Annotated in this window: 56 protein-coding genes, 3 tRNA genes, 1 other RNA gene and 1 other annotated feature (2 of these 61 running past the window's edge); of the genes, 34 read left to right on the top strand and 26 right to left on the bottom strand. The window is 52.9% G+C overall.

Features of this window, described 5'->3' with window-relative positions; all coding sequences use genetic code 11:
• The 3 genes from astB to spy form a co-directional block, all read left to right on the top strand.
• A protein-coding gene (astB, locus tag WH298_RS18045) for an N-succinylarginine dihydrolase (protein WP_180823476.1) crosses the window boundary here: on the top strand, positions 1-256 show its 3' portion. 1073 nt of this gene lie to the left of the window's left edge; 256 of the gene's 1329 nt are visible here — the last part of the coding sequence; its start codon lies beyond the left edge, outside the window; its stop codon occupies positions 254-256.
• 45 nt (positions 257-301) lie between these two features.
• Positions 302-1297, top strand: a complete 996-nt coding sequence (astE, locus tag WH298_RS18050; RefSeq protein ID WP_180823477.1) for a succinylglutamate desuccinylase — start codon at positions 302-304, stop codon at positions 1295-1297.
• Positions 1298-1769: 472 nt separating this feature from the next.
• Positions 1770-2267, top strand: coding sequence for an ATP-independent periplasmic protein-refolding chaperone Spy (gene spy, locus WH298_RS18055; protein WP_180823478.1), 498 nt, complete (start codon positions 1770-1772; stop codon positions 2265-2267).
• Positions 2268-2356: 89 nt separating this feature from the next.
• On the opposite strand, the gene cho is transcribed toward spy, so the two are convergent.
• From cho to WH298_RS18070, 3 genes are all read right to left on the bottom strand, one after another.
• Positions 2357-3217, bottom strand: coding sequence for an excinuclease Cho (gene cho / locus WH298_RS18060; protein ID WP_007892609.1), 861 nt, complete (start codon positions 3215-3217; stop codon positions 2357-2359).
• 110 nt (positions 3218-3327) lie between these two features.
• On the bottom strand, positions 3328-4155 hold the full coding sequence (gene nadE, locus WH298_RS18065; RefSeq protein ID WP_180823479.1) for an ammonia-dependent NAD(+) synthetase: 828 nt from the start codon (positions 4153-4155) through the stop codon (positions 3328-3330).
• A gap of 117 nt (positions 4156-4272) precedes the next feature.
• Positions 4273-5463, bottom strand: a complete 1191-nt coding sequence (locus WH298_RS18070; protein ID WP_180823480.1) for a multidrug effflux MFS transporter — start codon at positions 5461-5463, stop codon at positions 4273-4275.
• A gap of 192 nt (positions 5464-5655) precedes the next feature.
• Between WH298_RS18070 and osmE the strand changes: the two genes are divergently transcribed.
• The gene (osmE, locus tag WH298_RS18075; protein ID WP_180823481.1) at positions 5656-5991 is read left to right on the top strand and encodes an osmotically-inducible lipoprotein OsmE; all 336 of its coding nucleotides are present in this window, start codon (positions 5656-5658) and stop codon (positions 5989-5991) included.
• A gap of 58 nt (positions 5992-6049) precedes the next feature.
• Here the strand turns inward: osmE and WH298_RS18080 are convergent, their stop codons facing one another.
• The 6 genes from WH298_RS18080 to hxpB all read right to left on the bottom strand — a co-directional run bounded on the left by WH298_RS18080 (position 6050) and on the right by hxpB (position 11344).
• Positions 6050-6433 carry a DUF6515 family protein gene (locus WH298_RS18080; protein WP_049851840.1) on the bottom strand — a complete coding sequence of 128 codons (384 nt, stop codon included), beginning with the start codon at positions 6431-6433 and terminating at the stop codon, positions 6050-6052.
• A gap of 198 nt (positions 6434-6631) precedes the next feature.
• Positions 6632-8023 (bottom strand): L-cystine transporter, encoded by a 1392-nt coding sequence (locus tag WH298_RS18085; protein WP_049851839.1) that lies wholly within the window; start codon positions 8021-8023, stop codon positions 6632-6634.
• A 153-nt stretch (positions 8024-8176) separates the two neighbouring features.
• A complete protein-coding gene (locus WH298_RS18090) occupies positions 8177-8767 on the bottom strand; it encodes a metal-dependent hydrolase (protein WP_049851874.1) in 591 nt (196 codons plus the stop codon).
• Positions 8768-8907: 140 nt separating this feature from the next.
• Positions 8908-9669 carry a 2-dehydro-3-deoxy-D-gluconate 5-dehydrogenase KduD gene (kduD, locus tag WH298_RS18095; protein WP_180823482.1) on the bottom strand — a complete coding sequence of 254 codons (762 nt, stop codon included), beginning with the start codon at positions 9667-9669 and terminating at the stop codon, positions 8908-8910.
• Between the two features lie 13 nt (positions 9670-9682).
• The gene (kduI, locus tag WH298_RS18100) at positions 9683-10519 is read right to left on the bottom strand and encodes a 5-dehydro-4-deoxy-D-glucuronate isomerase (protein WP_180823483.1); all 837 of its coding nucleotides are present in this window, start codon (positions 10517-10519) and stop codon (positions 9683-9685) included.
• Positions 10520-10675: 156 nt separating this feature from the next.
• The gene (hxpB, locus tag WH298_RS18105) at positions 10676-11344 is read right to left on the bottom strand and encodes a hexitol phosphatase HxpB (protein WP_180823484.1); all 669 of its coding nucleotides are present in this window, start codon (positions 11342-11344) and stop codon (positions 10676-10678) included.
• A 141-nt stretch (positions 11345-11485) separates the two neighbouring features.
• Between hxpB and WH298_RS18110 the strand changes: the two genes are divergently transcribed.
• Positions 11486-12022, top strand: coding sequence for a YniB family protein (locus WH298_RS18110; protein WP_180823485.1), 537 nt, complete (start codon positions 11486-11488; stop codon positions 12020-12022).
• Between the two features lie 4 nt (positions 12023-12026).
• On the opposite strand, the gene WH298_RS18115 is transcribed toward WH298_RS18110, so the two are convergent.
• On the bottom strand, positions 12027-12920 hold the full coding sequence (locus WH298_RS18115; protein WP_007892644.1) for a fructosamine kinase family protein: 894 nt from the start codon (positions 12918-12920) through the stop codon (positions 12027-12029).
• Between the two features lie 89 nt (positions 12921-13009).
• Positions 13010-13300, bottom strand: a complete 291-nt coding sequence (ghoS, locus tag WH298_RS18120) for a type V toxin-antitoxin system endoribonuclease antitoxin GhoS (protein ID WP_180823486.1) — start codon at positions 13298-13300, stop codon at positions 13010-13012.
• Between the two features lie 331 nt (positions 13301-13631).
• Here ghoS and WH298_RS18125 point away from each other — a divergent pair, with 331 nt between their 5' ends.
• The 16 genes from WH298_RS18125 (at position 13632) to WH298_RS18200 (ending at position 27966) form a co-directional block, all read left to right on the top strand.
• Positions 13632-14393, top strand: a complete 762-nt coding sequence (locus tag WH298_RS18125; RefSeq protein WP_007892650.1) for a DUF481 domain-containing protein — start codon at positions 13632-13634, stop codon at positions 14391-14393.
• Between the two features lie 246 nt (positions 14394-14639).
• Positions 14640-16577 carry a threonine--tRNA ligase gene (gene thrS, locus WH298_RS18130; RefSeq protein ID WP_007892653.1) on the top strand — a complete coding sequence of 646 codons (1938 nt, stop codon included), beginning with the start codon at positions 14640-14642 and terminating at the stop codon, positions 16575-16577.
• Complete coding sequence (gene infC, locus WH298_RS18135; protein WP_036621995.1) at positions 16573-17124, top strand: translation initiation factor IF-3; 552 nt, start codon at positions 16573-16575, stop codon at positions 17122-17124. Before thrS ends, infC begins: the two co-directional genes overlap by 5 nt.
• A 99-nt stretch (positions 17125-17223) precedes the next feature.
• Positions 17224-17421 (top strand): 50S ribosomal protein L35, encoded by a 198-nt coding sequence (gene rpmI, locus WH298_RS18140; RefSeq protein WP_004157374.1) that lies wholly within the window; start codon positions 17224-17226, stop codon positions 17419-17421.
• Positions 17422-17515: 94 nt separating this feature from the next.
• Positions 17516-17872: a 50S ribosomal protein L20 gene (rplT, locus tag WH298_RS18145; protein WP_007892678.1), complete on the top strand. Its 357-nt coding sequence runs from the start codon at positions 17516-17518 to the stop codon at positions 17870-17872.
• A 115-nt stretch (positions 17873-17987) separates the two neighbouring features.
• Positions 17988-18113, top strand: a sequence feature (Phe leader region).
• On the top strand, positions 17993-18037 hold the full coding sequence (gene pheM, locus WH298_RS18150; protein ID WP_106120997.1) for a pheST operon leader peptide PheM: 45 nt from the start codon (positions 17993-17995) through the stop codon (positions 18035-18037). It overlaps the preceding feature by 45 nt.
• A 71-nt stretch (positions 18114-18184) precedes the next feature.
• Positions 18185-19168, top strand: coding sequence for a phenylalanine--tRNA ligase subunit alpha (pheS, locus tag WH298_RS18155; RefSeq protein WP_007892680.1), 984 nt, complete (start codon positions 18185-18187; stop codon positions 19166-19168).
• A gap of 14 nt (positions 19169-19182) precedes the next feature.
• Positions 19183-21570 carry a phenylalanine--tRNA ligase subunit beta gene (gene pheT / locus WH298_RS18160; protein ID WP_180823487.1) on the top strand — a complete coding sequence of 796 codons (2388 nt, stop codon included), beginning with the start codon at positions 19183-19185 and terminating at the stop codon, positions 21568-21570.
• Positions 21571-21574: 4 nt separating this feature from the next.
• Complete coding sequence (gene ihfA, locus WH298_RS18165) at positions 21575-21877, top strand: integration host factor subunit alpha (RefSeq protein WP_007892687.1); 303 nt, start codon at positions 21575-21577, stop codon at positions 21875-21877.
• A gap of 190 nt (positions 21878-22067) precedes the next feature.
• Complete coding sequence (locus WH298_RS18170; RefSeq protein ID WP_180823488.1) at positions 22068-22436, top strand: DUF2502 domain-containing protein; 369 nt, start codon at positions 22068-22070, stop codon at positions 22434-22436.
• 90 nt (positions 22437-22526) lie between these two features.
• Positions 22527-23510, top strand: coding sequence for a vitamin B12 ABC transporter permease BtuC (gene btuC / locus WH298_RS18175; protein ID WP_180823489.1), 984 nt, complete (start codon positions 22527-22529; stop codon positions 23508-23510).
• Positions 23511-23549: 39 nt separating this feature from the next.
• Positions 23550-24095, top strand: coding sequence for a glutathione peroxidase (locus WH298_RS18180; RefSeq protein WP_180823490.1), 546 nt, complete (start codon positions 23550-23552; stop codon positions 24093-24095).
• Positions 24096-24842 carry a vitamin B12 ABC transporter ATP-binding protein BtuD gene (gene btuD / locus WH298_RS18185; protein ID WP_180823491.1) on the top strand — a complete coding sequence of 249 codons (747 nt, stop codon included), beginning with the start codon at positions 24096-24098 and terminating at the stop codon, positions 24840-24842.
• A gap of 69 nt (positions 24843-24911) precedes the next feature.
• The gene (locus WH298_RS18190) at positions 24912-25370 is read left to right on the top strand and encodes an NlpC/P60 family protein (protein WP_007892697.1); all 459 of its coding nucleotides are present in this window, start codon (positions 24912-24914) and stop codon (positions 25368-25370) included.
• Between the two features lie 314 nt (positions 25371-25684).
• Entirely contained in the window at positions 25685-26428 is a 744-nt protein-coding gene (locus WH298_RS18195) for an EAL domain-containing protein (RefSeq protein WP_007892699.1), read from the top strand.
• A 98-nt stretch (positions 26429-26526) separates the two neighbouring features.
• The gene (locus tag WH298_RS18200) at positions 26527-27966 is read left to right on the top strand and encodes a protein adenylyltransferase SelO (protein ID WP_180823492.1); all 1440 of its coding nucleotides are present in this window, start codon (positions 26527-26529) and stop codon (positions 27964-27966) included.
• Positions 27967-27969: 3 nt separating this feature from the next.
• On the opposite strand, the gene WH298_RS18205 is transcribed toward WH298_RS18200, so the two are convergent.
• Complete coding sequence (locus WH298_RS18205; protein ID WP_180823493.1) at positions 27970-29019, bottom strand: 3-deoxy-7-phosphoheptulonate synthase; 1050 nt, start codon at positions 29017-29019, stop codon at positions 27970-27972.
• A gap of 198 nt (positions 29020-29217) precedes the next feature.
• On the bottom strand, positions 29218-30045 hold the full coding sequence (ppsR, locus tag WH298_RS18210) for a posphoenolpyruvate synthetase regulatory kinase/phosphorylase PpsR (RefSeq protein ID WP_007892708.1): 828 nt from the start codon (positions 30043-30045) through the stop codon (positions 29218-29220).
• Between the two features lie 450 nt (positions 30046-30495).
• On the opposite strand from ppsR, the gene ppsA reads away from it, so the two are divergent.
• Positions 30496-32883: a phosphoenolpyruvate synthase gene (ppsA, locus tag WH298_RS18215; RefSeq protein ID WP_049851827.1), complete on the top strand. Its 2388-nt coding sequence runs from the start codon at positions 30496-30498 to the stop codon at positions 32881-32883.
• A 100-nt stretch (positions 32884-32983) separates the two neighbouring features.
• Here the strand turns inward: ppsA and rprA are convergent.
• Positions 32984-33091, bottom strand: an RNA gene (rprA, locus tag WH298_RS18220) — antisense sRNA RprA.
• A gap of 329 nt (positions 33092-33420) precedes the next feature.
• Positions 33421-34533, bottom strand: coding sequence for an AI-2E family transporter YdiK (ydiK, locus tag WH298_RS18225; protein ID WP_180823494.1), 1113 nt, complete (start codon positions 34531-34533; stop codon positions 33421-33423).
• A gap of 205 nt (positions 34534-34738) precedes the next feature.
• Here ydiK and ydiJ point away from each other — a divergent pair, with 205 nt between their 5' ends.
• Entirely contained in the window at positions 34739-37792 is a 3054-nt protein-coding gene (gene ydiJ / locus WH298_RS18230; protein WP_180823495.1) for a D-2-hydroxyglutarate dehydrogenase YdiJ, read from the top strand.
• Positions 37793-37822: 30 nt separating this feature from the next.
• On the opposite strand, the gene WH298_RS18235 is transcribed toward ydiJ, so the two are convergent.
• Positions 37823-38227, bottom strand: coding sequence for a hypothetical protein (locus WH298_RS18235; RefSeq protein WP_007892715.1), 405 nt, complete (start codon positions 38225-38227; stop codon positions 37823-37825).
• A 389-nt stretch (positions 38228-38616) separates the two neighbouring features.
• Here WH298_RS18235 and sufA point away from each other — a divergent pair, with 389 nt between their 5' ends.
• From sufA to WH298_RS18270, 7 genes are all read left to right on the top strand, one after another.
• Positions 38617-38991: a Fe-S cluster assembly scaffold SufA gene (gene sufA / locus WH298_RS18240; protein WP_180823496.1), complete on the top strand. Its 375-nt coding sequence runs from the start codon at positions 38617-38619 to the stop codon at positions 38989-38991.
• 7 nt (positions 38992-38998) lie between these two features.
• On the top strand, positions 38999-40492 hold the full coding sequence (gene sufB, locus WH298_RS18245) for a Fe-S cluster assembly protein SufB (protein ID WP_007892719.1): 1494 nt from the start codon (positions 38999-39001) through the stop codon (positions 40490-40492).
• Between the two features lie 34 nt (positions 40493-40526).
• Positions 40527-41273 (top strand): Fe-S cluster assembly ATPase SufC, encoded by a 747-nt coding sequence (gene sufC, locus WH298_RS18250; protein ID WP_049851824.1) that lies wholly within the window; start codon positions 40527-40529, stop codon positions 41271-41273.
• A complete protein-coding gene (gene sufD, locus WH298_RS18255) occupies positions 41248-42525 on the top strand; it encodes a Fe-S cluster assembly protein SufD (RefSeq protein ID WP_180823497.1) in 1278 nt (425 codons plus the stop codon). Before sufC ends, sufD begins: the two co-directional genes overlap by 26 nt.
• Positions 42522-43745, top strand: coding sequence for a cysteine desulfurase SufS (gene sufS, locus WH298_RS18260; protein ID WP_007892727.1), 1224 nt, complete (start codon positions 42522-42524; stop codon positions 43743-43745). The genes sufD and sufS overlap by 4 nt, the downstream gene beginning before the upstream one ends.
• Positions 43746-43765: 20 nt before the next feature.
• On the top strand, positions 43766-44182 hold the full coding sequence (sufE, locus tag WH298_RS18265; RefSeq protein ID WP_007892732.1) for a cysteine desulfuration protein SufE: 417 nt from the start codon (positions 43766-43768) through the stop codon (positions 44180-44182).
• 61 nt (positions 44183-44243) lie between these two features.
• Complete coding sequence (locus tag WH298_RS18270; RefSeq protein WP_180823498.1) at positions 44244-45263, top strand: L,D-transpeptidase family protein; 1020 nt, start codon at positions 44244-44246, stop codon at positions 45261-45263.
• Positions 45264-45338: 75 nt separating this feature from the next.
• Here the strand turns inward: WH298_RS18270 and WH298_RS18275 are convergent, their stop codons facing one another.
• From WH298_RS18275 to WH298_RS18300, 6 genes are all read right to left on the bottom strand, one after another.
• The gene (locus WH298_RS18275) at positions 45339-45575 is read right to left on the bottom strand and encodes a major outer membrane lipoprotein (RefSeq protein WP_007892735.1); all 237 of its coding nucleotides are present in this window, start codon (positions 45573-45575) and stop codon (positions 45339-45341) included.
• A gap of 305 nt (positions 45576-45880) precedes the next feature.
• Complete coding sequence (gene pykF / locus WH298_RS18280; RefSeq protein ID WP_007892737.1) at positions 45881-47293, bottom strand: pyruvate kinase PykF; 1413 nt, start codon at positions 47291-47293, stop codon at positions 45881-45883.
• A 341-nt stretch (positions 47294-47634) separates the two neighbouring features.
• Positions 47635-47711: transfer RNA gene (locus tag WH298_RS18285), tRNA-Val, on the bottom strand.
• Positions 47712-47730: 19 nt separating this feature from the next.
• Positions 47731-47807, bottom strand: a tRNA-Val gene (locus tag WH298_RS18290).
• Between the two features lie 3 nt (positions 47808-47810).
• Positions 47811-47887, bottom strand: a tRNA-Val gene (locus WH298_RS18295).
• A 153-nt stretch (positions 47888-48040) separates the two neighbouring features.
• Positions 48041-49414, bottom strand: a complete 1374-nt coding sequence (locus WH298_RS18300; RefSeq protein WP_180823499.1) for an MATE family efflux transporter — start codon at positions 49412-49414, stop codon at positions 48041-48043.
• A 197-nt stretch (positions 49415-49611) separates the two neighbouring features.
• On the opposite strand from WH298_RS18300, the gene WH298_RS18305 reads away from it, so the two are divergent.
• On the top strand, positions 49612-50256 hold the full coding sequence (locus WH298_RS18305) for a riboflavin synthase subunit alpha (protein WP_180823500.1): 645 nt from the start codon (positions 49612-49614) through the stop codon (positions 50254-50256).
• A 51-nt stretch (positions 50257-50307) separates the two neighbouring features.
• Here the strand turns inward: WH298_RS18305 and cfa are convergent, their stop codons facing one another.
• Together cfa and punC are read right to left on the bottom strand one after the other, a co-directional pair.
• Entirely contained in the window at positions 50308-51456 is a 1149-nt protein-coding gene (gene cfa, locus WH298_RS18310; protein ID WP_049851818.1) for a cyclopropane fatty acyl phospholipid synthase, read from the bottom strand.
• Between the two features lie 302 nt (positions 51457-51758).
• The gene (gene punC / locus WH298_RS18315) at positions 51759-52961 is read right to left on the bottom strand and encodes a purine nucleoside transporter PunC (RefSeq protein ID WP_007892753.1); all 1203 of its coding nucleotides are present in this window, start codon (positions 52959-52961) and stop codon (positions 51759-51761) included.
• A 110-nt stretch (positions 52962-53071) separates the two neighbouring features.
• On the opposite strand from punC, the gene punR reads away from it, so the two are divergent.
• On the top strand, positions 53072-53983 hold the full coding sequence (gene punR, locus WH298_RS18320) for a DNA-binding transcriptional activator PunR (protein WP_180823501.1): 912 nt from the start codon (positions 53072-53074) through the stop codon (positions 53981-53983).
• On the opposite strand, the gene purR is transcribed toward punR, so the two are convergent.
• Entirely contained in the window at positions 53980-55005 is a 1026-nt protein-coding gene (gene purR, locus WH298_RS18325; protein ID WP_180823502.1) for an HTH-type transcriptional repressor PurR, read from the bottom strand. The genes punR and purR overlap by 4 nt on opposite strands.
• 273 nt (positions 55006-55278) lie before the next feature.
• Here purR and cydH point away from each other — a divergent pair, with 273 nt between their 5' ends.
• Entirely contained in the window at positions 55279-55368 is a 90-nt protein-coding gene (gene cydH, locus WH298_RS18330) for a cytochrome bd-I oxidase subunit CydH (RefSeq protein WP_007892756.1), read from the top strand.
• Positions 55369-55424: 56 nt separating this feature from the next.
• Here the strand turns inward: cydH and WH298_RS18335 are convergent, their stop codons facing one another.
• Positions 55425-56216, bottom strand: coding sequence for a C40 family peptidase (locus tag WH298_RS18335; RefSeq protein ID WP_049851816.1), 792 nt, complete (start codon positions 56214-56216; stop codon positions 55425-55427).
• A 364-nt stretch (positions 56217-56580) separates the two neighbouring features.
• Here WH298_RS18335 and WH298_RS18340 point away from each other — a divergent pair, with 364 nt between their 5' ends.
• A protein-coding gene (locus tag WH298_RS18340) for a Grx4 family monothiol glutaredoxin (RefSeq protein ID WP_175501675.1) crosses the window boundary here: on the top strand, positions 56581-56874 show its 5' portion. It continues 42 nt past the right edge of the window; the window shows 294 of its 336 coding nt (coding positions 1-294); the start codon lies at positions 56581-56583; the stop codon falls past the right edge of the window.

The raw sequence follows: 56874 nt of genomic DNA on the forward strand, positions 1-56874 counted from the left end.
GTTCAATGGCGGCGGACCGGCCTGTTTACGTTTGCGCGTGGTATTGACCGAAACCGAGCGTCAGGCGCTGAATCCGGCGGTGCTGATGAACGATCGGCTGTTTGCTACCCTTAACCATTGGGTTGATCGGCACTATCGCGATCGCTTAACCCAGGCCGATTTAGCCGATCCGCAACTGCTGCGTGAAGGGCGCACCGCGCTGGATGAGCTGACGCAGCTGCTAGACTTAGGCAGTGTCTACGCGTTTCAGCGTTAACGCCGGGGCGAGAGGTTCGCCCCACGTCGTTAAAAAGGAGTGAACATGCAGGATTTTTTACAGCAGACCTTGTCTGGTGAACCGCCACAGCAGCGAGAAGGGAGCAATGACCATCTCAGTTGGCAATGGCACAACGAGGGGCTGATGTCCCTCACGCCGCATACTCCAACGCAGCAGGCGCTGGTGCTTTCTGCGGGGATTCACGGTAATGAAACTGCGCCAGTCGAAATTCTCAATCTGTTACTGACGCCGCTACTCAAGGGCGAAAAGCCGCTGGCAGTGCGCTTGTTGGTTATTTTGGGCAATCCCGCAGCGTTACGCAGCGGCAAGCGCTATCAGCAGCACGATATTAATCGTCTGTTTGGCGGCCGCTGGCAACAGGTGGCCGATGTCCCCGAAGCGCAGCGCGTGCTGCAGCTTGAGCAAGAGCTGGAGAGTTTCTGGCGCGCCTGCCTAGACCATGAAGTGCGCTGGCATCTCGATCTGCATACCGCGATTCGTGGTTCGTATCATGCGCGATTTGGCGTGATGCCCCTGAATCCCAATCCGTGGCCTGAGGACTTTATGCACTGGCTGGCGGCAGCAGAAATGGAAGCGCTGGTTTTCCATCGTTCACCGGGCGGGACCTTTACCCATTACAGCTGCGAACACCACGATGCGGCGAGCTGCACGCTGGAACTTGGCAAAGCGCTGCCGTTTGGTGAAAACGATCTTAGCCAGTTTAGCGGGGTGCAGCAGGCGCTGGCAGCCTTGCTGTATGGCGATGTCTTGCCGGAGGTCCGCGAACAACCGCGCCATTATCGCGTGTCGCAGCAACTCACCCGGCACGGTGATAAGTTTGTCCTGCATATGGGACCGGAAACCTTGAACTTCACCGCTTTCCCGCAGGGAACGTTACTGGCGGAAGAGGGGGAGCGGCGTTACTTCGTGCAGCAAGCGCGGGAGTATGTATTGTTTCCCAATCCCAACGTGGCGCCGGGATTACGCGCCGGATTGATGCTGGTGGAAGAGAATGAACAGACGCAGGCGCTGGCGCTCTGATTTGCCCTCACCCCAGCCCTCTCCCGCAAGCGGGCGAGGGAGCCGAACGTGCGGTCTGAAGATCCATCCGTCGCTCCACCTAATCATTCCCTCTCCCGCAAGCGGGCGAGGGAGCCGAACGTGCGGTCTGAAAATCCATCCGTCGCTCTACCTAATCATTCCCTCTCCCGCTTGCGGGAGAGGGTTAGGGTGAGGGAAAGTAGTACTAACGATCCTGTGCATATTCCGCTATCTGAAAACCGACAATACCGTTACACTCCTCCTTAATTCCTGCGTTTTTCCTTTGATTGTCATAAACTTTTTCAATTCTTCACGCATTTCTTCTCTTTCCCTCCATGATTGCCTGAACTCTGTCTTTTATGCTTTCAGGGCTTTACTCAGCCTCTGAGTAGTTGACGTTCAGCGTCGTATGCTTGTTTCCGAAGACGCGACACAGGCTGTCGTCATTAAACTGATAAATAAGGACAATATTATGCGTAAATTAACTTCTGTGTTCCTGGCTACCGCAATGGCACTGGGTGCCGCCAATATCGTCCATGCAGCGGCAGACAACCTGACTCCGCCACCCGCGGGCAGTGAAAAACCGATGCATAAGCTGCCGATGCGCCATCACGGCATGGAGATGATGTTCAAAGGCCTTAACCTGACTGATGCGCAGAAAGCGCAGATCAAAACCATCCTGCGTGATGGCCATAAAGATATGAAGCGTCCGTCGCTGGAAGAGCGTCGCGCTGATCACAGCATCATCGCTTCAGATACCTTTGACCGGGCCAAAGCTGAGGCGCAGGCCGAGAAGATGACCGCGAATGCGAAAGATCGCGCTCTGCAGATGATGGAGACTCAGAACAAAATTTATAACGTGCTGACACCTGAACAGAAGAAACAGTACAACGCGAACTTTGAGAAGCGCTTAACCGAGAAAGGTCCGCACGATGGCAAAACGCCGCCACCGCCGGCTGATGCTGAATAAGTTCTTTCGCTAACTGAATAGAGACCGCCGACGTTGTCCACTGCTTTCGATCTTGCATCGATACTTTGGGCAACGTCGGCGGTTTTGTTTTACAGCTCAATCAGCGGGAACACGCCCGATAGCAGCGGGCGACAAAGGATTTTATAGCCGTCATGATCGAAGCCGTGCGAGGCGCGCTGCAGCTGGCGTGCTTCGGCTTCGCTGCTCACCGACCCCAGCCAAAACCAGTGATCGATCACGTGGATCTGCGTGATATCTGCACCACGTTCAACCATGCCAACCGGGCCTTGCCAAGGCCAACACATGATGCGCATCTGCTCTAACGCAGCATGCAAACGCTGCTGATGCTCAGCGACCGACTCCTTGCCACAGCAGGCACCCGCGCAGCGCTTAAGGGCGGCACGAAAACAGCCGCGCCCTGGACGCAAAGACTCCAGCCCCAGCAAACCGTGACACAGGCGTTGCTCATCGGCGATGGTTTTCAGCTTCTCCAGCGCGGCAAAACGACTGCGAAACAGGCCGTATAGATTGGGTGAACGCGAGAAGTCGAGATCTTTGGCATACACCACCTGCGGTGCACCTTCGCCTAACTGTAGCGAGCAGAGCTGACGATTCTTGCGCAAACGCTTGTTGAACAGCGGCTGCTGGGTTTTGATCATCTGCGCTTCCAGCAACTGCGCGCCCACATCGCCGGCGGTGGGGATCCAGCTAACGCGCCGCGCCTGACGCAGCATGCTGGCTTCATCTGGTGTGCGAAAATGCGCCATTACCCGACTACGCAGGTTGACGCTTTTGCCGATATACAGCGGCAGATTTTCGCTTTCACCGTGAAAGGTATACACGCCCGGCTGATTGGGTAAGCCTTCCAGCCACTGACGTAGATGTTCGGGATATTGATAGATTGCTGCCGCATCGAAATCGAGGCGGTGGCTGGCTGCACGTCTGACCAAAGCACACTCCGATTACTGGTTGTCCATCCAGTGTATCAAACTGTGCTTTTTCTCGCCAGTCAGCGGTTAGGAGAAAGTTTCCCGCACCGACGGCGGGAAACGGGGCGGGCTTACTTCTTCCAGAAGTCGTCGAACACGGTGATCGGCGGGCGACGTTTATGCTCGGTTTTCAGATACCAGCCTTCAATGGTTTTGGCCGCGGCGGCATCAATGGTTTTGCCTTCCAGATAAGCATCAATTTGCTGATAGGTGACGCCAAGCGCCACTTCATCCTGCAAGCCTGGGCGATCGTCTTCCAGATCGGCGGTAGGATGCTTGAGATAAAGGTGCTCCGGGCAACCCAGCGTTTTTAGCAGCTGTTTGCCCTGGCCTTTGTGCAAGCGGAAAATGGGGTTGATATCGCTGCCGCCGTCACCGTATTTGGTGAAGAACCCGGTGATGGCTTCCGCCGCATGGTCAGTGCCGACCACCACGCCTTTGGTCATGCCGGCGATGCTGTACTGCGCTTTCATACGTTCACGGGCTTTTTCATTACCACGTACGAAATCCGATACGCTAATACCGGCCTCTTTCAGCGCGCGCTCGCTGGCCAGAATCGCTTCTTTGATATTCACCACCAGCGTGCGATCCGGCTGGATAAAGGCTAGCGCGTCCTGACAATCCTGCTCATCGGCCTGCACGCCATAGGGCAAGCGGACAGCGATAAAGGTGTAATCGTTATCGCCGGTCTCTTCACGCAGCTCACGAATCGCGGTTTGCGACAGGATGCCGGTGAGAGTGGAATCCTGTCCGCCGCTGATACCGAGCACCAGCGTTTTCAAAAAGGGATGGGCTTTCAGGTAAGACTTCAGAAAATCAACGCTGACGCGGATCTCCTGCTGCGGGTCGATAACGGGCTTAACCCCAAGGGCTTCAATGATTTCCTGTTGCAAAGACATGAATCTCTCCTCAAGTCAGTAGCCTGACGGCACAATGCGAATCATCTGCTAAAGCTAACGCCTCTGTCGGCAAACAACAAGCCGCACGGTTTGTTTTGCGGATTATTTGCTGGCAAATCAGACGTTTTTTGACTTCTGTACTAACAAATTGAACGACAAAATCGCCAGCATAAAGCAGCCAAAAATAGTGCCCGTCATGCTCACCACCGACGTGCCACCAAGGCCAGTGATCGGTACGCTGATGGCGCCAAAGGTGAACATGCCCACGCCAATTACGGCGGAAGCACTGCCCGCGCGTTGTCCCTGGCTCTGCATCGCCAACGATGAGGCGGTAGTGGCAATAACACCATTACTGGCAATGGTGAAGAATAGGGCGACCAACAGAATCGGCAGCGCCGCTCCCGTTAGTCCCGCCAGCAGCAAGCAGCTGGATGCGATGAAGGCCAGCGTCAGACCGCCTTTCAATACGCGATATTCGCCCCACAGCGGACACAGGCGCGCACTGGTTTGTGATGCAATAATCAGGCCGAGGCCGTTGGCAGCAAAACAGAAGCTGAAGGCCTGCGGTGTCAGACCATACAGTTGTTGCAGCACAAACGGCGAAGCGCCGATGTAAGCGAACATCCCGGACATCATAAAACCCTGCGTCAGGCAGAAGCCCATAAACTGACGGTGCGTCACCACCTGGCCCAGCGCTGCCCAGGCGGAAAAAATCGAGCCCTGGCTGCGGCGTTCGGCGGGTAAGGTTTCATGCAATTTCCAGCGCGCGAGGAAAATCAACACCACGGCGATACAGCCCAGCACCACAAAGATGCCGCGCCAGTTTAGTACTGTCATTAACGCGCCGCCCAGTACCGGTGCACCAATCGGTGCCAATCCGTTGACCAACATCAGTAGCGCAAAGAAACGCGTTAATTCATGGCCGCTATACATGTCACGAGCAATCGCGCGCGACAGTACCGCGCCGCCTGCGCCCGCCAATCCTTCAAACAGTCGCGCTATCAGCAACGCGTTGATGTCCTTGGCCAGCGCACAGCCAATTGAGGCAATAAACAGCAGCACCAGCGATAACAGCAGCGGCCGGATGCGACCAAATTTGTCACTCATCGGCCCAAACAGCAGCTGGCCCGCGCCAAGACCGAGCAGGCCGGCGGTCAAACTCAGTTGCGCGGTGGCGGTTTCCGTTTGCAAATCACGCGCCAGTTCCGGCAGGGCAGGCAGGTAAAGATCGATACAAAGTGGCCCGAGCGCAGCGAGCAGGCCAAGCGTAATGGCATAAGCCAGGCGGTTAGAAGGTGCAGGTGTCATTTATCCTCTGTCTTAATTCATCACTATCGGTATTTTTTCGCGGGGGATTATACGAAGCGTAGCGCGCCAACACAGCATTTTTACGAAAACCTAACGCTTCGGATTTTGGTGAAATTTATCCCATAAAGTTGATAAATCTGGATTTATGTTCCAGGCTTATCTCACATGGACAAAAAAACGAGGAACAACAACATGAATAAAGTGATGGGATGTATCGTTGCCGCTATGACGCTGGCAGCCCTGTCGGGTTGTACGACTTATGACAAAGCTGAAAGCTACGTGACCAAGCCAGTAGTGAAAGATGTGAAGAAAGGGATGACGCGTGATCAGGTGCGCCAGATTGCCGGTCCAGCCTCCACGGAGATCACCATGGTTCACGCGCGTGGTACTTGCCAGACTTATGTCATTGGCGAGCGCGATGGCAAACCTCAGACCTACTTCGTGAGCTATAACGATACCGGTCGCGTGATGAATTATGGCTTCCAGAGCTGTAAAGATTACGATACCGATCCGCAAGCGGCTCAGTAAGCGCAGCAGTAGAATTATAAACGGCCCGTCATTGACGGGCCGTTTTTCGTTGTCGCGCTTATAAACCGTAAGGGCGCGGCACTTCGACATAATCGCCGCCAATCTCGCGCTGGTAGTAATGACCTTCCTGCACGTAGTAGCGCTTGCCGTTGAAATCCAGCACGCGCATCCCGCCGCCAGGCGGCGCTTCAGGCGGCTGGACCACCACGTAGGTGTCGCCCTGACGCTGATAGTAGTTGCCGTTTAGCACGTAATAGGTCAGTCCCCCCAGTAGCACGGCGGTTGCCGCTTCCGGTAAGAAGCGCAACGGGCCCGGGCCGCCCCAATGCGGGCCTCCACCCCAATGTGGACCTGGGCCGGGACCCCAACCGCCGGGATGAGCGAAACTGATAGCTGGCGTTAATAAGGTTAACGCCAGCAGCGAGGCGATAACTTTTTTCATCGGTGATTCTCCTGCTGTGATGAGCAGCAGAATTGGCCTTCCTGAGGGAAAACTCAAGCGAAAAGCCGTCGATTTTTCCTCTGTTTACCACGCTTAACGCTTTCCTGACGCTGGCACCATGATTGGGGCGAATTCGACAGAAAAAGGCAAAAAAAAACGGCAGACCTTGCGGCCTGCCGTTATCGGAATCATAAGACGTTAGCGATGCGCCAGTTCGGCGTGCTCGTCGCTCTCCAGCACTTGCTTGTCGGTCAAACCGAGCCAGCGACTGGTCAGTGAACCGGCGGTCATTGAGCCGTTAACGTTAAGCGCGGTACGGCCCATATCGATCAGCGGCTCGATGGAGATCAGCAGTGCGACCAGCGTCACTGGCAGGCCCATCGCGGGCAGCACAATCAGCGCGGCGAAAGTTGCACCGCCACCGACGCCCGCAACACCCGCAGAGCTCAGCGTGACAATCCCCACCAGCGTGGCAATCCACATCGGATCAAACGGGTTGATACCCACCGTAGGCGCAACCATCACCGCCAGCATGGTGGGATAGAGACCCGCACAACCGTTCTGACCAATAGTGGCACCGAACGAGGCTGAGAAGCTGGCGATAGATTCCGGCACACCAAGACGACGCGTTTGCGTTTCCACGTTCAGTGGAATACTCGCGGCGCTGGAGCGGCTGGTGAAAGCGAAGGTAATCACCGGCCACACTTTACGGAAGAAGCGCATTGGGTTGATGCCGTTGACCGACAGCAGCAGCGCGTGCACAGCAAACATGATCGCCAGGCCGAGGTAAGACGCCACCACGAAACCACCTAGCTTGATGATGTCCTGCAGGTTAGAACCCGCCACGACTTTGGTCATCAGCGCCAGCACACCGTACGGCGTCAACTTCATGATCAAGCGCACCAGCTTCATCACCCACGATTGCAGGGTATCGATCGCCACCAGTACGCGCTCGCCCTTAGCCTTGTCATCTTTCAGCAGTTGCAGCGCTGCCACACCGAGGAAGGCAGCAAAAATGACCACGCTAATGATCGAGGTTGGATTGGCACCGGCCATATCGGCAAACGGGTTTTTCGGGATGAATGACAGCAGCAGCTGTGGCGTGCTGAGGTCGGCCACTTTGCCCACATAGTTGCTTTGAATCGCACTCAGACGAGCAGTTTCCTGCGCGCCTTGTACCAAACCTTCAGCACTCAGGCCAAACAAGCCGGTCACCATCACGCCGACCAGCGCAGAAATCGCTGTGGTGAACAACAGCACGCCAATGGTCAGTACGCTGATTTTGCCCAACGACGATGCATTATGCAGACGCGCTACCGCACTCAGGATAGAGGCGAACACCAGCGGCATCACAATCATTTGCAGCAGTTGAACGTAGCCGTTACCGACGATGTTGAACCAGCCAATCGATGCTTTTACCGTGGCGCTGTTTTCGCCGTAAATGGTTTGCAGCGCCAGACCGAAAGCCACGCCCAATACCAAACCGGTCAATACGCGCTTTGACAGGCTCCAGCTTTGATTACCAATGCGATTCAGCAGAATCAGCAGCGCGACAAACGCCACGATGTTAATAATTAGGGGAATATCCATGCTCAACTCCAGAAGGTGCTGCGCCATCAGATTATGATGGCGCAGAAAACAGTAAATCCCCGTTAGGGAATATTGGGAATGTTATCAGTTCAGTGCGGAGCGGGCTTATACCCAAAAAGAATGTTTTATAACTTTATCGCTTGAATTGTCGGGTTATTGACCGTTTTGACCATTAACCAGCCGACCGACGCCATTTTGTAGCGTATTAAACAGCTGTTCCGGCCAACCATTAGCACCAAAAGAGGGCAGCCCGGGTGGGAACCACAGGGCATAGCCGACTAATGCCAGGCAAAGCGCACGCTCAAATTGGTTACCTTTCTGGCTATTCAGTATCGGTAAACGGAAGCGCCAGCGGCAGGGCCATAACAAAGGTACGCCCGCTGGCGTTAGCATGTCGGCGACGATATGGCTGAGATAACCCAGCGTCATCCCCTGCAGCACATCGGCGGGGAGAAACCAGTCGGCGGGCACATTGATTTGAAATAGCCATAAGCTGAGCGCCACGGCCAGCAAACTGTGGGTAAAACCGCGATGGCCAAAAGCGCGGGCAATCGGATGCGATAGCCACCTCAGCCGCTGGCCTAATACGGATTTCGGGTGATCGATATCGGGCAGCAGGCAGGTGAGAAGCGCAGCAGGCACTAAATGCCACCAATCGGCGCTGGCCATCACTGGCGTCAGTTCCGCGCGCTTGGCAAAAATGGCGCTGGCAATGGCAAAGATAATATGGCCTTCGGCCGTCATGATAAAACCTGGCTGCATAAAACTGTCGATGCATCCAGTATAGGGATTTATCCAGTGAATGAGAATGGTGACGCTGTAACGAAGCGTTAATAATTTTGGCATTCCCGCGCCACAATGACGCGGGAAAAGAACGGGTTAGCTTAGCGTGCTAACCATCCGCCATCGACGGCTAAAGTGTAACCCTGGACATAATCCGAGGCGCTGGAGGCGAGGAACACGATGGGACCCATCATATCGTCCGGCATGCCCCAGCGACCTGATGGAATGCGGCCGAGAATCTCCTCGTTGCGCGATTCGTCACTGCGCAGCTGTTCGGTGTTGTTAGTTGCCATGTAGCCCGGCGCGATGGCATTGACGTTAATGCCGTGTTTCGCCCACTCGTTGGCCATCAGGCGGGTTAATCCCATGACCGCACTTTTCGAGGCGGTATAAGACGGTACGCGAATCCCGCCCTGGAACGAGAGCATGGAGGCGATGTTGATGATCTTGCCGCCGTTGCCTTGCGCGATAAACTGCCGTGCCACCTGCTGCGACAAGAAGAACAGGCTTTTGCTATTGATGTTCATCACATCGTCCCAATCCTGCTCACTGAAATTAAGTGCGTCTTCGCGGCGAATAATGCCGGCATTATTGACCAGAATGTCGATACGGCCGGCCTGTGAGACAGCCTGTTGCACAATCTGTGGCACGACGGCGGGTTTAGTGAGATCGGCCTGAATTGACCAGAAGCGACGGCCTAACGCCTCGACTTTGGCCTGGGTATCATCTGGCCCCGCGCGATTGACGCCAATGATGTCACAGCCCGCTTGCGCCAGCCCGAGTGCCATGCCCTGGCCTAATCCGGTATTACAGCCAGTCACCAGCGCGATTTTGCCTTCAAGATTAAATGCGTTGAGTATCATGCTTCGCTCCTTGTTAGCGCAGCGCGCTGATGTTGACGTGATCCATGTCATCGAACACCTGGTTTTCACCCACCATGCCCCAGATAAAGGTATAGCGTTGCGTTCCAACGCCAGCATGAATTGACCAGCTGGGTGAAATCACCGCCTGTTCGTTGTGTACTAATAAATGACGCGTCTCCTGCGGCTGGCCCATCATATGAAACACGGCGCTGTCATCGGCCATATCAAAGTAGAAATAGACCTCCATACGCCGCTCGTGGGTGTGGCACGGCATGGTATTCCACAGATTGCCGTCATCGAGACGCGTTAGTCCCATTGTCAGTTGGCAGGTCGGCAGCACGTCCGGCACGATGAATTTATTGATGGTGCGACGATTGGAGGTGGCGGCATCGCCTAAGGTGGCTTTTACGGCCTCGTCGAGGGTGATTTTCTTGTCTGGGAAGTGAATATGTGCTGGCGCGCTGTTGTAGTAAAACTTCGCGGGCTGATGAGCATCGCTACTGCGAAAAATGACGCTCTGTGCACCTTGTCCCACGTACAGCGCTTCCTGCTGGCCAATTTCCCAGGTTTTGCCGTCTACCTCAATTACACCTGGCCCACCAATATTGATGACACCCAGTTCGCGGCGCTCAAGGAAGTAGCTGACGCCCAACTGTTTACCCACTTCATGACCGATGGTCACCGCTTTATGCACCGGCATTACGCCGCCGATGATGATGCGATCGATATGGCTGTAAGTCAGGGTGTAGTTATCGGCGTCGAAAATTTTTTCGATCAGAAACTCGCGGCGTAAACCGGTGGTATCCAGGGATTTGGCATGATCGCTGTGAATGCTTTGACGTACGTCCATCTCAGGCCTCTCAAGAGTCAAAGGAATGGTCCCGATGCGGGTCTTCGGGCATCTTAGGCAGGATGAGACATGAATTCAATAAAAATGAAACGATGTTTTATTTATTTGCGTGATCGATCAACTTGCATAATAAAGCCCGCGTTGAGCGGGCTGCGATTAACCGTGCAGATGTTCAGGTCTGAGCTGGGTAAGATCCGTAAGAATGACGTTGGCCAGTGACCAGCGCGCATCGTCACGATGGTCGGGCGCGGGCACTACAATCGAACGCATCCGTGCGGCTTTGGTCGCAATCATGCCGTTGAAAGAGTCTTCCAGCGTGACGCAGTTGAGCGGATCAATACCTAATTTGGCTGCGGCGTCGAGATAGACCTGCGGATGCGGCTTGCTGTAGGGCAACGCTTCGGCGGAGGCCAGCACATCAAAGTATTTCCGCAAGTCGAACATCGCCAGCACGCGTTCCAGCATGTGCAACGGTGAGGCGGAGGCAAGGCCAATTTGCAAACCTTGCTGCTGGCACAATTGCAGCGCCTGTTCCACGCCGGGCAGCAGTGGCCGCGTCTCTTCCACCAGCGTCAGTGCGCGGGCGATAATGCGATTGGTCACTTCCTGCTGATCCGGCCCCTGCCACGGCAACGCTTCGAACCACATACGCACGGTTTGATCGATGCGCAGGCCTAACGTATCCGGCAATTCGTGGCGGCGGGTGATATCCACACCGAGGCTGGCGAAAATATCCAACTCTGCCCGATCCCATAGCGGTTCGGAGTCGATCAGCAATCCGTCCATATCAAAAATGGCGGCCAATACAGGACGACGATATGACATACAACAGCTCCCTTTGAAATTTGGTTTACCTTAGCATGAGACCTGCAGAAAGCCGACTGACGGCAGGCCACGCATTTTTCAGGAAAAATGGCGTTAGTGCAGGTAGACTTAGGCAAACTATTTTTGGTTCAGGGAGACACCATGACTTACCAACAGGCTGGCCGCATCGCCATCCTTAAGCGTGTGGCTGGCTGGGTGATTTTCATACCGGCACTGCTATCCACCATCATTTCGCTGCTGGGCTATATGTTTAAGCACAGTGAAAAGCAACCAGGCATTGATGCGGTGATGCTCGATTTTGTCCATGTCATGGTCGATATGGTGAAGTTCAATACACCGTTTCTCAATGTATTCTGGCAAAACTCACCGGTGCCGGAATTTAATGGCGGCGCGAATATCGGATTCTGGCTGATCTACATCCTGATTTTTGTCGGCATCGCCTTACAGGCATCTGGTGCTCGGATGTGGCGTCAGTCACGCCACATTAAAGAAGGTATTGAGGATCAGTTGATCTTGGAACAAGCTAAAGGCAGTGAAGGGCGCACGCGTATGCAGCTGGAAGAGAAAATTCACATTCCACGCCACACCATTTTTTTGCAGATTTTCCCGCTTTATATCTTGCCTATCGTTATCGCTATCGCCGGGTATTTCGTGCTTAAGCTGCTCGGTATGCTGTAAAACGTCAGGCCGGTTTGGCCTGACGAGCTCCCAATACATCTTCATCTAATAACTGGCCGATGGCGAACTGGGCTTCGCCTGTCCAGTTGCCGCCGAACACGTTAGCGCGATTGAGCAAGTAATAGAGTTGATAAACCGGCTGACGCTGTGAGAAACCCTCTGCCAGCGGCCAAACGGCGTGGTAGCCATCATATATCTGGCGTGGTAGGTCAGCGTAATAACTCAGCATGGCCAGATCGCATTCACGATCGCCCCAGTAACAGGCGGGATCGAACAGCCACGGGCCGTTGACGCTACCTGCACAGTTGGCCGGCCATAGATCGCCGTGTAGTAAAGAGGGCTGCGGATGATGGTTGGCTAAAGCGCGCTGTACGCAATCGACAATCAGCTCGGTATTGCCATAATGCACGCCCTTCTCAGCGGCCAGCTGGAGCTGCCAGCCGATGCGTTGCTCAGCAAAGAACACCGACCAGCGACGTAACCAGCTATTCGGCTGCGGCGAGGTGGTGATGTTGTTGTCGTAATCGAGACCAAATTGCGGTTGCTCGCTCCATTGATGCAGGTGCGCGAGTTGCTGACCGAGCTGGAAGGCGCTCTTGTCGTTCAAGGGTTCGGGCGCGATATACTCCAGGAGCAGGAAGCTGGTATCGCGATCGTTGCCGACGCCATACACTTTTGGCACGCGCACAGTTTGCGTGCGTGCCAGCAAATCAAGTTGATCCGCTTCCCAACTAAACAGCGTGAGCATGTCGCGAGTATTACATTTGACGAACACCTCCAATTCTCCGTAACGGATACGCCACGCAGGGTGAACGTCGCCGCCGGGAAGTTCCTGGCGTTCAGTAATTTCGGCATCGCCGGCGTATTCGCTTAACAGACGACTAATGGTTGACCACATCGGGTAATCCTCTTTATTCGCTGCGTAAGTTCGATTGTAACGCGCAAAACTTCAGCAAACCTGACGTCGATGCGGTTTTTTGCAATGCGTCAGGATTGATTTTTCAGAAATGCTTCCAGCGTAGTGACTTCAACCTCGGGTTTATGGTCCAGCGCAATTTGGGCATATCCCGCCGCTTGCTCAGCAACGTCATGTTCCTCTAAGGCGCTGACGATACCAAAGCTGTTGGTGCCAAGTTCATGCGGATGGCCGTCATTATCGTTTAATGTGGTGCTATATCCGCCATTAATCATGGCGCTGTTAACGGACTGCAAGTCACCCAAGCCATTTTCCTGGTATTTCAACGTGACAATGTAACGTTTTAGGTCATGGTCACTCATTATTCACCTCATTGTTATCGAACAGATTTCAGCGTAGACCAGCAGGCTGAATAGAGCGAATTTCGAGCAATTTATTGCTTTGCGTGAGACGTAAATCTGCGTCAAGAGAGTTAAGAGAATTCTTGTTGTTTTTGGGCTGCTATTTGGTTATTTGCCCCCTATAATGCGCAACGAAAATGGGAGAAATCCCATTAAATGAGCGCTCCAGCGGCTTTTCTGGCTTTTTTTGTGAGTACATGCTTTTTTACAAAACTTACGCTAAATTGCATTGCTTGGCCGGAGAAACGCTTCAAACTCTTCGTTTTTTAAACTGTCGTACGGATTACTTTTAATGAAAGCCTTCAACAAGCTGTCCGCTATTTTATTGCTCTCTGCTGGAGCATTTTGTCACCAGGCATTGGCAGATAACGCCGTTTTCACCTCAATGGATGACCCTTCCACGGCGAAAAAACCGTTTGAAGGCACTGCGTCAGCGGGTTATCTGGCTCAAACCGGTAACACCACCAGCTCTTCGCTGAGTGCTGCTACCAATATGACGTGGTACCAAACCAACACCGCATTGAGTCTCTGGGGCAATGCTTCAAACAACTCATCTAACGATGAGCGTTCATCTGAGACCTATAACATCGGTGGTCGTAGCCGTTACAACCTTAATAGCGCTGATTACCTGTTTGGACAGGCGAGCTGGTTAAGCGATCGTTTCAACGGTTATGATTCACGCGACGTGCTGACAGCCGGTTACGGTCGTCAGATCCTCAACGGTCCGGTTCACTCACTGCGTGCTGAATTCGGTCCGGGTGTACGTTACGATGATTTCCGCGAAGGCGGTCATGAAACCAAAGCGCTGGGTTATGGCGCAGTGAGCTACCAGTGGCAGCTGACGGATACCACCAAGTTTATTCAGGGTGTATCTGTACTGAGCAGCTTCGGTGAAGACACCACGCTGAACTCAGAAACCGCGTTACAGGTGGCTATCAATGATCACTTCGCACTGAAACTGGGTTATAACGTGACCTGGAATAACAACCCACCAGAATCTGCGCCCGATCGTACAGACACTAAAACCACGATCCAGCTCTCATACGCGATGTAAGCGAGCCGTGTGTGAATCACCGCTGCCAGGCCTGCGCCTCGCGGCGGTTTTTTTTATTTCTCTTTAGCTTAGCGAATCTCCGCACGGGTTTTGATCGGCGGCGAAAGCTGCTATTATCATCGCCGCTTTACATTCCTGGCGTCATTCCGACAACGTGGGTCTGACATCACGCCGGGTTACACACTACGAAACTCAGTTTTGCATGTAGGCTTTCGTGTGGCTTACCACTGCATTTAAGGATATGAAATGCCAGTAATTACTCTTCCTGATGGCAGCCAGCGCAGCTTTGACCGTCCCGTTAGCGTGATGGATATCGCTCTGGATATTGGACCGGGTTTGGCGAAAGCCTGTATCGCCGGTCGCGTGAATGGCGAGTTGGTTGATGCGGTTGATCCCATCACCGAAGATGCTCAGGTAGCGATTATTACCGCTAAAGACGACGCCGGTTTAGAAATCATTCGTCACTCATGTGCACACCTGTTAGGGCATGCGATTAAGCAGCTGTGGCCAAACACCAAGATGGCTATCGGCCCGGTGATTGATAACGGTTTCTATTATGACGTCGATCTGGAACATACGTTAACTCAGGAAGATCTTGAGCTGCTGGAAAAACGTATGCACCAGCTGGCTGAAAGCAATTATGATGTTGTTAAGAAGAAGGTGAGCTGGCAGGAAGCACGTGACGTGTTTGCCGAGCGTGGCGAAAGCTATAAAACCACTATTCTTGACGAGAACATCAGCCATGACGACCGTCCTGGCCTGTATCACCATGAAGAATACATCGACATGTGCCGCGGTCCGCACGTGCCGAATATGCGTTTCTGCCATCACTTCAAACTGCAGAAAATCTCCGGAGCTTACTGGCGCGGCAACAGCGATAACAAAATGCTGCAGCGCATCTACGGTACGGCCTGGGCGGATAAAAAACAGTTGGCTGCCTATTTGCAGCGCCTGGAAGAAGCGGCGAAACGCGATCACCGTAAAATCGGTAAGCAGCTTGATCTGTACCACATGCAGGAAGAAGCACCGGGCATGGTGTTCTGGCACAATGACGGCTGGACCATCTTCCGCGAGCTGGAAGTGTTTGTGCGTACCAAGCTGAAAGAGTATGACTATCAGGAAGTAAAGGGTCCGTTCATGATGGACCGTGTGCTGTGGGAAAAAACCGGTCACTGGGAAAACTACAAAGAAGCGATGTTCACCACCTCTTCAGAGAACCGTGAATATTGCATCAAACCCATGAACTGCCCCGGCCACGTGCAGATCTTTAATCAGGGTCTGAAATCCTACCGCGACCTGCCGCTGCGTATGGCGGAGTTTGGTAGCTGCCATCGTAACGAACCTTCAGGTGCGTTACATGGTCTGATGCGTGTACGCGGCTTTACTCAGGATGATGCTCACGTCTTCTGTACCGAAGATCAGGTACGTGATGAGGTGAACAGCTGTATCCGCATGGTATACGACATGTACAGCACCTTCGGTTTTGAAAAAATCGTGGTGAAACTGTCGACCCGTCCGGAAAAACGTATCGGTACCGACGAAATGTGGGATCGTGCGGAAGTGGATTTGGCAGAAGCGCTGAAAGAGAATGACATTCCATTCGAATATCAGCCAGGAGAAGGTGCCTTCTACGGCCCTAAAATTGAGTTTACCCTGTACGATTGTCTCGACCGCGCCTGGCAGTGTGGCACCGTTCAGCTAGACTTCTCCCTGCCAAAGCGTCTGGACGCTACTTTTGTCGGCGAAAACAACGATCGCCAGACACCGGTAATGATTCACCGCGCAATTCTCGGTTCGATGGAGCGCTTTATCGGCATCCTGACCGAAGAGTTCGCTGGATTCTTCCCGAGTTGGTTGGCGCCGGTGCAGGCTGTAGTGATGAATATCACCGACAGTCAGTCAGAATATGTCAGTGAACTGACAAAGAAATTGCAGAATGCGGGCATTCGTGTCAAAGCAGACTTGAGAAACGAGAAGATAGGCTTTAAAATCCGCGAGCACACATTACGTCGCGTCCCTTATATGCTGGTTTGCGGTGACAAAGAGGTGGAAGCAGGCAAAGTTGCCGTGCGCACCCGCCGTGGTAAAGACCTTGGGAGCATGGACGTAGATGTGTTTGTTGAGAAGCTGCAACAAGAGATTCGCAGCCGACATCTTCACCAATTAGAGGAAACAGGTTATTAAAGGCGGAAAACGAGTACAACCGACACGTCCGAACCGTATCAACGGCGAAATCCGAGCCACCGAAGTGCGCTTAACTGGCGTAGACGGTGAGCAACTTGGCATTGTCACCTTGCGTGAAGCCATTGAGAAAGCTGAAGAAGCTGGCGTAGATTTAGTTGAAATCAGCCCGAACGCCGAACCGCCGGTTTGCCGTATTATGGATTACGGCAAGTTCCTTTATGAAAAGAGTAAGTCTTCTAAGGAACAGAAGAAGAAGCAGAAAGTTATCCAGGTTAAGGAAATCAAATTCCGTCCTGGTACCGATGATGGCGACTATCAGGTCAAACTACGCAACCTGATTCGCTTTCTGGAAGAGGGCGATAAAGCCAAAATCACGCTGCGTTTCCGCGGTCGTGAGATGGCGCACCAGCAGATCGGTATGGAAGTGCTTAACCGCGTCCGTAAAGATCTGTGTGAAGACATGGATCTGGCGATTGTCGAATCCTTCCCTTCGAAGATCGAAGGTCGTCAGATGATCATGGTGCTCGCTCCTAAGAAGAAACAGTAGGCCTTCAAGTAATAATGCCGCGCAGCGCTTGCGTTGCGCGGATTTTTATTCGCCTATCTGATTCATTTTATTAACAATGCGAAGTGGATATTTGTAAAAATGCCAAAGATTAAAACTGTACGTGGCGCCGCTAAGCGCTTTAAGAAGACCGCTTCTGGTGGCTTCAAGCGTAAGCACGCAAACCTGCGTCATATTCTGACTAAAAAGTCTACTAAGCGTAAACGTCACCTGCGTCCGAAAGGCATGGTGTCTAAAGGCGATCTGGGTCTGGTTATTGCCTGCCTGCCGTACGCATAAGTAAACTTTTTATAAATTTGCCTGAAAACGTTGCGTAACGGCCATTGGCTTGCAGGGTATAAGGCGTCACAGAATATGATAAAGGAGAGCTCACATGGCTCGCGTTAAACGTGGTGTAATTGCTCGCGCACGTCACAAGAAAATCTTAAAACAAGCTAAAGGCTACTACGGTGCACGTTCACGTGTATACCGCGTTGCCTTCCAGGCTGTTATCAAAGCTGGTCAGTATGCTTACCGTGACCGTCGTCAACGTAAGCGTCAGTTCCGTCAACTGTGGATCGCGCGTATCAACGCTGCGGCTCGTCAGAACGGTATCTCTTACAGCCGTTTCATCAATGGCCTGAAAAAAGCCTCTATTGAAATCGACCGTAAGATTCTGGCTGACATCGCTGTATTCGACAAAGTGACATTTACTGCACTTGTTGAAAAAGCAAAATCAGCTCTGGCGTAAGTCAGTTGAAAAAGGGAGCTTGCTCCCTTTTTTATTACCCGCAACTCACGCAAAAGATTGACATTTTGGCCGCTGCGCATTTCAATAGTGCGGTTTCTAACATGACAAGGTAACGCAAGCATGAATGCTGCTATTTTCCGTTTCTTTTTTTACTTTAGCGCCTGAACATCAGGGGCTTTTGCGCATAAGAAAAGAAACGAAAAATCGCGCTGAAAGCCTCCCTCGTGGAGGCTTTTTTATTTCTGGCGACACTTAATCGGATCACACGATCCCAACGAGAACTGACCAGCCCGGCTGGAAGAAGAGGAAATCATGTCCCAACTCGCAGACCTGGTGGCCCGTGCCACGGCCGCCATCGACGAGGCGGCGGATATCGCTGCTCTGGACGCCGTGCGCGTCGAATTTTTGGGTAAGAAAGGGCACCTGACGCTGCAAATGACCACGCTGCGCGAATTGCCAGCGGAAGAGCGTCCAGCAGCCGGTGCGGTTATCAACGATGCCAAGCAGCAAGTGCAGGATCGCCTTACCGCTCGCAAAGAGACGCTGGAAAGCGCTGAGCTGAACGCGCGTCTGGCGGCAGAAACCATCGATGTGTCGCTGCCAGGTCGTCGCGTTGAGAATGGCGGTTTGCATCCGGTCACTCGTACCATCGATCGTATCGAAAACTTCTTCGGCGAACTCGGTTTTGCGGTAGTGACCGGTCCGGAAATTGAAGATGATTACCATAACTTTGATGCGCTGAATATTCCGGGGCATCACCCGGCGCGTGCCGACCACGACACCTTCTGGTTTGATGCCACGCGTTTGCTGCGTACCCAAACTTCAGGCGTGCAGATTCGCACTATGAAAAATCAGCAGCCGCCAATCCGCATCATCGCGCCAGGCCGCGTTTATCGTAACGACTACGATCAGACGCACACACCGATGTTCCATCAGATGGAAGGTTTGATTGTCGATAAAGACATTAGCTTCACCAATCTGAAAGGCACGCTGCACGATTTCCTGAACAACTTCTTCGAAGAGAACCTGCAAATCCGCTTCCGTCCTTCTTACTTCCCGTTTACCGAACCGTCTGCGGAAGTAGATGTGATGGGTAAAAACGGCAAATGGCTGGAAGTGCTGGGTTGCGGCATGGTGCACCCGAACGTACTGCGCAACGTGGGCATCGATCCGGAAGTGTATTCAGGCTTTGCCTTTGGCATGGGCATGGAGCGTCTCACCATGCTGCGCTACGGTGTGACCGATCTGCGCGCCTTCTTCGAAAATGATTTACGTTTCCTCAAACAATTTAAATAAGGGCAGGTTATCCAATGAAATTCAGTGAACTCTGGTTACGCGAATGGGTAAATCCAGCCCTGGACAGCGCTGCGCTGTCTGAGCAAATCACCATGGCCGGCCTCGAAGTGGATGGCGTCGATCCGGTTGCCGGTGCTTTCACCGGTGTTGTCGTGGGTGAAGTGGTTGAGTGCGGCCAGCATCCGAATGCCGACAAACTGCGCGTTACCAAAATCAACGTTGGCGGCGATCGCCTGCTGGATATCGTTTGCGGCGCGCCAAACTGCCGTCAGGGCCTGAAAGTGGCGGTGGCCACCGTGGGTGCGGTATTGCCGGGCGATTTCAAAATCAAAGCGGCAAAACTGCGCGGCGAGCCGTCTGAAGGCATGCTGTGCTCATTCTCAGAACTGGGCATTTCCGACGATCACAGCGGCATTATTGAGCTGCCTGCTGATGCGCCGATTGGTACCGACATCCGCAGCTATCTGCAGCTGGACGATAACACCATTGAAATCAGCGTCACGCCAAACCGCGCCGATTGCCTCGGCATCATCGGTATTGCGCGTGATGTGGCGGTACTAAACGGTTTACCGCTGACCGCGCCTGCCATTCAGCCGGTCAACGCGACGATTAGCGATACGTTCCCGATTCGCGTCGATGCCACCGCAGCGTGTCCGCGCTACCTTGGCCGCGTAGTAAAAGGGGTGAATGTGAAAGCAGCCACGCCGTTGTGGATGCGTGAAAAATTGCGTCGCTGCGGTATTCGCTCAATCGATCCGGTCGTCGATATCACCAACTTTGTGCTGCTGGAGCTTGGCCAGCCGATGCACGCCTTTGATCTCGACCGCATCGACGGTGGCATTGTAGTGCGCATGGCGAAAGAGGGCGAAGTGCTCACGCTGCTGGATGGTACCGAAGCCAAACTGAGCAGTGATACGCTGGTGATCGCCGATCACCACAAAGCGCTGGCGATGGGCGGCATCTTTGGTGGCGAGCATTCGGGCGTAAATGAAGAGACGCAAAACATCCTGTTTGAGTGTGCCTATTTTGATCCGCTGGCGATTACCGGTCGTGCACGTCGTCAGGGCCTGCATACCGACGCATCGCATCGCTACGAGCGTGGTGTCGATCCCGCGCTGCAGCACAAGGCGATTGAGCGTGCCACACAGCTGCTGCTGGATATCTGTGGCGGCGAAGCCGGCCCGGTTATCGATCAAACTGACGCGAATGCGTTGCCGCCGCGCGCCACCATCACGCTGCGTCGTGAAAAGCTTGACCGTTTAATTGGCCACGTCATTGCCGACGATCAGGTGACCGATATCCTGACGCGTCTCGGTTGCGAAGTGACGGTGGGTAGCGGTGAATGGCAAGCCGTAGCGCCAAGCTGGCGCTTCGATATGGCTATCGAAGAAGACCTGGTGGAAGAAGTGGCTCGCGTGTACGGCTACAACAACATCCCCGATGTGCCGGTAAAGGCCAGCCTGATCATGACGCAGCATCGCGAAGCCGATCTGTCGCTGAAACGCGCGAAAAATCTGTTGGTTGATAAAGGCTATCAGGAAGCGATTACTTATAGCTTCGTTGATCCAAAACTGCAGCAGCTGCTGCATCCAGGCGAAGAAGCCCTGATTCTGCCAAGCCCGATCTCAAGCGATATGTCGGCGATGCGCCTATCGTTGTGGACCGGTTTGCTGGGGGCGGTGGTGTACAACCAAAACCGTCAGCAGGGTCGCGTGCGCCTGTTTGAGAGCGGTTTGCGCTTTGTACCTGATACACAGGCCGATCTGGGCATTCGCCAGGATCTTATGCTGGCCGGTGTTTTAAGCGGTAATCGCTACGAAGAGCATTGGGATCTGGCGCGTCAGACGGTTGACTTCTATGATTTGAAAGGCGATTTAGAATCGCTGCTAGATTTGACCGGTAAACTCGATGAGATTTCCTTCCGTGCGGAAGCCAATCCGGCGCTGCACCCAGGACAAAGCGCCGCAATTTATTTACACGGTGAACGAATCGGATTTATCGGTGTGGTTCATCCAGAGCTGGAACGTAAGCTGGATCTTAATGGTCGCACCTTAGTGTTTGAACTGCTTTGGAATAAGGTCGCAGACCGCGTCCTGCCTGATGCGCGCGAGATTTCACGCTTCCCGGCAAACCGTCGCGATATCGCTGTGGTGGTGGCTGAAAACGTGCCAGCAGCAGATATCATTGCGGAGTGTAAGAAAGTTGGCGTAAATCAGGTAGTTGGCGTAAACTTGTTTGACGTGTACCGTGGTAAGGGCGTAAACGAAGGTGAAAAGAGCCTTGCGATTAGCCTGATTTTGCAGGATACCAGCCGGACACTCGAAGAAGAGGAGATTGCCGCGACCGTTGCCAAATGCGTTGCGGCATTAAAAGAGCGATTCCAGGCAACCTTGAGGGATTGAACCTATGGCGCTTACAAAAGCTGAAATGTCAGAGTACCTGTTTGAAAAACTCGGGTTGAGCAAACGTGATGCCAAAGAGTTGGTTGAACTTTTTTTTGAAGAGGTTCGCCGCGCGTTGGAAAACGGAGAACAGGTAAAACTGTCCGGATTTGGTAATTTTGATCTGCGTGACAAAAACCAGCGTCCGGGCCGTAACCCGAAGACGGGGGAAGATATTCCTATCACCGCGCGCCGAGTGGTGACATTCCGTCCGGGACAGAAGTTGAAAAGTCGCGTTGAGAACGCGACACCCAAGGATGCTGACTAATTTCAGTACGACAAAAAGGCCGCTTAGCGGCCTTTTTTTTGCCTGAAAACTGGCCGTTCTGCACGATGTATTCACGATGTAAGGATTGCGTAAGCATCCGGAAAATAGGGTGAAAATCGGTCCGCGCCGATAGTGACTGCGGCAACGCTTTTGTTATAACAGCGCCATCACACAGCAACTGGTTTGAATAATGAAGAAGACCGCACTTTTATTAAGCATCCTGTTAGGCATGCCGCTGTTGGCTAGCGCCAATGTTTCCGTCAACATCAACACGCCGGGTGTTTCCATTCATATTGGCGATCAGGATAAGCGAGGCTACTATTGGGATGGTTACGACTGGCGTGCGCCAACCTGGTGGAAGCAGCATCATAACCAGCGTATTGGCACCAAAGGCCCGCACGGTTACTGGAACGGTAACGGCTGGCAGGCCCAGCATCCAGGCAATGGTGCGCACCGGGATAACCCACGCCAGCCACATCAGCAGCCGCAGCATCACGATCAGCGTGATAAGCAGCAGAAGCATGATAATCACGGCCAGCCGATTCCTCCGCATCAGTAATACACGTCCAGCGGCGCCTTCACAGCGCCGCTTTCTTTTTGCTGTAATCCCTCTACAATCAAATCTCTGTTTTCTCAGCCAATCTTATCTATGACTCTGCTGGATCAGCTTGCCCGTCAGGCAAATCGCCGCAACCAGCGCTGGCTTATCGCACTCAGCGTGCTGTTAGTGCTGCTGATTGGACTTAGCCTGTGTGCCGGTGACAGCTGGATTTCCCCCACCCAATGGTTTTCGGCCAATGGCGATCTGTTCGTCTGGCAACTGCGCATGCCGCGTACGCTGGCAGTGGTGCTGGTTGGCGCGGCGCTGGCGGTATGTGGTGTGGTGATGCAGGCTCTGTTCAACAATCCGCTGGCTGAACCGGGCTTGCTTGGCGTGTCTAATGGCGCTGGCATTGGTTTGGTGATGGGCGTGATGCTCGGTAACGGCTCGTTATGGAGCTTAGCGCTGGCGGCGATGGCTGGCGCACTACTGATTACGCTTCTTCTGCTGCATTTCGCGCGCCAACAGTTATCGGTGAGCCGTTTACTGCTAACCGGCGTAGCGCTGGGCATTATCTGTAGCGCGATCATGACGTGGGCGGTGTACTTTAGCACCAGCCTCGATCTGCGCCAGCTCATGTACTGGATGATGGGCGGTTTTAGCGGCATTGACTGGCGCTATGGCTGGATGATGCTGGCGCTGTTGCCGGTCACGCTGCTGCTAATTGCTACCGCGCGTACGCTTAACTTACTGGCGCTGGGTGAAACCTCAGCGCGTCAGCTGGGTTTGCCGCTGCTGCTGTGGCGCAATTTGCTGGTACTGGCTATGGGTTGGTTAGTCGGCGTTAGCGTGGCGATGGCCGGCGCAATTGGCTTTGTTGGCCTGGTCATTCCGCATCTATTACGCCTCAGTGGTTTAAGCGATCACCGCTATTTGCTTCCGGCGGCAGCGTTGGCGGGTGCGGCGGTACTGCTCGGCGCAGATATTATTGCTCGCCTGGTTTTAACCTCGGCCGAACTGCCGATCGGTGTGGTAACCGCCACGCTCGGCGCGCCGCTGTTTATCGTGTTATTAGTGAAGTCTTCGCGCTAGCTTTGGCTGGCAACGTGTTATCAACAACAGGAATCGACTATGAGCATTTATCAAACTGAACTGGTCACGCTGGATGGAGAGAAAACCACGCTGGCAGCATATGAAGGAAAAGTATTGCTGGTGGTGAATGTGGCCTCAAAATGTGGCCTGACGGCGCAGTATGAGCAGCTGGAATCGTTGCAAAAAGCCTGGCAGGATAAAAATTTCAGCGTGCTCGGTTTCCCGTGCAATCAATTCCTCGAGCAAGAGCCGGGCAGTAACGAAGAGATCAAAACCTTCTGCAGCACCACTTACGGCGTTACCTTCCCCATGTTTGATAAAACCGATGTCAACGGTGAACAGCGTCATCCGCTGTATGCGCAGCTGACGGCGGCACAACCGGTTGCGCAGCGTCCGGAAGGCAGCGGGTTCCTCGAACGTATGGAGAGTAAAGGCCGTGCACCTAAAGCGCCGGGCGATATTCTGTGGAACTTCGAAAAATTCCTCATCAATAAGCAGGGCCAGGTGATTGCACGCTTCTCACCGGATATGACGCCGGATGACCCGATCATTCTGAAACGTGTTGAGCAGGCGCTGGCAGAGTAAATGGTGCTGCAGTGCCACGGAGCCAGCGTCTCAGGGCGACTGGCTCCGGTCGAACTTTGCGTCAACGCCGGTGAACTGGTGCACCTGGTTGGGCCGAACGGTGCCGGCAAAAGTACGCTGCTGGCGATGCTGTCAGGCTTGTTGCCGAGCCAGGGCAGCATGCTGATCGGCGGTACAGCGCTGGCGGCGCTTAGCGGGGCGGCGTTGGCGCAGCTGCGTGGCTGGCTGCCTCAGCAGCAGATGGCGCCGGGACAGATGCCGGTGTGGCACTATCTGCGTATGCACATCGCGCTACTAACGGCTGAAACCGACGATGTTTTCCAAGACGTACTGGCCCAACTGGGGCTACAAGACAAGCTGACCCGCAGTGTGACGCAGCTTTCCGGCGGAGAGTGGCAACGGGTGCGTCTGGCTGCCGTGGTGCTACAGGTCCATCCGGCGCTTAATCCACGCGGCAAGCTGCTGCTATTAGATGAACCAATGAGTGCGCTGGATGTGGCGCAGCAGCGGGCAGTCGATAAGCTGCTGGCTGAGCTGTGCCGTAGCGGACTGGCAATTGTCGCCAGCGGCCACGACCTTAATCACAGCCTGCGCCATGCCGACCGCGTGTGGTTGATGCATCGGGGCGAGGTGGTTAAACAGGGCAGGGCCAGCGCGGTGTTAACTGCGGCACAATTAGCGCCACTCTATCAAACTCCGTTTGAACAAATCGATACCGCACAAGGTCCGCTGCTGTTTATTCCCTGACAGAGGATTGCGTGCCGTAGCGCTTTGCCGCTAAAGTGTCAGCCGGACAAGGAATGAAGGAAAACGCTGATGCGGCTGACGATTTTTATTTTGGCACTGTTGCTGGCCGGTTGTAGCCATCATGCACCGCCGCCCAATGGTCGTCTGTCCGATTCCATCACCGTAATTGCCCAGCTCAACGAGCAGCTTAGCCGCTGGCGTGGCACGCCCTATCGCTACGGCGGTTTAAGTCGGGGTGGTGTCGATTGCTCGGGTTTTGTCTATCTCACTTTCCGCGATAAATTCGACATGCAGCTACCGCGTTCGACTATCGATCAAACCGACATTGGTACCCGTATCAATAAAGACGATCTGCTGCCTGGCGATCTGGTGTTCTTCAAAACCGGTAGTGGAGAAAATGGTTTGCATGTGGGTATTTATGATACCGACAACACCTTTATTCACGCCTCTACCAGTCAGGGTGTGATTCGCTCCTCGCTGGACAATGTTTACTGGCGCAAAGTATTTTGGCAGGCGCGTCGCATCTAAACGTGGATCTGTTTGAGCAATAAAAGCGCGAAAAAATAAGGGTTATTCACCCTGAATTAAATCCGAATTGTGCCGATATTTAACTATCATTTAAAATGGCACTTTACCCGCCATTGATTTAATACTAAAAATAAAGCGTAATTTTATTTAATTGGTATGGACATTAACCCCGGCTTATTTGGCTTAAGTATTATTTGCGGCTTAAACCGACGTAATAAGACTGAAAACGGCATCTCTTCAAACGTTTGGTCCTATTGCCTGGTTGTTTTCGTTGATATACGATGCGCCAATTGCCATTGCTTCTGGCTTGTAAAATGAAAGTCCATCTGTCTGCCGACTATCAGTCGGAAACCTGGTTTTATCCAGTTTATTCTCTGACAGGCCAGCTGACTGCGGTCGAGCTGGTTACGCAATTTGTCCACGACAGCGCACCTATTACGCTGCCGCAGGATTTGCTGTTGCCGCAGCTGGATGATGCGCAGCAATTACGTCTGTTACAGAGCCAACTTTCATTGCTGGAAAAGTACCGCGACTTTTTTGAGCTCAATCAAATTATCGCTTTGGTTCGTATTGATGATTCTATGGCAAATACACTTTTAGCCAGCGAGTTTCTGTTAAGAAAATTCAAACAAATTCCTTTTATTGTTTTGGATATCAGCGAAACGTTTCCGCAATTGGCATTGGGTAAATCCCATCCTCTGTTAGCGGCGTTGCAACACGAATTTCGTTTATCGCTTTCACAATTTGGCGCAGGAAAAGCACCGGCAAATGCGGTGTACGATAATCTGTTTAGCGTCCTGAAACTGGATAAAGCCTTTATTCAGGGGTTGGCTAAGCGCGCTTCCTTTACGCCATTTATTCAAACGGTTATCGATACTTTCTCTGATTTTGCAGAGCAGATCATTATTTGCGGTGTCGATGATAACCAAATGATGGAAAAGATGAACACGCTTAGTGGTGCGCAGCTGCAGGGCAGCCTGTTCCCGGTGGTTAAGGCCGAACGCTTGAACGATCTGATTTATTCCGACCTTGATTTACCCACGCCTTCGCAGCAGTAATCCTTTCGCCTGTCTTCCGCGCCGCGTCGGCGTTACACTCTGCTTTATCTTAAAACTCAATGCTGGTGCCTTGTTAAAGTGCACCTTCAGGAGTATCGATGCAATTTACCAATAGCTGGCAGCAAGAATTACCCGGATTCTACACCGCGCTGCCGCCGACGCCGCTGGCGGGTGGACGGCTGTTTTATCACAATGTACCGCTGGCGCAAGAGATGGGGGTAGACGATGCGCTCTTTGCCGGCAACGGCCACGGCGTATGGTCAGGACGTGAGCTGCTGCCCGGCATGTCGCCGCTGGCACAGGTTTACAGCGGCCACCAGTTTGGCGTTTGGGCCGGACAGCTGGGCGACGGACGCGGCATTTTGCTCGGTGAACAGCAGCTGTCCAAGGGTGGCAAGCTGGACTGGCACCTGAAAGGAGCAGGATTAACACCCTATTCGCGAATGGGCGATGGCCGCGCGGTGATCCGTTCCAGCGTGCGGGAATTCCTCGCTTCCGAAGCGCTGCACCATCTGGGAATTCCCACTACGCGCGCGCTGGCGTTAGCGATTGGTGATGAGCCGGTACTGCGCGAAACGCAGGAGCGCGGCGCGATGTTGATGCGCATTGCGGAAAGCCATCTGCGATTCGGCCATTTTGAACACGTCTATTATGCGGGTGAGCAAGACAAAGTGCGTATGCTGGCGGATTACGCTATTCGCCATCACTGGCCGCAGCTGCAGGATGAAGCGGATCGTTATCAGCTGTGGTTCACCGATATCGTGAAACGAACCGCCAGCCTGATCGCGCATTGGCAAAGCGTTGGCTTTGCGCACGGCGTGATGAACACCGATAACATGTCGATTCTGGGATTGACGCTGGATTACGGTCCATACGGTTTCCTCGACGACTATCAGCCGAATTATATCTGCAATCACAGTGATTATCAGGGGCGCTACGCCTTCGAAAATCAGCCGATGATTGGCCTGTGGAACCTGAATCGACTGGCACATGCCTTATCCGGTTTGCTGAGTACCGAACAGCTTAAGCAGGCGCTCGGCCAGTATGAAAATGAGTTGATGCGCGTTTGGGGTGAGAAGATGCGCGCTAAGCTTGGTTTGCTGACAGCAGATGCCAATGACAACACTATTCTCACCGGCTTGCTGTCACTGATGACCGCAGAACACAGCGATTACACGCTGACCTTCCGCATGCTAAGCGACACCCAACAGCAGGAAACCCGTTCGCCGCTGCGTGATGAGTTTATCGATCGCGCCGCCTTTGATCGCTGGTACAGCGACTATCGCCAGCGCCTGTTACAAGACCAGGCCAGCGATGAGCAGCGTCAGGCGGTAATGAAAGCTGCCAATCCGGCACTGGTGTTGCGCAACTATCTGGCACAGCAGGTGATTGAAGCGGTTGAGAAAGGCGAGACGACGGCGTTAGCCAGGCTGCATAACGCGTTACAGCAGCCGTTTAGCGATGCGGCCGTTAGCGCTGAGTTGCGCCAACGGCCGCCAGAGTGGGGCAAAACGCTGGAAGTGAGCTGCTCCAGCTAAGCGTTAGTTGAAACGGCTGTCGACTGCGGCAGCCAGTTTCGCCAGTACCTCGGCGCTGTCTTCCCAGCCGAGGCACGGATCGGTGATCGATTGGCCATAGGTTAACGCTTCACCGCTCACCACTTTTTGATTCCCTTCCTGCAGGAAACTCTCAATCATCACGCCGGCAACCGCACGTGAACCCGCGCGGATTTGCGCGGCCACGTCATCGGCAACGTCACGCTGACGACCATGCTGTTTCAGGCAATTGCCGTGGCTAAAGTCGATCACCAATTGCTCAGGCAGGTTAAAATCGCGCAAATTCGCTGCCGCCGCTGCCACATCTTCAGCGTGATAGTTGGGCTGACGGCCGCCGCGCAGGATCACATGACCATGCGGGTTGCCGCTGGTTTGATAAATGGTCATCTGACCGTTTTTATCGGGTGACAGGAACATATGGCTGGCACGCGCGGCGCGAATCGCATCTACCGCGATCTGTACGTTGCCGTCGGTGCCATTTTTAAAGCCCACCGGACAGGAGAGCGCTGAGGCCATTTCACGGTGAATCTGGCTTTCGGTGGTACGCGCGCCAATCGCGCCCCAGCTAATCAGGTCGGCAATAAATTGGCCGATCACCATATCAAGAAATTCGGTGGCGGTCGGCATGCCCAGCGCATTGATATCCAGCAGCAATTTGCGGGCAATAGCAATGCCGCGATTCACATCGTAACTGCCATCCAGATCGGGATCGGAAATCAGGCCTTTCCAGCCCACGACGGTGCGGGGTTTTTCGAAGTAGGCACGCATCACAATTTCCAGGCGATCCTGATGGCGCTCGCGCAGCACATTGAGACGCTGGGCATATTCCATCGCCGCTTTGGGATCGTGCAGCGAGCATGGGCCGATAATCACCAGCAGACGTGGATCTTCACCGGTCAGAATACGCGCAATGCGTTGGCGTGCCGCAGTGACGTTGGCGGCAATGTCCGCCGAAATGGGGTGTTCATGCGCGAGTGCAGCCGGAGTCAGCAGGCTACCGATGCGCGCGGTGCGCAGTTCATCAGTCTTGTTCATTGAGATTCTCAAAAATGGGTTCTTCGCAGCGGTGAAATACCGGGAAGTGATGGTGGTCACAATAAACTAATAGTCTGCGAATTCAACCTGCTAAAAACAAAGGGCATAAAACAAGACGGAAGCCAGGCTTTACGCCCTAAATACAGGTGGATTCTCAGCCCATGAGGTCGCCAAAGTTGGCGACACAATAGAAGGCTGTTAATACATGCTGCGGCTGAGGCCCATGATATCGAGGATTTTGGTGGCGATCTCTTCCACCGAATAGTTGGTACTGTTGAGGTAACGAATCTGGTTAGTGCGGAACAGCGCTTCCACTTCGCCCACTTCCAGGCGGCATTGGCGCAGCGACGCATAGCGGGTATTTTCCGCGCGCTCCTGTCGAATCGCCGCCAGACGCTCCGGATCGATGGTCAGGCCGAACAGCTTATGCTGATGCGCACGCAGCGCCGGCGGCAGCTTCAGGTTATCCATGTCATCCGCGATGAAGGGATAGTTGGCGGCACGCACGCCAAATTGCATTGCCAGGTAGAGGCTGGTGGGGGTTTTACCGCAGCGCGACACGCCGAGCAAAATCACCTGCGCATCCTCCAGGCCACGTAACGAAATACCGTCATCATGTGCGAGGGTGTAATCGATCGCCGCAATACGCGCATCGTATTTACCCAGATTGCTGGCGGTTAATCCGTGCGTTCGGTGCGCTACCGGCATCGATGCGACGCCCAGTTCGCTCTGCAACGGCGCCACCAGCGCCTGCACGATGTCCTGACAAAAGCCTTCGCTCTCCAGAATAATTTCGCGAACGTCGGGGGTGACAATGGAAAAAAACACCACTGGGCGCAGGCCGCTCTGCTGATACAACGCGTTGATCTGTGCTTTAACCGCCTGCGCGCGCTGCACATTCTCCACAAACGGCAGCGTCACGCTATGGGTCATCACCGGGAACTGTGACAGCACCGCATGCCCGAGCACTTCGGCGGTAATGGCGGTACCATCAGAAATGTAAAAGACGCTGCGTTCAGTATTCATAGTGCGAATAATCCTCTTGCGTACCCATGACCAAATTAACAATGACAATATTTCATTTTAAATAATAGTAAAATAAAATATCCATATTGTCCGCTAATGCGCTCACAAAGATGAATAAGCGAATAATCAATTTTAGATGAAATGCTGTTTTGAAAAGCGCTATTTTCGCGCATTTTCCTTTTCGCGCATGAAATAAAGTGTGCAGGCGTTGCGCAACAAAAATCAATCGCTAACCCTCTGAAAAGGGGAAAAATATCGCCACAGCAATTAATTAACCTGAAATAGCCCGGTTGCGCAACTCAGGTAATTCTACGTACTAATCCTATTTTGCCGCTCTTTTCCTGCTTTAACGATTCAACACTTAGTCTTTATTAATCGGTTGTGCCAGGCTGTTTTGGCGAACAGCAAAATGTTCCATGTGTATTCACATCATTTAAAAGGATAATCTCAATGTCCAATCAAGACCAACAGTCGCTAGTGCTCTGGTACAACCAGCTTGGCATGCATGATGTTGATCGGGTGGGAGGTAAAAATGCCTCCCTCGGAGAAATGATTACTAATTTGTCGTCGCTGGGCGTTTCCGTGCCAAATGGCTACGCGACCACATCTTACGCGTTTAATCTGTTTCTCGATCAAAGCGGACTGAACCAGCGTATTTATGATTTGCTGGATAAAACGGATGTTGATGATGTTGCTGAACTCGCGCAAGCGGGTAAACAAATTCGTCAATGGGTGGTCGATACGCCATTCCAGCCTGAGCTGGAGGCGGCGATTCGCAGCGCCTACGAACAACTCTCTGCGGATGATGCTGAGGCCTCCTTCGCGGTGCGCTCATCAGCCACCGCCGAGGATATGCCCGACGCCTCGTTTGCTGGCCAGCAAGAAACGTTCCTCAACGTGCAGGGCTATGACGCGGTGATTATCGCAGTCAAACACGTTTACGCTTCCTTATTTAACGATCGTGCCATCTCTTATCGTGTGCACCAGGGCTACGACCATCGCGGCGTCGCGCTGTCAGCTGGTATTCAGCGCATGGTGCGATCGGACCTCGCTTCGTCTGGCGTAATGTTCACCATTGATACCGAATCGGGCTTTGATCAGGTGGTGTTTATCACCTCGGCGTACGGTTTGGGTGAAATGGTGGTGCAGGGCGCGGTTAACCCCGATGAGTTCTACGTGCACAAACCGACGCTGGCAGCCAATCGCCCGGCGATTGTGCGCCGCACCATGGGCTCGAAAAAGCTGCGCATGGTGTATGCCGATTCGCAGGAGCATGGCGAGCAGGTGCGCATTGAAGATGTTGAGCAGGAGCAGCGCGATCGCTTCAGTTTAACCGATGACGAAGTGCAGGCGCTGGCGCGTCAGGCGGTGCTGATTGAGCAGCACTATAAGCGTCCGATGGACATTGAGTGGGCGAAAGATGGCCACACCGGCAAACTGTTTATCGTGCAGGCGCGTCCGGAAACGGTACGCTCTAATGGCCAGGTCATGGAGCGCTATACGCTGCAGGGTAAAGGCAAGGTGGTGGTTGAAGGCCGCGCCATTGGTCATCGCATTGGCGCTGGCGAAGTGAAGGTCATTCACGATATTAGCGAGATGCACCGCATTGAAAAAGGCGATGTGCTGGTAACCGATATGACCGATCCCGATTGGGAACCGATCATGAAGAAAGCGTCGGCCATTGTCACCAATCGCGGCGGTCGTACCTGCCACGCGGCGATCATCGCGCGTGAACTGGGTATTCCCGCGGTGGTGGGCTGTGGTGATGCTACCGATCACCTCAAAGATGGTCATAAAGTCACGGTTTCCTGCGCCGAAGGCGATACCGGTTATGTGTATGGCGAGCTACTGGACTTTGAAGTGACCAGCTCACAGGTCGATACCATGCCGGATCTGCCGCTGAAAATTATGATGAACATCGGTAACCCGGATCGGGCCTTTGACTTCGCCTGCTTACCAAACGAAGGGGTGGGCCTGGCGCGTCTCGAATTCATCATTAACCGTATGATTGGCGTGCATCCGAAAGCGCTGCTGGAGTTTGATCAGCAAACGCCGGAGCTGCAACAGCAGATTCGTCAGATGATGAAAGGTTTTGACGACCCCATTGAGTTCTACATCGGCCGTCTGACCGAAGGGATTGCTACGCTGGGCGCGGCGTTTGCACCGAAGCGCGTGATCGTCCGTCTCTCTGATTTCAAAACTAACGAATACGCCAACCTGGTAGGCGGCGAGCGTTATGAGCCGGAGGAAGAGAACCCGATGCTCGGCTTCCGCGGTGCCGGTCGTTACGTGGCCGACAATTTCCGCGACTGCTTCAAGCTGGAGTGTGAAGCAGTGAAACGCGTACGTAACGAGATGGGGCTGACCAACGTCGAGATCATGATCCCGTTTGTGCGCACCGTCGATCAAGCCGAAGCGGTGGTGGCGGAATTAGCAAAAAATGGCCTGAAGCGCGGCGAGAACGGCCTCAAGGTGATCATGATGTGTGAGATTCCGTCAAATGCCTTGCTGGCGGAACAGTTCCTTGAGCACTTTGATGGCTTCTCTATCGGTTCTAACGATATGACGCAGCTGGCGCTCGGTCTCGATCGCGATTCCGGCGTGGTGTCGGCTCTGTTTGATGAGCGCAATGATGCGGTGAAAGCGCTACTGTCGATGGCCATCAAGGCAGCGAAAAAACAGGGTAAATACGTCGGTATTTGTGGGCAAGGACCGTCCGATCATCAGGACTTTGCCGCATGGCTGATGGAGCAGGGCATTGATAGCCTGTCGCTCAATCCGGATACCGTAGTGGAAACCTGGTTAGGTTTAGCAGAGCTGAACGCCGCGAAACATTAACCAAACGGTAATTTTGACGTATCGGTCATGAATCTGATGCGTTGAGGTTAAAATCATTAAGGTCAGCACTGCTGGCCTTATTTTTTTGCATTAATAACAGACAAAAAAAAGCCCATCACAGGGGATGGGCAAAGACTACACACAGCAATTCTTCACTTTACTCAGGGGAATAAGGTTGTTTAAAAATCAGTAGCTTGATTCCAAACATAGGAAACATGTTATTGATCAGGCTCGCTGGCGTCTTTAAGAATCCTCTTATTAGTTTAAAGCTGATAACCTTTCATGGAGATTTTCTGAGGTTTTCGCGCCTGATTCAGTTTGAAAAATAATCATTCGATTAACGAATCCCGCCTAAAGCAGCGAAAACTGCGTTTTATCTTAAAAATCGCTTATGGAAAAAAATTATTGTTTCACTGAAATGAACGGGGGCATTAGGCGGGTTAAAGTAAGGCCAGTGTAAAACGGAGTACTGGCAGCGGAAAGTTTGGTGCGCACGGGGGCGCACCTGAAAAAATTCATCACAGCAACAATGTTAGCTTAAGGATGCTCTTCTTCGTGCTCGGCGAGGGCTTCAATGGCGGTTTGCATATCATCATCCGGTTCGGGCGCTTCATGCATCCACACCGAAACCAGTCGATAAGAGACGGCCAGTACCACCGGACCGATAAACAGACCGATCATACCAAAGGCAATTAAACCGCCAATGACGCCGGAGAGAATCAGGATCATCGGCAAATCTGCACCCATGCGAATCAGTACCGGGCGCAACACGCTATCCAGCGTACCTACCACACAACTCCACACCAGCAGCACCGTGCCCCAGGTGGTATCGCCGCTCCAGTAAAGCCAGATAATGGCCGGAACCAGCACCACCAGCGGACCGAGTTGCACCAGGCAGGTCAGAATCATCAGCACGGTCAGCAACGTGGCATAAGGAATGCCGGAAATCGCCAGCCCAATGCCGCCTAACACGCCTTGCACCAGCGCGGTGACCACCACACCCAGCGCCACGGCCCGAATGGCTTGACCCGCTAACAGCACTGCGGCATCGCCGCGGCGTCCGCTCATGCGATAAGCAAAATGACGAATGCCGTGCCCAACCTGTTCGCCGCGCCAGTAGAGCAGCACGCTGAACAGCAGCATCACGATGAGATGCATCATAAAACGACCAAAGTGCCCGGCCTGCGCGACGAAGAAGCCTGTCGTCCGACCAATATAAGGCTGCACCTGGCTCAGTATCGCCGAGCCACCGCCATCGACTAACTTGTGATAGCTGGAGTAGAGTTTTCTGCCCGCATAAGGAATCTCGCGTAGCCAGGCGAAATCAGGCATCACCAGATGGCGCTGCGTCGCCCAGGTAATTACCGGCGCACTGTTATCAATCAGGCTGCTGACCAGCAGAGCAATAGGAATAATAAACAGCAGTAATAGCAAAATAGTCATGGCGATCACCGCCAGCGAGCGTCGTCCCCACAGCAGATGTTGCAGATGAATCATTAAAGGCCAGGTAGCAATCACCACCATGCTGGCCCAGGCGAAGCCCAGAATAAACGGCTGCACCACCCACAGACAGGCGATGATCATGATCAGAATGAACATCAGCGAAAACAGCATTTGCGGTAAGTCCATACCGCGTTGCAGGCTTTTCATCACAACGGTTAACCTCGATTGAATCCTTCAGAGTGGGGCTGAACAGCCCTGATTAATGATGATCTATTTCCCGAAAATTAAACAGGAAAAGCAGCGGAAGCGGCACGCATTCCTGAAAAAACAGCAGCCAGCAAAAAAATATGATAAAACCAAGGGCTGAAAAAAATGACGACGCAAACGTTTACAACATCTCGGTCACTCAATAATGATCCCACAGATTTCTCAGGCACCGGGCCTCGTTCAACTGGTGCTGACATTCCTGCAGTCCCTAAAAGAGCAAGGTTTTACCGGCGATACCGCCACCAGCTATGCCGATCGCCTCTCGCTCTCCACCGATAACAGCATTTATCAACTGCTGCCCGATGCGGCGCTGTTTCCACGCTCCACGGCCGATGTGGCGCTGATTGCGCGTCTGGCCGGTGAAGACCGCTTCACTAGCCTGGTGTTTACTCCCCGCGGCGGCGGTACCGGCACCAACGGGCAGTCGCTGAATCAGGGCATCGTGGTGGACATGTCGCGCTACATGAACCGCATCCTGGAGATCAATACCGAACAAGGTTGGGTGCGTGTTGAAGCGGGCGTGGTGAAGGATCAACTCAATGCGTGGCTGAAGCCGTATGGCTTTTTCTTCTCACCGGAACTCTCTACCAGTAATCGCGCCACCTTAGGCGGCATGATCAATACCGATGCTTCCGGACAGGGATCGTTGGTGTATGGCAAAACCTCCGATCACGTCGAAGGTCTGCGCGCGGTGCTGCTGGGCGGCGATATCCTTGATACGCGCGCCATGCCCACCGAACTGGCGGAACAGCTGGCGAGCACGCCTACCGCTGAAGGTCGCATCTATCAGCAGGTGTTAACCCGCTGCCGCGAACAGCGCGATCTGATTCTGGAAAAATTCCCCAAGCTCAATCGTTTCCTGACCGGTTACGACCTGCGCCACGTGTTCAGCGACGATTTGCAAACCTTCGATCTAACGCGTCTGCTGTGCGGTGCGGAGGGCACGTTGGCGTTTATCACCGAGGCGCGCCTTGATATCACGCCCATTCCTAAAGTGCGTCGTCTGGTAAACATCAAGTACGATTCTTTCGACTCAGCGCTGCGTAATGCGCCTTTTATGGTGGAAGCAAAAGCGCTGTCGGTAGAAACCGTCGATTCCAAAGTACTCAACCTGGCACGTGAAGATATTGTCTGGCACTCGGTTAACGAATTGATTACCGATGTACCCGATAAAGAGATGCTGGGCCTGAATATCGTCGAATTTGCCGGAGACGATGGCGAGCTGATTGAACAGCAGATCGCTATGCTGTGTCAGCGGCTTGATGAGCTGATGCTGCAGCAATCCGGCGGCGTCATCGGCTACCAGCTGTGTGACGATTTGAGCGGCATTGAGCGCATCTATAATATGCGCAAAAAAGCGGTGGGCCTGTTGGGGAACGCCAAAGGACGTGCCAAACCGATTCCGTTTGTCGAGGATACCGCGGTGCCACCTGAACATCTCGCCGATTACATCGTCGAGTTTCGCGCACTGCTGGATAGCCACGGCCTGAGCTATGGCATGTTTGGCCACGTCGATGCTGGCGTGCTGCACGTACGTCCCGCGCTGGATATGTGCGATCCGCAGCAGGAGCTGCTGATGAAGCAGATCTCTGATGAAGTAGTGGCGCTGACTGCGCGTTATGGCGGTCTGCTGTGGGGTGAACACGGTAAAGGCTTCCGTGCGCAATACAGTCCTGAATTCTTTGGCGAAACGCTGTTCAATGAGCTGCGGCGTATTAAAGCCGCCTTCGATCCCGATAATCGCCTTAATCCAGGCAAGATCTGTACACCATTAGGCAGTAACGAAGCGATGATGCAGGTCGATGCCGTGAAGCGCGGCACTTACGATCGACAGATTCCCGTCACGGTGCGTAATGAGTGGCGCGGTGCGATGGAGTGTAACGGTAACGGTTTATGCTTCAATTTCGACGCGCGCAGCCCGATGTGCCCATCGATGAAAATCACCCGTAATCGCATTCACTCGCCGAAAGGGCGCGCTACCTTAACGCGTGAATGGCTGCGCTTGCTCTCCGAACAGGGTGTGGATCCCAACCAGCTGGAAAAGGCGCTTCCTCATCAGGGCGCTAGCCTGCGCAGCTTAATTCAGCGCACGCGTAACACCTGGCACGCGAAGCAGGGTGAATATGATTTTTCGCACGAAGTGAAAGAGGCCATGTCGGGCTGTCTGGCGTGTAAAGCCTGTTCGACACAATGCCCGATTAAGATTGATGTGCCGAATTTCCGTTCGCGCTTCCTGCAGCTGTATCACACCCGTTATCTGCGCCCGATGAGCGATCATCTGGTGGCCAGCGTTGAGAGTTATGCACCGTTAATGGCCAAGGCGCCCAACGTGTTTAACTTCTTCCTGAAGCAGCCGTGGATGCGTGAACTCAGTCAAACTCACATCGGCATGGTCGATCTGCCGCTATTGTCGTCACCGAGCCTGAAGCAGCAGCTGAGCGGTCATCCAGCGATGAACCTGACGTTAGAACAGCTGGAGGCGCTCGACAGTACGCAACGTGAAAACTGTGTGCTGGTGGTGCAGGATCCCTTCACCAGCTATTACGAAGCGCAACTGGTTACTGATTTCGTCAAACTGATTGAGAAGCTCGGATATCGCCCGGTGCTGCTGCCGTTTTCGCCGAATGGCAAAGCGCAGCATGTGAAAGGTTTCCTGCAACGCTTTGCGCGCACTGCCAGTAAAACCGCAGACCTCCTGAATCGTGTGGCGAAGCTCGGCATGCCGATGGTTGGCGTTGATCCGGCAACCGTGCTCTGTTATCGCGATGAGTACCAGCAGGTGCTTGGTGAGCAGCGCGGAGAGTTTAACGTTCAGCTGGTACACGAGTGGCTGCACAGCGCGCTGGCGGAGCGCGCGGTACAAACTGCCAGCGGTGAAGCCTGGTATCTGTTTGCGCACTGCACCGAAGTGACGGCACTGCCGTCCACGCCAAATCAGTGGCAGGGTATCTTTGCGCGCTTTGGCGCGAAGCTGGAGAATGTCAACGTAGGCTGTTGCGGCATGGCGGGCACTTACGGCCATGAAAGTAAAAATCTGGAGAATTCACTGGGGATTTACGAGCTGTCATGGCATCCGCAGTTGCAAAAGCTGCCGCGTCAGCGCTGCCTGGCAACCGGTTTTTCCTGTCGCAGCCAGGTTAAACGCGCCGAAGGCAATGGCATGCGCCATCCGCTGCAAGCACTATTGGAAATGATGTAAACAAATTGTAGGAGACGTCACAAAGCTGGATTAGAATATCCAGCCTGCGTGGCGGACGAAATCACTCTGCAGGCGGGTGGCTTGATCCCACTCACCGCTGAGCGCCAGTTGATGACACAGACGTGTCAATGATAGGCGCGCCAGTTGATAAGCCTGGATGCGAAACAAACGGTCACGATCGGCGTTGCCCATCTCCTGCACTAAGCGGTGATGCAGCTTGCCCATGGCATGCAGGAAACTGTGATCGTCGCCATTCAGTTCGCAGATTTCTGCCATATCGAGACAGGTGTCGTTAAAGCGACGCAGTTGTTCGAGGGTGCAATCGGTGCGGTTGAGCTTTGCCTGAGCCATGTAGAAGTCAACGGTGATATCGCGTACCGAGAACTTATATTCGTCGATTTTATGTTGTAACCAGGCTGAGACGGTAAGCGTCATATCGCCACCTTAATTGGTTAATGATAATCATTATCATATTCAACCGCGTCAGGAATGCAATTCCCGCTGTGAAATTTTATTGATTCCTTCTGCCTGTTAGTAAAATCGGCAATAACAATTTATTTACATAGTAGAAAGGCGTAACCTATCAATCAGGAATGAAACGTAAAATTGATTTTGGAAATTTTACGCCAATTTAACGGGTTACGTAGACAGGGTGTGCACGGGAAGGCCACCGTCAATCTGCCCGGAAGCGTCTATGCTTAATAAAGCAGCAGTAAAAAATAGCACGAGATGATTATCCCTGCAAAACAAGAGGTTGAAGTGATATCTGATATCACTACCATAGGGGGATAGCCTGAAAAGGCCCAGACATACGAGGTAGCACAATGTCATCAGTAAATGCCGACTCTTTTTCACCCGAAGATTTCGTCTGGAAAGGGCTCACGCTGACCGAATCGGCAGCAAAACAGATTCTTAACCTGGTAGAACAAGACCCTGAAGTCAAGGGATTGAAACTGGGTGTGAAAACGTCCGGCTGTGCCGGTTTTGGGTACGTTATGGACCTGGTGAAAGATCCTGCCGATGACGACCTGAAGTTTGAGCAATTCGGCGCAAAACTGTTTGTGCCACTTCAGGCGATGCCGTTTGTTGACGGTACCGAGCTGGATTACGTCCGCGAAGGTCTGAACCAGATTTTTAAATTCAACAACCCTAAAGCTCAACACGCCTGTGGGTGTGGTGAAAGCTTTGGCGTCGAGTAAGTGAAATATGTCACGACACAGCGAAGCATCTGACGATGTACAAATGTGGGAAGGTAAGCTCAATTATAAAGAGGGCTTCTTTACCCAGTTACAAACCGACGAATTTGCCCACGGCATCAATGAAGATGTGGTGCGCGCGATTTCGGCTAAGCGTAACGAACCTGAATGGATGCTTGAATTCCGTCTGAAGGCGTTCCGCGCCTGGGAACAGATGGAAGAGCCGCACTGGCTGAAAGCGCACTACGAAAAACTGGATTATCAGGATTACAGCTACTACTCCGCGCCGTCCTGCGGCAACTGCGATGACAGCTGTGCTTCTGAACCCGGCGCTACCCAAACCTCAGGCAGCGTCGCGTCAAGCGATTACCTGACGCAGGAAGTGGAAGAGGCGTTTAATCAGTTAGGTGTTCCGGTGCGTGAAGGTCGTGAAGTCGCGGTGGATGCGATTTTCGACTCCGTCTCCGTTTCGACCACCTATCGCGACAAGCTGGCCAAGCAGGGCATCATTTTCTGCTCCTTCGGCGAAGCTATTCACGATCATCCCGAGCTGGTGCAGAAGTATCTCGGCACTGTGGTGCCGCCAAACGATAACTTCTTTGCCGCGCTGAACTCTGCAGTGGCTTCCGACGGTACCTTCGTTTACATCCCGAAAGGCGTACGTTGCCCGATGGAGCTGTCGACCTATTTCCGTATCAATGCGGCTAAGACCGGTCAGTTCGAGCGCACCATTTTGATCGCCGACGAAGACAGTTACGTTAGCTACATCGAAGGTTGCTCCGCGCCCGTGCGTGACACCTATCAGCTGCACGCAGCCGTGGTAGAAGTGATCATCCACAAAAACGCGGAAGTAAAATATTCCACCGTGCAGAACTGGTTCCCGGGCGGTGAAGGCGAGGGCGGTATCCTCAACTTCGTCACCAAGCGTGCGCTGTGCGAAGGCGATCACAGCAAGATGTCCTGGACGCAGTCCGAGACCGGCTCTGCGATCACCTGGAAATACCCAAGCTGCATTCTGCGTGGCGATTACTCGATTGGTGAGTTCTACTCTGTGGCGTTGACCGCAGGCCGTCAGCAGGCCGATACCGGCACCAAGATGATTCACATTGGTAAAAACACCAAGTCGACCATCATCTCGAAAGGTATCTCTGCGGGTAAGAGCCAGAACACCTATCGCGGTCTGGTGAAAATCATGCCAACCGCCACCAACGCGCGTAACTTCACCCAGTGTGATTCGATGCTGATTGGTGCCGAGTGCGGTGCGCACACCTTCCCGTATGTGGAAACGCGTAACAACACGGCGCATCTGGAGCACGAAGCTACCACTTCGCGCATCGGTGAAGATCAGATGTTCTACTGCCTGCAGCGTGGCATCAGCGAAGAAGATGCGATTTCAATGATCGTCAACGGCTTCTGCAAAGACGTTTTCTCCGAGCTGCCACTGGAATTCGCTGTGGAAGCGCAAAAATTGTTAGCTATCAGCCTTGAGCACAGTGTGGGCTGATGCCCGTTGCCGGAAGCAATGTGAAGGAAAGAGTATGTTAAGCATTAAAGATTTGCAGGTTAGCGTTGAAGACAAAGAGATTTTGCGCGGTCTGAACCTTGAAGTGAAGCCGGGCGAAGTCCACGCCATCATGGGACCGAATGGTTCAGGTAAAAGTACCCTGTCTGCAACGCTGGCGGGTCGTGAAGATTACGAAGTCACTGGCGGTTCGGTCACGTTTAAAGGTAAAGACCTGCTGGAACTTGAGCCTGAAGAGCGTGCCGGTGAAGGCATCTTCATGGCGTTCCAGTATCCGGTAGAGATCCCGGGCGTCAGCAACCAGTTCTTCCTGCAGACTTCAGTCAACGCAGTACGTAAATACCGTGAGCAGGATCCCCTTGATCGTTTCGACTTCCAGGACTTTATCGAAGATAAAATCCAGCTGCTGAAGATGCCGGAAGATCTGCTGACCCGTTCAGTCAACGTCGGTTTCTCTGGCGGTGAGAAGAAGCGTAATGACATCCTGCAGATGGCGGCGCTGGAACCTGAGCTGTGTATCCTCGACGAAACTGACTCCGGTCTGGATATCGATGCGCTGAAAATCGTGGCAGAAGGCGTTAACAGCCTGCGCGACGGTAAGCGTTCATTCATTATTGTTACGCATTACCAGCGCATTCTGGATTACATCAAGCCAGACCACGTGCACGTGCTGTATCAGGGCAAGATCGTTAAGTCTGGCGATTTCTCACTGGTGAAACAGTTGGAGGAGCAAGGCTATGGCTGGCTTACCGACCAAGAGTGATAACGCCCTGCAGCAGTGGCACCACCTGTTTGAATCGCGTGGTGACGTGCGTTCGTTACAGGCGCAGCAGCACTGGCAGCAACTGATGCGTGTCGGCTTGCCGACGCGTAAGCACGAGAACTGGAAATACACGCCGCTTGATGGTCTGCTGGCGCAGCAGTTTGTCTTGCCGCAGCCGCAGGAAGTGAGCGCTGAGCAGGTTGATGCGCTGGCATTGCCGATTGATGCAGTGCGCCTGGTGTTCGTTGATGGTCGTTTCCAGGCCGAGTTAAGCAGCCGCGATACTGGCCTGTTTGACATTCAACATGCGCAAGCTTCTGAGCGTCGTCCGCTGCCGGCACCGATTCAGCCGGAAGTGTTCCTGCATCTGACCGAAAGTTTGGCGGAAGAAGCCACAACCATTCGTCTGGCGCGTGGTAAATCAGCCGCTAAGCCACTTTACCTGCTGCACATTACCAGCGGGCAGGATGCAGGCACCAATACCGTGCATCATCGTCACCATCTGCAGCTGGAAGCCAGCGCAGAAGCGGAAGTGATTGAGCACTACGTGACGTTGAATGATGTGGCGCACTTTACTGGCGCACGCTTCACGTTCGACGTAGCGGATAATGCCAAACTGCAGCACATCAAACTGTCATTTGAGAGCGAAAAGTCATATCACTTTGCGCACAATGATGTGGTGATGGGCCGTGACGCAAATGTGAGCACCACCAGCTTCCTGTTGGGTGCTGGCTTATCGCGTCACAATACCAGTGCACAGCTGAATGGCGAAAATACCAATCTGGCGATCAACAGCCTGTCTTTACCGGTGAATCAGGAAGTGTGCGATACCCGCAGCTATCTTGAGCACAATAAAGGCCACTGCATTAGCCGTCAGATGCACAAAGTCATCGCGCGCGACAAAGGCCGTGCGGTGTTTAACGGTATGATCAAAGTGGCACCTCACGCGCTGAAAACCGACGGCCAAATGACCAACAATAACCTGTTGCTGGGCCGTTTGGCGGAAGTGGACACCAAGCCGCAGCTGGAAATCTATGCTGATGACGTGAAGTGCAGCCACGGTGCGACGATTGGTCGTATTGATGAAGAGCAGATGTTCTATCTGCGCTCGCGCGGCATCGATGAGACCGCCGCACAGCGTATGATCATCCATGCATTTGCCGCTGAACTCACCGAAACGCTGGAGAATCCGGTACTGCGTCAGGTGGTGCTGCAGCGCATTGCCGCGCGTATCCCGGGAGTTGAGTCATGAGTTTCGATCTCGAACGCATCAGAGCGGAATTTCCGATTCTGAAACGTGAGGTCAACGGACATCCGCTGGCCTACCTTGATAGCGCGGCCAGCGCACAGCGCCCGCTCGCGGTCATCAATGCGGAAAGTTATTTCTATCAGCACGGCTATGCAGCCGTGCACCGCGGTATCCATTCGTTGAGCGCCCAGGCGACCACCGACATGGAGAACGTGCGTCATCAAGCGGCGCGTTTTCTTAATGCATCAACGCCTGAAGAGATCATCTTCGTCAAAGGCACCACTGAAGCCATCAATCTGGTGGCGAACAGCTGGGGTGGCAGTCAGTTGCAGCCGGGCGATAACATCATCGTCACCGAGATGGAGCATCACGCTAACATCGTGCCGTGGCAGATGGTGGCACAGCGTACCGGCGCAGAGATTCGCGTACTGCCGCTTAACGCGCAGGGTGAACTGGCGCTGGAGCAGCTTAGCGGCTTAATCGACAGTCGTACCCGTTTGCTGGCGGTGACCCACGTTTCTAACGTGCTCGGCACGGTTAACCCGGTGAAAGCGATCGTTGCGCAGGCCAAAGCGGCCGGCGTGGTTACGCTGGTGGACGGCGCGCAGGCGGTGATGCATCACGCGGTGGATGTGCAGGATATCGACTGCGACTTCTACGCGTTCTCCGGCCATAAAATCTACGGTCCGACCGGTATTGGTGTGCTGTACGCGCGTAAAGCGCTGCAGGAGATCATGCCACCGTGGGAAGGCGGCGGTTCGATGATTTCTGAAGTTGTGTTGCCAACCGGCACAACCTGGAACACCACGCCGTGGCGCTTTGAAGCGGGTACGCCAAACACTGGCGGCATTATTGGTCTCGGCGCGGCGCTGACGTGGATTACTGAGTTAGGTTTGGATGCGATTCATCAGCGCGAGTCAATGCTGATGCGTTATGCGCTGGATAAACTGGCGTCAGTCCCGGATCTGGTGATTTATGGTCCGGAAAGTCGCAGTGGTGTGGTGGCCTTTAATCTCGGCAAGCATCACGCGTTTGATGTCGGCAGTTTCCTTGATCAATACGGTATTGCGATCCGCACCGGCCATCATTGCGCGATGCCGCTGATGCGTCATTACGCGGTGCCAGCCATGTGTCGTGCCTCCTTCGCGCTCTACAACACCGAAGAAGAAGCCGATCGCCTGGCCGCAGGTTTGACCCGTATTCATCGTCTGCTGGGCGGTTGAGCAGATTTCAGGAGTGATCCATGGCGAATTTGCCAGATAAAGAGAGACTGGTACGTAACTTTAACCGTTGCGCTAACTGGGAAGAGAAGTACCTCTACATCATTGAGCTCGGTGGGAAATTACCAGAATCCTCCGAAAGCTTACAGCAGCCCGAACACGTGATTTCAGGTTGTCAAAGCCAGGTGTGGATACGCATGACCCCGCAGGCTGATGGCACCATCGCCTTAGAAGGTGACAGCGATGCCGCCATCGTTAAGGGGTTGATTGCAGTGGTATTTAGCCTGTATCAAGGGCTTAAGGCGCCAGAGATTCTCGATCTCGATGTGCGTCACTGGTTCGGCGAATTAGCGCTGACCTCACACCTCACTCCCTCGCGTTCGCAGGGGCTTGAAGCAATGATCCGCGCGATCCGGCATAACGCTCAGACCCTCAGCTAAGTTACACTCTGCAGACCCCGGCTTGACCGGGGTCTGTTCTATCCGACAAAGAGAAAATTGCATGAAACCTGCCTTACGTTTAGCCGGTGCATTGCTGTTGTCCTGTTGCGGACTCTCTGCACCTGCATTTGCCACAGAATATCCCCTGCCAGCCGATAACAGCCGTTTAATTGGTGAAAATACCCTGACCCTTGTGCCGGATGACAAACGGCCGCTAGAAAGCATTGCAGCGCGTTATAAGATAGGCATGCTCGGCATGCTGGAAGCGAATCCCGGTGTTGACCCGTGGCTACCGAAAGCAGGTACGCAATTAACCGTACCGCTGCAGATGCTGCTACCCGATGCGCCGCGTGAAGGCATCGTGATTAACCTTGCTGAACTGCGTCTCTACTACTATCCCAAAGATGAAGATCGTGTCGTTGTCTATCCGATAGGAATTGGCCAGTTAGGTGCAATGACACCCACCATGGTGACCAGCATCAGCCAGAAAATTCCTAATCCCACCTGGACGCCAACCACCAATATCCGCAAGCGTTATGCCAAAGAGGGCATTACGTTGCCGGGCGTAGTACCGGCAGGGCCAGATAACCCAATGGGGCTGTTCGCCATGCGTCTGGCACGCGGAACGGGCCAGTATTTGATTCATGGCACCAACGCCGATTTTGGTATCGGCATGCGCGTGAGCTCCGGCTGCATTCGCCTGCGTCCTGATGACATTGAAGCCCTGTTTAACAGCGTGCCGAAAGGTACCCGCGTGCAGGTGATCAATCAGCCAGTCAAATACGCGATTGAGCCGGACGGAAAGCGTTACGTTGAAGTGCATCAGCCATTGTCACGTAATGACAAGGACGATCCGCAAACCATGCCCATAGCGCAGTCTGCGCAGCTTAAAGCTTTCACTCACAGCGCTAAGAGCGATACGGCGTTGATTAAGGAGGCGATAGTACGACGTTCAGGCATGCCGGTGTTAGTGAGCAGCGGAGAACCGGTAACGGATGAGAGCACATTGCCAGCGGAGCAGGGGAAGCGTGCTGAGCAAGCCAGCATTGATGAAGTGAAAGGTGCGGAAGCTCAACCTTGAATTCGGACCAGTGCAACGCAGAATCAGGACAAAAAAAATGGTGCCACAAGGGCACCATTTTTCAAACCAGAACTCTTACTTACGGTAAGAGTGAGCCTGGTTGTCCAGACGCTGGTTAGCACGAGCTGCGTCATCTTTAGCAGCCTGAACGTCAGAACGGATTGCGTTCACGTCGTTGCTCAGCTGATCAACTTTAGCGTTCAGAGTCTGAACGTCTGAAGACAGTTGGTCAATTTTAGCGTTGCTTGAGCAACCAGCCAGCATAGTTGAAGCCAGGATTACCGCGCCCAGTACCAGTTTAGTACGATTCATTCTTTATACCCTCTAGATTGAGTTAATCTCCATGTAGCGTTACAAGTATTACACAAAGCTTTTTGAGTTGAGAATAAATTTTTGATGAGAACATGCTTAAATTTGATCGTTCGCTCAAAGAAACAGCATTTCGCAGAAGATGATGAAAATAATTAGCTAAAACAGAGAGATTTAATCGGACTAACCTTAATCATACGAGATTTTGAATAGTTAATTTCGATTGGAAATTTCCGATATTTGTATTACCCGATCAATAAAAAAAGCGCCTGGAAAAGGCGCTTTTTAAATAAAAATTCAGTTGCTAATCAGATGACATGTACGGAAGCGGTATTTGTCGTTCCGCTTGGTACTAACGCACCTGAAACCATTACCACAACATCGCCTTTCTGCGCATATCCGCTTTCCAGCGCCATTTCTTTACCAATGCGGTAGAAATCATCAGTTGAAGCAATTTCTTTCACCAGATGGGTTTCGATACCTTTGCTCAGAATCAGCTGGCGCGCAGTGGTTTCGTTGGTAGTCAGTGCCAAAATGGTGGCATCCGGGAAATATTTACGGATGGCTTTAGCTGATTTACCGCCTTCAGTGGCTACAACAATCAGTGGTGCTTCCAGTTTTTCTGCAGTCTCAACCGCACCGCGGCACACAGCTTCTGTGATGCGCAGTTTACGGGAATCCTGCAGTGAATCGATGCGAGATTTCATCACGCGATCGGTACGCTCACAGATGGTCGCCATGATGGTGACCGACTCCAGCGGATAACGGCCTTTTGCACTCTCACCAGACAACATCACCGCATCGGTGCCATCAAGGATGGCGTTGGCTACGTCGCCGGCTTCTGCGCGGGTAGGGCGTGGGTTCTTGATCATGGAATCCAGCATCTGCGTAGCGGTGATAACTACTTTGCGTGCTTTATTACATTTCTTAATCATCATCTTCTGCGCGAAGATCACTTCTTCTACCGGGATCTCAACGCCGAGGTCACCACGAGCAACCATGATGCCGTCAGATGCTTCGAGAATTTCGTCGAAGTTGTTCAGGCCTTCCTGATTCTCGATTTTTGAGATGATCTGGATGTGCTCGCCGCCGTTTGCCTTCAGATGCTCACGAATTTCCAGCACGTCAGAACGCTTACGGATAAAGGAGGCCGCGACGAAATCAACATTTTGCTCGCAACCAAAGATCAGGTCACGCTTGTCTTTTTCTGCCAGAGCAGGCAGCTGAATGGAGACGCCTGGCAGGTTAACGCCTTTGTTCTCGCCCAGGTCGCCGTTGTTCAGCACGTTACACACTACGGTGTTTTCAGTCACTTCAGTGACCTGCATACCAATCAAACCATCGTCGACCAGTACGGTGTTACCGATTTTCAAATCTTCAGTGAAACCGGCGTAGGTCACGGCAACGCGTTCGCTGTTACCAATCACGGATTGGTCGGTGGTGAACGTGAAGGTTTGTCCGGCTTTCAACGAAACATCGTTGCCGCCTTCCAGTTTCATGGTGCGAATTTCCGGACCTTTAGTGTCCAGCAGAATAGCGGCCTGACGACCGGTTTTTTCCATAACGGCACGCATATTCGTGATGCGTTGACCATGTTCAGCATAATCCCCGTGCGAGAAGTTCAGGCGCATTACGTTCATGCCTGCTTCCAGCAGTTGGGTCAGCATCTCTTCAGATTCGGTTTTTGGACCGATAGTACAAACGATTTTGGTCTTTTTCATGTCAGGTTTTCTATAAGTTGTGATGGATGATAAAGGTCGGGATTCGATGCACTGGGCACCGAAGTGAGAATATTTATGGTGTTGGAACGGATTTCACAGAAATAAGAATAGGAGACGAAAGCAAAGCGTGCAGAGAAGTTATGCAGTACGCGAGGGAACTGACCGAGCAGTGTTGCGCAAATCATTTGAGTTGTTTGCATAGGCACGTTAGCGCTGAAACCTTTCAGGTGGAACAACGCGGCATAGTATAGTCGCTAAGTATGCGAAAACCAATATAAAAGCGGCGTAAGAAAGACGATGCAGATCAAGAAAAGAATGTTGCGCAAGGAGATAAAACAGAGTGGTGCGCTCTAATGGACTCGAACCATCGACCCCCACCATGTCAAGGTGGTGCTCTAACCAACTGAGCTAAGAGCGCATTCAGGAAATTCAATAATTGGTGCGTCCGAGTGGACTCGAACCACCGACCCCCACCATGTCAAGGTGGTGCTCTAACCAACTGAGCTACGGACGCACTTGGTGCGCTCTAATGGACTCGAACCATCGACCCCCACCATGTCAAGGTGGTGCTCTAACCAACTGAGCTAAGAGCGCAACATGCTGTCAGGGCGACAGCGGGGACGAATATTAACGGCAGGCCGTGAAGCTGGCAAGGGGAAAAAGTGTTTTTCCCCTACGACTGACCAGCAACTGTGCTATGCGTCGTTTTTTTAGCCGTTGCCTGCCAATTAATGTGCGTTCAGTCACTTAGCGTGCGGCGCGGGCCAGGATCACCTGAGCGGGTAAGCGCTGCAAACGTCGGATACGCCAAATCATCATTACGGCCGCCGAGGTCAGGCCGATAATAAAGCCGCACCAGAAACCAGCTGGACCGAGCTTTGGCAGCACCCAATCAGTCATCGCCAGCACATAGCCCACCGGCAAACCCAATACCCAATAGGCAATAAAGGTGATGAAGAAGATCGATCGCGTATCTTTGTAGCCACGTAAAATACCGCTGCCAATCACCTGAATCGAATCCGAGAACTGATAGATCGCGGCCAGCAGCATCAGTTGCGCGGCCAGAGTTATCACTTCCGGATTAGCGGTATAGAGTCCGGCGATATCATGACGGAAAATCACGGTAAACAGCGCGGTGATCGCCGCCATACTTATGCCAACCCCTTGCCCGGTCCACGCGGCGACGCGCGCCTGTTCGGCCGAACCCTGGCCGAGTCGATAGCCAACGCGAATGGTGGTCGCCACGCCAAGCGACAGCGGCAACACAAACATCAAAGAGCTAAAGTTAAGCGCAATCTGGTGTCCAGCCACCTTCACAATGCCGAGCGGTGATACCAGCAGTGCTACCACAGCAAACAGCGTAACCTCGAAGAACAGCGCTAAAGCCACCGGCAAACCCAGCGTGAACAGCCGGGATAAAATGGCGCGAGAGGGTGGGGACCAGCGAGTTTTCATGCTAATATCGCGCATGCTTGCCATGCGTTTCACCCAGAAGCGCATCACAAGGAACATCACCCAATAGACTGAAGCCGTTGCCACACCGCAGCCCACGCCGCCTAAAGCCGGCATACCAAAATGACCGTAAATGAACACATAGTTGAGCGGAATGTTCACCATCAGGCCGAGGAAACCCAACAGCATCGCCGGTTTAGTTTTCGACAGCCCTTCACACTGGTTGCGCATCACCTGGAACAGCAGGTAACCCGGCGCCCCCCAAAGCAACGCATGCAGATATCCTTCAGCTTTGGCGGCCAATTCAGGATCGATATCATGCATGGTGTTAATCAGATAACCGGCGTTCCACAGCACCACCATGATTAATAGCGCGACACCCATTGCCATCCAGTATCCCTGGCGCACTTGTTCCGCGATACGCTCGCGTCGTCCCGATCCGTTGAGTTGCGCAACGGTAGGCGTCAAAGCCAGTAGAAGACCATGACCAAACAGAATGGCGGGAAGCCAGATAGAGGTGCCGACAGCAACGGCGGCCATATCCGTGGCGCTTACCGCACCGGCCATAACAGTATCTACGAAACCCATCGCGGTCTGTGCCACCTGAGCAAGGATGACCGGGATCGCGAGGGCCAGCAATTGACGCGCTTCTGTAAAATACTTCTGCACGTAACACCTGCTTAATTAAAGAAGAGAGTGGGAGAAATCCCCATAGAATGCGCGGCATAGTGTAGCGGCAGCATTGGCATCCGCCAAACGTTGATCGCATTTTGTTTAGCAATTTGTGTAAAGTTTGAACTCCGCCAAATTAAGCTGTGGCCGGTAAGCTGTGATAAACTGACGCAAACTTTGCAGAGGCTGAGATTATGTTTACTGGAATTGTGCAAGGCACGGCTGAAATTGTCGGCATTGAAGAAAAAGATCTGTTTCGTACGCATATTGTACGTTTGCCGGAAGAACTGTTACCCGGCCTGGCGTTGGGCGCATCGGTGGCGCACAACGGCTGCTGCCTGACGGTGACGGCGATTGATGGCGATCGTGTGAGTTTCGATCTGATCAAAGAAACGTTGCGCATTACCAACCTGGGTGAATTAAAGGTTGGTGACGTAGTGAATATTGAACGTGCGGCAAAGTTTAGTGATGAAATTGGCGGTCATTTAATGTCTGGTCATATTATGACCACGGCGGAAATCTGCAAAATTATCCAGTCAGAAAATAATCGCGAAATCTGGTTTAAATTACAGGACGCCACGCAGATCAAATATATTCTGCATAAAGGCTTTGTCGGCATCGATGGAATAAGTCTGACGGTGGGCGACGTCACTAAAAGCAAATTCTGTGTCCATCTGATTCCGGAAACGCTGGAGCGTACCACTCTGGGTGCGAAGAAGTTCGGGCAGAAGGTCAATATTGAAATTGATCCTCATACTCAGGCAATTGTGGAAACGGTTGAGCGTGTGCTGGCACAGCGTGAAGTGGTGGCTCTGGCGCAGGCTGATAACGCAGAATAGCGGTGATAAAAAAGGCGCCGAGTGGCGCCTTGATTGACTTAATAACCTTTATTAACGCGCAACGCGTAATCCGCCATCCTTGCCACGACTAAAGACTACCTGCCACAGCTGTATATCACGCGCGCGAAACGCACCGGCGCAGGCATTGAGATAATAGTCGAACATCCGTTTGAAACGTTCGCCATAGTTCTCGGCTAACTGCGGCCATGCTGTCTGAAAACGTTCATACCAGGCCATTAACGTTGTATCGTAATCCGCGCCAAAATTATGCCAATCTTCCATAACAAAATGTGGCTCACTGGCATCGGCAATTTGCCGCACCGACGGCAGGCAACCATTCGGGAATATATATTTATCAATCCATGGATCGACGTTCATATCCGTGGTGAGGGCACCAATGGTGTGCAGCAAAAATATGCCGTCTGGCTTGAGATTGCGATCGGCAACATCAAAATAAGTGGCATAGTTTTTCGGCCCGACGTGTTCAAACATCCCGACGGAAACAATACGATCATATTGATTATTGAGGTCGCGATAATCCTGCAACAAGATAGTGACATCTAACCCTTCGCAGCGTTGTTGTGCCAGTTTTTGCTGCTCGGCGGATATAGTGACACCCTGCACGGTTACCCCGTAATGGCGTGCCGCATATTCTGCCAGACCACCCCAACCACAGCCGATATCCAACAATGTCATGCCTGGTTCAAGTTGCAACTTGCGACAAATCATATCCAGTTTTGCTTGCTGCGCGTTTTCCAGGGTGTCAGCCTCTTTCCAGTAGCCACATGAATATTGCATGTAGGGATCAAGCATCAATGTGAAGAGATCATTACCGAGATCGTAATGTTCTTTACCGACAATCCAGGCTCGTTTCTTTGACTGCAAATTAGTGAGACGCGCTGCTGCAATTCGCAACGTATCTTTAAAATGCCGTGGTAATTGTTTATCCAGATGGTGTTTTAATACGCGGTGGAAGAACATGTCGAGTTGTTCGCACTCCCACCAACCATCCATGTAACTTTCACCTAAACCGAGCGATCCTTCCTCAAGTACGCGTTTAAAAAAATCTGGATGCTTTACCTGAATATCCCAGGGACGAGTGCCATTAACTGCAATATCAGCGCGCTCTAGCAGTTCATTGACGATCCGAAACCAGTGGTTTTCTTCAAGGCTCACTTCTTCTATAACAGATGAACTCATAGCTTCTCCATCACCTTCCGATCTGAACCTGAGAAAAAGAATAGCCAATTTCCCAAGACCTGTGAGAGAACTCACGGAAAATCCGTGCGCCAGAAATCCGACGTTTTACAGAGGTATGAATTTGATGAGAAAACATTGACGCAACACTGGAGTATCGTGCAGACGCCATCCCGCGACAGAGTCGCTAAAGGTATTACATTTATATTATTGATTTATAGCAGAAATACGGACCCACAGAGTATATGCTCACGTGGGTCAATATTCAACGGATTATCGTTAGTTTGCTAACGATAATCGTTGCCTTACTGATTATCTTCGCAGGGACGGGAAGTGTGGGCAATATCACTTTGTGCGCTTATTGCGCGTTGGCAGATGAAGCCGACCCATGCCAAAACGACCGTTGCCACCATCACTAACGTGGTGTTGAACAGCGCCTTCTCCAGCCCGGCTGATACCAACAGGCTGGCGGCGAAGCATAAACCTAACTGGAAAAGATTCTGCAAACCCGCGGCTTTGCCGGTGGCGTGCGGGAAGGGCGCTAATGCGCTGGCGACAACAATCGGGTAGATGGCACCATTGGCCAACGCCATACCGCAGAAGGGCATTAGCAACACAAACAGCGGGGCTGATGGCATCAGGGCAATCACAAACAGGCTCAGGATGCTCAGGCTATACACCACCAGCAACCACGGCAGTAGTTGTGCCCCCTGATAACGATTTAACATCGCCCGGCAGCCAAAGCCACCGATAAGGAAAGCAATGGTTTGAGGGATGTAACTCAGGCCAATATCGCCCGGCGTTAAACCCGCAGCGGCGAGAATAAAGGGCGAACCTGTCAACCAGGCAAAGAAACTCGCTGAACAAGCGGAGTAAATTAATACATTGCCGCTGTAAACGCGGGTGCCCAGCAAGGTTAACCAGCCAGGTTGTTGGCCACTGGTGACTTTTTCGCGTTTCACTGTCGTTAACTGCAGGGTACCAATCAGTAATAGCAGCGCGATCAGCGTAAGCGCGATGAAAATACTGCGCCAGTGGAAATGGCTGATAAGCCACGCACCTAACAAAGGTGCCAGCGCTGGAGAGAGCGCAACCAGCGGCATAATGGTGGCAAAGACTTTGTTCGCTTTCGCTTTAGGATAATGGTCCACCACCAGCGCTTGCCAGCTCACGGCTGCGGCGCAAACGCCAATCGCCTGTACGAAGCGCAGCGCCAGCATCAGGCGCACGTCAGTAACCCACAGCATCCCCAAACAGCCGAGCGCGAAAATGGCCAGGCCGGCAAGAAGAATGGGCTTGCGACCGTAACGATCCGACAACGGCCCCCAAAAAACCTGCGCGCAAGCAAAGCCGCCGAGAAACAGGCTCAGGCTGGCGCTGATGGTGCCCGGCGCGCTAGCAAAATCACGCTGCATATCGCCAAAAGCAGGTAAATACATATCCGTGGCAAGAAAACCGAGCATACTGAGCACGGCAAGGTAAGGCATAAATGCTTTAGACGACAACATGTTGATTCTCTTTTGGGCAGGTTGAACGGCGGGGAGTGTAAAAGGATGCAGCGCGCTTTGTGAAACGCTAATATTTGCACAGTGCTGTTAAAATTTTTGAAGGCAAATTTATGTGGTCAGAATATGCACTTGAAGTGGTCGATGCCGTGGCGCGCACCGGTAGTTTTAGCGCAGCGGCGCAGGAGCTCCATCGCGTGCCCTCTGCTGTCAGCTATACGGTACGTCAGCTTGAAACCTGGCTGGCGGTGCCGCTGTTCGAACGTCAACATCGCGAGGTGGTAATGACGCCGGCCGGCGAACATTTTGTGCGGGAGGGGCGGTCTGTTATCAAAAAAATGCTGGCAACGCGCAGGCAGTGCCAGCAGCTGGCCAATGGCTGGCGCGGTGAGTTAAGCATAGCCGTTGACTGCATTGTAAAACCGCAGCGCACCCGACAACTGGTAAAGGATTTCTATCGTCATTTTCCAGATATGGAGTTGATCATCAGCTTTGAGGTGTTCAATGGCGTGTGGGATGCCCTGGCTGACGGACGTGTTGATGTGGCGATTGGTGCCACTCAGGCGATCCCGGTCGGCGGGCGCTTTGCTTTTCAGGATATGGGCGCGCTTAACTGGCGCTGCGTGGTGAGCCCCGATCATCCTTTGGTCAACAGTGAACTGCTGGATGATGAAACGCTGCGTGTGTGGCCATCCCTGGTGCTGGAAGACACCTCGCGTGCGCTGCCGCGTCGTATGACATGGACGCTGGATAATCAGCGGCGGCTGGTGGTGCCGGATTGGGAAGCCGGGCTGGAGTGCCTGCAGGCGGGATTGTGCGTCGGAATGGTGCCGGGTCATCTGGCGCGGCCGCTGCTGAATAATCACCGTTTGGTAGAATTGCCATTGCCGCAAGCCTTTCCGGATAGTCCGTGTTGCGTCAGCTGGGCTGAACAACGTGCGTCACCGGCACTGGAATGGTTACTGGTATATCTCGGGGATGCTGAAACGCTGAACCACGAATGGCTCAGCGAAGTCTCGGTTTAGCGGCGATAGTCGCGGAACGGGCCATCCGCCACTGAGCGACGCTCAATCAGCGTTGGCTGCACCTCAATGGTTTGCGGATCTTCGCGTTTACTGGTGATGCGATCCAATAGCATTTCCAGCGCTTTTTCACCCAGTTCGGCTTTCGGCTGGTGCACGGTCGTCAGGGCTGGAGTGAAATAGCGCGCGTTGCGCACGTTGTCGTAACCAATTACCGAGATATCCTGTGGCACACGTAAACCCATCTCATCGGCGGCACAAATCGCGCCCATGGCCATGATGTCGCCCCCGCAGAATACGGCGGTTGGCCGCTGTTTCTGGTTTAAAATCTGCTGCATCGCCTGGTAACCTGATTCAGGTTCAAAATCGCCCTGAACCACCCATTCTGAACGTACCGCAATGCCCGCCTCGTTCATCGCCTGCAGGAAACCCGCGTGACGTCCGCCGCCGGTGTTGCGCTCCATCTGGCCGGGAATCGCGCCAATGTCGCGATGACCGCGTTCAATCAGATAACGCCCCGCGAGATAGCCACCCTGAAACGCGTTGTCCTGCACTGTATCGGTAAAATCACCGCGTGAAGCGCCCCAATCCATCACCACCATCGGGATATTGCGGTTCTCTTCCAGCATTTGCAGCAGATCGTCCGGATACTCAGAACACATCACCAGCAAACCATCGACGCGTTTTTGCGCCATCATCGACAGATAAGCGCGCTGTTTCTGCAAATCGTTGTGCGCGTTGCCGAGAATCAGCGTATAGCCGCGATCGAAGCAGTGATTTTCTACCGCTTCAATAATTTCGGCAAAGTAGGGCGCTTCGCTCGACGTTGCCAGCAGGCCCAGAGTTTTGGTGTGATTCACTTTCAGACTACGCGCCACGGCACTTGGCGAGTAATGCAATTCTTTGATCGCTTCCCATACGGCGTTACGCGTCTCTTCCGCAACGAAACGCGTTTTGTTGATGACATGCGAAACCGTGGTGGTTGAAACACCGGCGCGCTTCGCGACATCTTTAATTGTTGCCATGAAAATGGTACTCCTGGGATTATCGCAACTTACTGATAAGTATATTGTTAAACGTTTGCGTCTGCTAATGCTTTTACAGCCCAAAAAGCGGGCGAAATGGGGGTGTTTAGCAGGCGAAATCACTTCATCATGCTGTAAATACAGCAGGCGCGAAATCTGTTGCGCAACGAAAGGCGGCGATTCTAGCAAGCTAGCGCGGATAACACGAGATTTTTGCCCACTGCTGTGCGAAAATCGCTTTAACCCTAAAGATTGTGTGACTAAGGAGGCGTGATGAATACTGATTTGAAGCTGGCGCTAATGACGACGGTTGGCGCACTGTTAATGATTATCGCATTCAGCTTTACCGCGATCATGCATTAACAAAAAAGCCGGAGCTGTTAACAGCATCCGGCTTTTTTATTGGCGTTGCGCAACCGCTAGCGAATGGTTTTTGGCGTCATCATACGACGCGCGCCTACATAGTGTTTCTGCCAGTAATCCTCACCTAATGCGCTAATCTGAATATCTTTACCCGTGCGCGGTGACTGAATGAATTTGCCATTGCCGAGATAAACACCGACATGATCGGCGGTGCCGCGATTGTTGATGCGGAAGAACACCAGATCCCCTTTCTCCAGCATTTCACGCTTTATCGGTGCCGCATCGCGCAGGTGATACATTTCATTGGCGGTGCGCGGGAATTTGAACTTTACCAGGTCTTTATAGGCGTACCACACCAGGCCGCTGCAATCGAAGCCGGTGTGAGGTGAGGTACCGCCCCACTGATAGGGTTTGCCAAGCTGGCCCATTAATTTGGTCATCGCCGTCTCACGCGCTTTTTGATAGCGCTGACGATGTGCTTTGCTCATTTTGATGCCGGTAAGCGCTATGGCTTCATCATCAACTTCAATCGCAGATGACTTTTTCGCTAGGCGTTGATGACCGTATTTCTTACCGGAGAGTTTCAGCGAGGATTTTTTGCTGGTGGTTTTGTGCAGCGCGGTTTCTGTCGGTGTCTGTTTTTTGAGTTTGAATTTTTGGACGGCAGTCAGGCGCGATTTTTTAGTTGTGGTTTTCACCGGACGTCGTTTGCGGCGCTCGTCTTCACGTGCGCTCTTTTTCTCTGCTTTTAACGTACTGGCGTTAACGGGCGCATGCGGAGATGCAGCGGCCACATTAAAGAACAGTTGGGCTAAAGCCAGTATGAAAAGCGTAATCAGTAGACGCATAATCCGGTTACAGGTTAAGCAGGCTGAATGAAAACAGACTGCGGCAAAGTGAGAGAAATCTGATCAAGTGACCAGCGCCGAGGCAATTCTAATCCACTTTTTTTGCAAAAGGTAAGGCCTTTTTCCATTAATATGTTACCAGATTGATTCTGTAGCAAAAATGAGCTATTTCAGCTGCTTAACGCAGCGAAACTATTGCTAATTATTAATTTATTAATGCCAATTAATGATATGAAAATGTTATTTGTCATGCATGAACTTAACAAACATGGCGATTAACCCGCGCAAACACAAAATCCCGTTTTCAGTACGGGAGCGAAATCGCTACAATAAACAAACACGAAGTGAAGGATTAAGGAAGGCAATAATGAGTACTGTTGAAAAAATTCAGCGTCAGATCGCAGAAAACCCGATCTTGCTGTACATGAAAGGTTCTCCAAAGCTGCCAAGCTGCGGCTTCTCGGCGCAAGCGGTGCAGGCGCTGTCAGCCTGTGGCGAGCGTTTCGCGTACGTGGACATCCTGCAGAACCCCGATATCCGCGCTGAAATGCCAAAGTACGCTAACTGGCCGACCTTCCCGCAGTTATGGGTTGACGGTGAACTGGTTGGCGGCTGCGACATCATCGTTGAGATGTTCCAGCGCGGCGAACTTCAGCCG

Origin of the sequence: Pantoea nemavictus, from assembly GCF_037479095.1 — a bacterium.
Taxonomy (GTDB): Bacteria; Pseudomonadota; Gammaproteobacteria; order Enterobacterales; family Enterobacteriaceae; genus Pantoea; species Pantoea nemavictus.

Excerpts from the sequence above, each read along its gene's own strand:
- WH298_RS18080 (WP_049851840.1), bottom strand. The coding sequence starts at position 6,433 with ATGAAAAAAGTTATCGCCTCGCTGCTGGCGTTAACCTTATTAACGCCA.
- WH298_RS18125 (WP_007892650.1), top strand. The coding sequence starts at position 13,632 with ATGAAAGCCTTCAACAAGCTGTCCGCTATTTTATTGCTCTCTGCTGGA.
- WH298_RS18270 (WP_180823498.1), top strand. The coding sequence starts at position 44,244 with ATGAAACCTGCCTTACGTTTAGCCGGTGCATTGCTGTTGTCCTGTTGC.
- WH298_RS18090 (WP_049851874.1), bottom strand. The coding sequence starts at position 8,767 with ATGACGGCCGAAGGCCATATTATCTTTGCCATTGCCAGCGCCATTTTT.
- sufD (WP_180823497.1), top strand. The coding sequence starts at position 41,248 with ATGGCTGGCTTACCGACCAAGAGTGATAACGCCCTGCAGCAGTGGCAC.
- cfa (WP_049851818.1), bottom strand. The coding sequence starts at position 51,456 with ATGAGTTCATCTGTTATAGAAGAAGTGAGCCTTGAAGAAAACCACTGG.
- WH298_RS18205 (WP_180823493.1), bottom strand. The coding sequence starts at position 29,019 with ATGAACAAGACTGATGAACTGCGCACCGCGCGCATCGGTAGCCTGCTG.
- pykF (WP_007892737.1), bottom strand. The coding sequence starts at position 47,293 with ATGAAAAAGACCAAAATCGTTTGTACTATCGGTCCAAAAACCGAATCT.
- purR (WP_180823502.1), bottom strand. The coding sequence starts at position 55,005 with ATGGCAACAATTAAAGATGTCGCGAAGCGCGCCGGTGTTTCAACCACC.
- pheS (WP_007892680.1), top strand. The coding sequence starts at position 18,185 with ATGTCCCAACTCGCAGACCTGGTGGCCCGTGCCACGGCCGCCATCGAC.
- ppsR (WP_007892708.1), bottom strand. The coding sequence starts at position 30,045 with ATGAATACTGAACGCAGCGTCTTTTACATTTCTGATGGTACCGCCATT.
- WH298_RS18085 (WP_049851839.1), bottom strand. The coding sequence starts at position 8,023 with ATGGATATTCCCCTAATTATTAACATCGTGGCGTTTGTCGCGCTGCTG.
- punR (WP_180823501.1), top strand. The coding sequence starts at position 53,072 with ATGTGGTCAGAATATGCACTTGAAGTGGTCGATGCCGTGGCGCGCACC.
- btuD (WP_180823491.1), top strand. The coding sequence starts at position 24,096 with ATGGTGCTGCAGTGCCACGGAGCCAGCGTCTCAGGGCGACTGGCTCCG.
- WH298_RS18195 (WP_007892699.1), top strand. The coding sequence starts at position 25,685 with ATGAAAGTCCATCTGTCTGCCGACTATCAGTCGGAAACCTGGTTTTAT.
- WH298_RS18115 (WP_007892644.1), bottom strand. The coding sequence starts at position 12,920 with ATGTGGTCAACCATTAGTCGTCTGTTAAGCGAATACGCCGGCGATGCC.
- ppsA (WP_049851827.1), top strand. The coding sequence starts at position 30,496 with ATGTCCAATCAAGACCAACAGTCGCTAGTGCTCTGGTACAACCAGCTT.
- cydH (WP_007892756.1), top strand. The coding sequence starts at position 55,279 with ATGAATACTGATTTGAAGCTGGCGCTAATGACGACGGTTGGCGCACTG.
- kduD (WP_180823482.1), bottom strand. The coding sequence starts at position 9,669 with ATGATACTCAACGCATTTAATCTTGAAGGCAAAATCGCGCTGGTGACT.
- WH298_RS18305 (WP_180823500.1), top strand. The coding sequence starts at position 49,612 with ATGTTTACTGGAATTGTGCAAGGCACGGCTGAAATTGTCGGCATTGAA.
- sufA (WP_180823496.1), top strand. The coding sequence starts at position 38,617 with ATGTCATCAGTAAATGCCGACTCTTTTTCACCCGAAGATTTCGTCTGG.
- ghoS (WP_180823486.1), bottom strand. The coding sequence starts at position 13,300 with ATGAGTGACCATGACCTAAAACGTTACATTGTCACGTTGAAATACCAG.
- WH298_RS18170 (WP_180823488.1), top strand. The coding sequence starts at position 22,068 with ATGAAGAAGACCGCACTTTTATTAAGCATCCTGTTAGGCATGCCGCTG.
- WH298_RS18235 (WP_007892715.1), bottom strand. The coding sequence starts at position 38,227 with ATGACGCTTACCGTCTCAGCCTGGTTACAACATAAAATCGACGAATAT.
- hxpB (WP_180823484.1), bottom strand. The coding sequence starts at position 11,344 with ATGTCATATCGTCGTCCTGTATTGGCCGCCATTTTTGATATGGACGGA.
- WH298_RS18180 (WP_180823490.1), top strand. The coding sequence starts at position 23,550 with ATGAGCATTTATCAAACTGAACTGGTCACGCTGGATGGAGAGAAAACC.
- osmE (WP_180823481.1), top strand. The coding sequence starts at position 5,656 with ATGAATAAAGTGATGGGATGTATCGTTGCCGCTATGACGCTGGCAGCC.
- spy (WP_180823478.1), top strand. The coding sequence starts at position 1,770 with ATGCGTAAATTAACTTCTGTGTTCCTGGCTACCGCAATGGCACTGGGT.
- sufE (WP_007892732.1), top strand. The coding sequence starts at position 43,766 with ATGGCGAATTTGCCAGATAAAGAGAGACTGGTACGTAACTTTAACCGT.
- WH298_RS18335 (WP_049851816.1), bottom strand. The coding sequence starts at position 56,216 with ATGCGTCTACTGATTACGCTTTTCATACTGGCTTTAGCCCAACTGTTC.
- WH298_RS18275 (WP_007892735.1), bottom strand. The coding sequence starts at position 45,575 with ATGAATCGTACTAAACTGGTACTGGGCGCGGTAATCCTGGCTTCAACT.
- ihfA (WP_007892687.1), top strand. The coding sequence starts at position 21,575 with ATGGCGCTTACAAAAGCTGAAATGTCAGAGTACCTGTTTGAAAAACTC.
- WH298_RS18110 (WP_180823485.1), top strand. The coding sequence starts at position 11,486 with ATGACTTACCAACAGGCTGGCCGCATCGCCATCCTTAAGCGTGTGGCT.
- rplT (WP_007892678.1), top strand. The coding sequence starts at position 17,516 with ATGGCTCGCGTTAAACGTGGTGTAATTGCTCGCGCACGTCACAAGAAA.
- sufC (WP_049851824.1), top strand. The coding sequence starts at position 40,527 with ATGTTAAGCATTAAAGATTTGCAGGTTAGCGTTGAAGACAAAGAGATT.
- btuC (WP_180823489.1), top strand. The coding sequence starts at position 22,527 with ATGACTCTGCTGGATCAGCTTGCCCGTCAGGCAAATCGCCGCAACCAG.
- nadE (WP_180823479.1), bottom strand. The coding sequence starts at position 4,155 with ATGTCTTTGCAACAGGAAATCATTGAAGCCCTTGGGGTTAAGCCCGTT.
- sufB (WP_007892719.1), top strand. The coding sequence starts at position 38,999 with ATGTCACGACACAGCGAAGCATCTGACGATGTACAAATGTGGGAAGGT.
- ydiJ (WP_180823495.1), top strand. The coding sequence starts at position 34,739 with ATGATCCCACAGATTTCTCAGGCACCGGGCCTCGTTCAACTGGTGCTG.
- kduI (WP_180823483.1), bottom strand. The coding sequence starts at position 10,519 with ATGGACGTACGTCAAAGCATTCACAGCGATCATGCCAAATCCCTGGAT.
- rpmI (WP_004157374.1), top strand. The coding sequence starts at position 17,224 with ATGCCAAAGATTAAAACTGTACGTGGCGCCGCTAAGCGCTTTAAGAAG.
- ydiK (WP_180823494.1), bottom strand. The coding sequence starts at position 34,533 with ATGAAAAGCCTGCAACGCGGTATGGACTTACCGCAAATGCTGTTTTCG.
- thrS (WP_007892653.1), top strand. The coding sequence starts at position 14,640 with ATGCCAGTAATTACTCTTCCTGATGGCAGCCAGCGCAGCTTTGACCGT.
- WH298_RS18070 (WP_180823480.1), bottom strand. The coding sequence starts at position 5,463 with ATGACACCTGCACCTTCTAACCGCCTGGCTTATGCCATTACGCTTGGC.
- WH298_RS18200 (WP_180823492.1), top strand. The coding sequence starts at position 26,527 with ATGCAATTTACCAATAGCTGGCAGCAAGAATTACCCGGATTCTACACC.
- WH298_RS18190 (WP_007892697.1), top strand. The coding sequence starts at position 24,912 with ATGCGGCTGACGATTTTTATTTTGGCACTGTTGCTGGCCGGTTGTAGC.
- pheT (WP_180823487.1), top strand. The coding sequence starts at position 19,183 with ATGAAATTCAGTGAACTCTGGTTACGCGAATGGGTAAATCCAGCCCTG.
- punC (WP_007892753.1), bottom strand. The coding sequence starts at position 52,961 with ATGTTGTCGTCTAAAGCATTTATGCCTTACCTTGCCGTGCTCAGTATG.
- sufS (WP_007892727.1), top strand. The coding sequence starts at position 42,522 with ATGAGTTTCGATCTCGAACGCATCAGAGCGGAATTTCCGATTCTGAAA.
- astE (WP_180823477.1), top strand. The coding sequence starts at position 302 with ATGCAGGATTTTTTACAGCAGACCTTGTCTGGTGAACCGCCACAGCAG.